This window comes from Burkholderia sp. WSM2232 (assembly GCF_000472545.1).
GTDB lineage: Bacteria > Pseudomonadota > Gammaproteobacteria > Burkholderiales > Burkholderiaceae > Paraburkholderia.
On the sequence record NZ_AWZV01000016.1, the window covers coordinates 56,533 to 112,616 of the forward strand.

52 protein-coding genes and 5 tRNA genes (1 of these 57 running past the window's edge) are annotated in these 56,084 nt (G+C 62.9%); 31 read left to right on the forward strand and 26 right to left on the reverse strand.

From position 1 onward, the window contains the following. The first annotated feature begins 165 nt into the window (after positions 1-165). The 8 genes from F757_RS0116280 to F757_RS0116315 all read left to right on the forward strand — a co-directional run bounded on the left by F757_RS0116280 (position 166) and on the right by F757_RS0116315 (position 9,712). A complete protein-coding gene (locus tag F757_RS0116280; RefSeq protein ID WP_027212322.1) occupies positions 166-1,173 on the forward strand; it encodes a MurR/RpiR family transcriptional regulator in 1,008 nt (335 codons plus the stop codon). Further along, the gene (locus F757_RS0116285; RefSeq protein WP_027212323.1) at positions 1,170-2,165 is read left to right on the forward strand and encodes an isoaspartyl peptidase/L-asparaginase family protein; all 996 of its coding nucleotides are present in this window, start codon (positions 1,170-1,172) and stop codon (positions 2,163-2,165) included. Before F757_RS0116280 ends, F757_RS0116285 begins: the two co-directional genes overlap by 4 nt. Positions 2,166-2,223: 58 nt before the next feature. After that, on the forward strand, positions 2,224-4,146 hold the full coding sequence (locus tag F757_RS0116290; protein ID WP_027212324.1) for a dipeptide ABC transporter ATP-binding protein: 1,923 nt from the start codon (positions 2,224-2,226) through the stop codon (positions 4,144-4,146). 104 nt (positions 4,147-4,250) lie between these two features. Continuing rightward, a complete protein-coding gene (gene gsiB / locus F757_RS0116295; RefSeq protein WP_027212325.1) occupies positions 4,251-5,813 on the forward strand; it encodes a glutathione ABC transporter substrate-binding protein GsiB in 1,563 nt (520 codons plus the stop codon). Positions 5,814-5,924: 111 nt separating this feature from the next. Beyond that, on the forward strand, positions 5,925-6,845 hold the full coding sequence (gene gsiC / locus F757_RS0116300) for a glutathione ABC transporter permease GsiC (protein ID WP_027212326.1): 921 nt from the start codon (positions 5,925-5,927) through the stop codon (positions 6,843-6,845). Positions 6,846-6,852: 7 nt separating this feature from the next. Further along, positions 6,853-7,758 carry a glutathione ABC transporter permease GsiD gene (gene gsiD, locus F757_RS0116305; protein WP_027212327.1) on the forward strand — a complete coding sequence of 302 codons (906 nt, stop codon included), beginning with the start codon at positions 6,853-6,855 and terminating at the stop codon, positions 7,756-7,758. Beyond that, positions 7,755-8,879, forward strand: a complete 1,125-nt coding sequence (locus tag F757_RS0116310) for a DmpA family aminopeptidase (protein WP_027212328.1) — start codon at positions 7,755-7,757, stop codon at positions 8,877-8,879. Before gsiD ends, F757_RS0116310 begins: the two co-directional genes overlap by 4 nt. Next, positions 8,879-9,712: a M55 family metallopeptidase gene (locus F757_RS0116315; protein WP_013340249.1), complete on the forward strand. Its 834-nt coding sequence runs from the start codon at positions 8,879-8,881 to the stop codon at positions 9,710-9,712. The genes F757_RS0116310 and F757_RS0116315 overlap by 1 nt, the downstream gene beginning before the upstream one ends. Before the next feature lie 50 nt (positions 9,713-9,762). Here the strand turns inward: F757_RS0116315 and F757_RS0116320 are convergent, their stop codons facing one another. Further along, positions 9,763-10,635 carry an alpha/beta fold hydrolase gene (locus F757_RS0116320; RefSeq protein ID WP_027212329.1) on the reverse strand — a complete coding sequence of 291 codons (873 nt, stop codon included), beginning with the start codon at positions 10,633-10,635 and terminating at the stop codon, positions 9,763-9,765. Positions 10,636-10,848: 213 nt separating this feature from the next. Between F757_RS0116320 and F757_RS0116325 the strand changes: the two genes are divergently transcribed. Beyond that, complete coding sequence (locus F757_RS0116325) at positions 10,849-12,240, forward strand: amino acid permease (RefSeq protein WP_027212330.1); 1,392 nt, start codon at positions 10,849-10,851, stop codon at positions 12,238-12,240. A gap of 268 nt (positions 12,241-12,508) precedes the next feature. Here the strand turns inward: F757_RS0116325 and F757_RS0116330 are convergent. Then, positions 12,509-12,593, reverse strand: a tRNA-Leu gene (locus F757_RS0116330). A 105-nt stretch (positions 12,594-12,698) separates the two neighbouring features. Continuing rightward, entirely contained in the window at positions 12,699-14,084 is a 1,386-nt protein-coding gene (gene hemN / locus F757_RS0116335; RefSeq protein ID WP_027212331.1) for an oxygen-independent coproporphyrinogen III oxidase, read from the reverse strand. A 321-nt stretch (positions 14,085-14,405) separates the two neighbouring features. Here hemN and F757_RS0116340 point away from each other — a divergent pair, with 321 nt between their 5' ends. From F757_RS0116340 to F757_RS0116350, 3 genes are all read left to right on the forward strand, one after another. Then, the gene (locus F757_RS0116340; protein ID WP_051376798.1) at positions 14,406-14,678 is read left to right on the forward strand and encodes a YkgJ family cysteine cluster protein; all 273 of its coding nucleotides are present in this window, start codon (positions 14,406-14,408) and stop codon (positions 14,676-14,678) included. Between the two features lie 56 nt (positions 14,679-14,734). Next, a complete protein-coding gene (locus F757_RS0116345; RefSeq protein WP_027212333.1) occupies positions 14,735-15,325 on the forward strand; it encodes a DUF1439 domain-containing protein in 591 nt (196 codons plus the stop codon). A gap of 87 nt (positions 15,326-15,412) precedes the next feature. Continuing rightward, positions 15,413-16,255: an undecaprenyl-diphosphate phosphatase gene (locus F757_RS0116350; protein WP_027212334.1), complete on the forward strand. Its 843-nt coding sequence runs from the start codon at positions 15,413-15,415 to the stop codon at positions 16,253-16,255. A gap of 155 nt (positions 16,256-16,410) precedes the next feature. On the opposite strand, the gene trmB is transcribed toward F757_RS0116350, so the two are convergent. Then, positions 16,411-17,199: a tRNA (guanosine(46)-N7)-methyltransferase TrmB gene (trmB, locus tag F757_RS0116355; RefSeq protein WP_027212335.1), complete on the reverse strand. Its 789-nt coding sequence runs from the start codon at positions 17,197-17,199 to the stop codon at positions 16,411-16,413. Between the two features lie 545 nt (positions 17,200-17,744). Between trmB and F757_RS0116360 the strand changes: the two genes are divergently transcribed. Beyond that, positions 17,745-18,017, forward strand: a complete 273-nt coding sequence (locus F757_RS0116360; protein ID WP_232221420.1) for a hypothetical protein — start codon at positions 17,745-17,747, stop codon at positions 18,015-18,017. A gap of 32 nt (positions 18,018-18,049) precedes the next feature. Here F757_RS0116360 and F757_RS0116365 read toward each other — a convergent pair. The 4 genes from F757_RS0116365 to F757_RS0116380 all read right to left on the reverse strand — a co-directional run bounded on the left by F757_RS0116365 (position 18,050) and on the right by F757_RS0116380 (position 20,313). Continuing rightward, positions 18,050-18,123: transfer RNA gene (locus tag F757_RS0116365), tRNA-Gly, on the reverse strand. An 84-nt stretch (positions 18,124-18,207) separates the two neighbouring features. Next, entirely contained in the window at positions 18,208-18,771 is a 564-nt protein-coding gene (locus F757_RS0116370; RefSeq protein WP_013340240.1) for a YggT family protein, read from the reverse strand. Positions 18,772-18,985: 214 nt separating this feature from the next. Continuing rightward, complete coding sequence (locus F757_RS0116375) at positions 18,986-19,306, reverse strand: EthD family reductase (RefSeq protein ID WP_027212337.1); 321 nt, start codon at positions 19,304-19,306, stop codon at positions 18,986-18,988. Positions 19,307-19,383: 77 nt separating this feature from the next. Then, complete coding sequence (locus tag F757_RS0116380; RefSeq protein WP_027212338.1) at positions 19,384-20,313, reverse strand: Rossmann-like and DUF2520 domain-containing protein; 930 nt, start codon at positions 20,311-20,313, stop codon at positions 19,384-19,386. A gap of 255 nt (positions 20,314-20,568) precedes the next feature. Here F757_RS0116380 and F757_RS36230 point away from each other — a divergent pair, with 255 nt between their 5' ends. The 3 genes from F757_RS36230 (at position 20,569) to F757_RS0116395 (ending at position 22,580) form a co-directional block, all read left to right on the forward strand. Beyond that, positions 20,569-20,730, forward strand: a complete 162-nt coding sequence (locus F757_RS36230; protein ID WP_013340237.1) for a hypothetical protein — start codon at positions 20,569-20,571, stop codon at positions 20,728-20,730. 396 nt (positions 20,731-21,126) lie between these two features. Further along, positions 21,127-21,423: a hypothetical protein gene (locus tag F757_RS0116390; protein ID WP_027212339.1), complete on the forward strand. Its 297-nt coding sequence runs from the start codon at positions 21,127-21,129 to the stop codon at positions 21,421-21,423. Between the two features lie 173 nt (positions 21,424-21,596). Beyond that, on the forward strand, positions 21,597-22,580 hold the full coding sequence (locus F757_RS0116395) for a threo-3-hydroxy-L-aspartate ammonia-lyase (RefSeq protein WP_027212340.1): 984 nt from the start codon (positions 21,597-21,599) through the stop codon (positions 22,578-22,580). Positions 22,581-22,653: 73 nt separating this feature from the next. Here F757_RS0116395 and F757_RS0116400 read toward each other — a convergent pair whose 3' ends face one another. Together F757_RS0116400 and F757_RS0116405 are read right to left on the reverse strand one after the other, a co-directional pair. Beyond that, the gene (locus F757_RS0116400; protein WP_027212341.1) at positions 22,654-23,349 is read right to left on the reverse strand and encodes a LysE family translocator; all 696 of its coding nucleotides are present in this window, start codon (positions 23,347-23,349) and stop codon (positions 22,654-22,656) included. A gap of 50 nt (positions 23,350-23,399) precedes the next feature. Further along, the gene (locus F757_RS0116405; protein WP_027212342.1) at positions 23,400-24,968 is read right to left on the reverse strand and encodes a UbiD family decarboxylase; all 1,569 of its coding nucleotides are present in this window, start codon (positions 24,966-24,968) and stop codon (positions 23,400-23,402) included. A 600-nt stretch (positions 24,969-25,568) separates the two neighbouring features. Between F757_RS0116405 and F757_RS0116410 the strand changes: the two genes are divergently transcribed. Then, a complete protein-coding gene (locus tag F757_RS0116410; protein WP_027212343.1) occupies positions 25,569-26,771 on the forward strand; it encodes a lytic transglycosylase domain-containing protein in 1,203 nt (400 codons plus the stop codon). Positions 26,772-26,988: 217 nt separating this feature from the next. On the opposite strand, the gene F757_RS0116415 is transcribed toward F757_RS0116410, so the two are convergent. From F757_RS0116415 to F757_RS0116450, 8 genes are all read right to left on the reverse strand, one after another. Then, positions 26,989-28,185, reverse strand: coding sequence for a pyridoxal phosphate-dependent aminotransferase (locus F757_RS0116415; RefSeq protein WP_027212344.1), 1,197 nt, complete (start codon positions 28,183-28,185; stop codon positions 26,989-26,991). Between the two features lie 258 nt (positions 28,186-28,443). After that, positions 28,444-28,878, reverse strand: a complete 435-nt coding sequence (nusB, locus tag F757_RS0116420) for a transcription antitermination factor NusB (RefSeq protein ID WP_025601362.1) — start codon at positions 28,876-28,878, stop codon at positions 28,444-28,446. Continuing rightward, on the reverse strand, positions 28,875-29,381 hold the full coding sequence (ribH, locus tag F757_RS0116425; protein ID WP_006050161.1) for a 6,7-dimethyl-8-ribityllumazine synthase: 507 nt from the start codon (positions 29,379-29,381) through the stop codon (positions 28,875-28,877). Before ribH ends, nusB begins: the two co-directional genes overlap by 4 nt. Before the next feature lie 48 nt (positions 29,382-29,429). After that, positions 29,430-30,566 (reverse strand): bifunctional 3,4-dihydroxy-2-butanone-4-phosphate synthase/GTP cyclohydrolase II, encoded by a 1,137-nt coding sequence (gene ribBA / locus F757_RS0116430; RefSeq protein ID WP_027212345.1) that lies wholly within the window; start codon positions 30,564-30,566, stop codon positions 29,430-29,432. 228 nt (positions 30,567-30,794) lie between these two features. After that, the gene (locus tag F757_RS0116435; RefSeq protein ID WP_013340227.1) at positions 30,795-31,409 is read right to left on the reverse strand and encodes a riboflavin synthase; all 615 of its coding nucleotides are present in this window, start codon (positions 31,407-31,409) and stop codon (positions 30,795-30,797) included. Positions 31,410-31,424: 15 nt separating this feature from the next. Further along, complete coding sequence (gene ribD / locus F757_RS0116440; RefSeq protein WP_027212346.1) at positions 31,425-32,579, reverse strand: bifunctional diaminohydroxyphosphoribosylaminopyrimidine deaminase/5-amino-6-(5-phosphoribosylamino)uracil reductase RibD; 1,155 nt, start codon at positions 32,577-32,579, stop codon at positions 31,425-31,427. A gap of 51 nt (positions 32,580-32,630) precedes the next feature. Next, positions 32,631-33,914: a glutamate-1-semialdehyde 2,1-aminomutase gene (gene hemL, locus F757_RS0116445; RefSeq protein ID WP_027212347.1), complete on the reverse strand. Its 1,284-nt coding sequence runs from the start codon at positions 33,912-33,914 to the stop codon at positions 32,631-32,633. Positions 33,915-34,084: 170 nt separating this feature from the next. Continuing rightward, positions 34,085-34,543 carry a hypothetical protein gene (locus tag F757_RS0116450; protein ID WP_027212348.1) on the reverse strand — a complete coding sequence of 153 codons (459 nt, stop codon included), beginning with the start codon at positions 34,541-34,543 and terminating at the stop codon, positions 34,085-34,087. 251 nt (positions 34,544-34,794) lie between these two features. Between F757_RS0116450 and F757_RS0116455 the strand changes: the two genes are divergently transcribed. The 8 genes from F757_RS0116455 (at position 34,795) to F757_RS33705 (ending at position 45,187) form a co-directional block, all read left to right on the forward strand. After that, entirely contained in the window at positions 34,795-36,015 is a 1,221-nt protein-coding gene (locus F757_RS0116455; protein ID WP_027212349.1) for a Bcr/CflA family multidrug efflux MFS transporter, read from the forward strand. A gap of 176 nt (positions 36,016-36,191) precedes the next feature. Continuing rightward, positions 36,192-36,422, forward strand: coding sequence for a hypothetical protein (locus F757_RS0116460; RefSeq protein WP_027212350.1), 231 nt, complete (start codon positions 36,192-36,194; stop codon positions 36,420-36,422). Between the two features lie 720 nt (positions 36,423-37,142). Beyond that, positions 37,143-39,680: a DUF2345 domain-containing protein gene (locus F757_RS0116465; protein ID WP_027212351.1), complete on the forward strand. Its 2,538-nt coding sequence runs from the start codon at positions 37,143-37,145 to the stop codon at positions 39,678-39,680. Then, positions 39,677-41,098, forward strand: a complete 1,422-nt coding sequence (locus F757_RS33685; RefSeq protein ID WP_051376799.1) for a hypothetical protein — start codon at positions 39,677-39,679, stop codon at positions 41,096-41,098. Before F757_RS0116465 ends, F757_RS33685 begins: the two co-directional genes overlap by 4 nt. A gap of 26 nt (positions 41,099-41,124) precedes the next feature. Then, positions 41,125-42,111 (forward strand): PoNi-like cognate immunity protein, encoded by a 987-nt coding sequence (locus tag F757_RS33690; RefSeq protein WP_156923647.1) that lies wholly within the window; start codon positions 41,125-41,127, stop codon positions 42,109-42,111. Between the two features lie 196 nt (positions 42,112-42,307). Continuing rightward, a complete protein-coding gene (locus F757_RS33695; protein ID WP_035466982.1) occupies positions 42,308-42,499 on the forward strand; it encodes a hypothetical protein in 192 nt (63 codons plus the stop codon). Positions 42,500-42,509: 10 nt separating this feature from the next. Then, positions 42,510-43,529: a PoNi-like cognate immunity protein gene (locus F757_RS33700; protein ID WP_156923649.1), complete on the forward strand. Its 1,020-nt coding sequence runs from the start codon at positions 42,510-42,512 to the stop codon at positions 43,527-43,529. A 665-nt stretch (positions 43,530-44,194) separates the two neighbouring features. Next, positions 44,195-45,187, forward strand: coding sequence for a PoNi-like cognate immunity protein (locus tag F757_RS33705; RefSeq protein WP_084530923.1), 993 nt, complete (start codon positions 44,195-44,197; stop codon positions 45,185-45,187). Between the two features lie 202 nt (positions 45,188-45,389). Here the strand turns inward: F757_RS33705 and F757_RS0116500 are convergent. The 4 genes from F757_RS0116500 to rph form a co-directional block, all read right to left on the reverse strand. Further along, positions 45,390-45,479 (reverse strand) — tRNA-Ser (locus tag F757_RS0116500). Between the two features lie 55 nt (positions 45,480-45,534). Further along, positions 45,535-46,764, reverse strand: a complete 1,230-nt coding sequence (gene hemW / locus F757_RS0116505) for a radical SAM family heme chaperone HemW (protein ID WP_027212352.1) — start codon at positions 46,762-46,764, stop codon at positions 45,535-45,537. Further along, positions 46,761-47,408: an RdgB/HAM1 family non-canonical purine NTP pyrophosphatase gene (rdgB, locus tag F757_RS0116510; RefSeq protein WP_027212353.1), complete on the reverse strand. Its 648-nt coding sequence runs from the start codon at positions 47,406-47,408 to the stop codon at positions 46,761-46,763. Before rdgB ends, hemW begins: the two co-directional genes overlap by 4 nt. Continuing rightward, positions 47,401-48,141 carry a ribonuclease PH gene (gene rph, locus F757_RS0116515; protein ID WP_027212354.1) on the reverse strand — a complete coding sequence of 247 codons (741 nt, stop codon included), beginning with the start codon at positions 48,139-48,141 and terminating at the stop codon, positions 47,401-47,403. The genes rdgB and rph overlap by 8 nt, the downstream gene beginning before the upstream one ends. Before the next feature lie 220 nt (positions 48,142-48,361). Between rph and F757_RS0116520 the strand changes: the two genes are divergently transcribed. From F757_RS0116520 to F757_RS0116540, 5 genes are all read left to right on the forward strand, one after another. Continuing rightward, positions 48,362-49,285 (forward strand): YicC/YloC family endoribonuclease, encoded by a 924-nt coding sequence (locus F757_RS0116520; RefSeq protein WP_027212355.1) that lies wholly within the window; start codon positions 48,362-48,364, stop codon positions 49,283-49,285. Between the two features lie 18 nt (positions 49,286-49,303). After that, entirely contained in the window at positions 49,304-49,987 is a 684-nt protein-coding gene (gene gmk / locus F757_RS0116525; protein WP_027212356.1) for a guanylate kinase, read from the forward strand. A gap of 60 nt (positions 49,988-50,047) precedes the next feature. After that, positions 50,048-50,251: a DNA-directed RNA polymerase subunit omega gene (gene rpoZ, locus F757_RS0116530; RefSeq protein ID WP_006025620.1), complete on the forward strand. Its 204-nt coding sequence runs from the start codon at positions 50,048-50,050 to the stop codon at positions 50,249-50,251. A 206-nt stretch (positions 50,252-50,457) separates the two neighbouring features. Next, entirely contained in the window at positions 50,458-52,818 is a 2,361-nt protein-coding gene (locus F757_RS0116535) for a RelA/SpoT family protein (protein WP_027212357.1), read from the forward strand. A 94-nt stretch (positions 52,819-52,912) separates the two neighbouring features. After that, positions 52,913-53,404 (forward strand): phage protein NinX family protein, encoded by a 492-nt coding sequence (locus tag F757_RS0116540; protein WP_027212358.1) that lies wholly within the window; start codon positions 52,913-52,915, stop codon positions 53,402-53,404. Positions 53,405-53,501: 97 nt separating this feature from the next. Here F757_RS0116540 and F757_RS0116545 read toward each other — a convergent pair. After that, positions 53,502-53,578, reverse strand: a tRNA-Arg gene (locus tag F757_RS0116545). A 102-nt stretch (positions 53,579-53,680) separates the two neighbouring features. Then, positions 53,681-53,757: transfer RNA gene (locus F757_RS0116550), tRNA-Arg, on the reverse strand. Between the two features lie 120 nt (positions 53,758-53,877). Between F757_RS0116550 and greB the strand changes: the two genes are divergently transcribed. After that, on the forward strand, positions 53,878-54,447 hold the full coding sequence (gene greB / locus F757_RS0116560) for a transcription elongation factor GreB (RefSeq protein WP_027212359.1): 570 nt from the start codon (positions 53,878-53,880) through the stop codon (positions 54,445-54,447). A gap of 139 nt (positions 54,448-54,586) precedes the next feature. Here greB and F757_RS0116565 read toward each other — a convergent pair whose 3' ends face one another. Together F757_RS0116565 and F757_RS35825 are read right to left on the reverse strand one after the other, a co-directional pair. Then, positions 54,587-55,732 carry a porin gene (locus F757_RS0116565; protein WP_027212360.1) on the reverse strand — a complete coding sequence of 382 codons (1,146 nt, stop codon included), beginning with the start codon at positions 55,730-55,732 and terminating at the stop codon, positions 54,587-54,589. Between the two features lie 280 nt (positions 55,733-56,012). Continuing rightward, positions 56,013-56,084, reverse strand: the final stretch of a protein-coding gene (locus F757_RS35825) for a hypothetical protein (protein WP_156923651.1). Its footprint extends 216 nt past the window's final position; only the last 72 of its 288 coding nucleotides appear in the window; its start codon lies off the right edge, out of view; it ends in the stop codon at positions 56,013-56,015.

Below are 56,084 nucleotides of genomic sequence, written 5' to 3' on the forward strand. Positions count from 1 at the left end.
CCCTGCGGTTGTCGAGCAAGTTGCCGATCCAGGTCGGCGATGAACCTGGCCGCGAAGTGGCCCAAGGGTCGCCCAGCACGTCGCCCACCAAGTCGCCTGCGAGCTTGTCCGCAAGCTTGCCTAAAAAAGAACCTTTCCCGCTAACCACCGCGCTGTATCACCCGCATGATTCATCAACCGTCCGTTGCATCCAACGGGGCTGAGCAGGCCATCGCCGCCCGCATCGAAGCGGCCATGCCCACGCTCACGCCGATTCATCGGCGCATGGGCGAGTACGTGCTCGCCAATCTGTTTCGCGCGGCCACCATGCGGATCGACGAACTGGCGAGCGTGGTCGGCGCGTCTGTCGCAACGGCCAACCGCTTTGCCCGCACGCTCGGCTTCGATGGTTATCCGCAGTTTCGCGAGGCGCTCGTGCGCGGCTTCGAGGCGACGCTGGCACCGGTCGAGCGCTTGCGCAGCGCGCAGGAGTCGCTGGCCGCCGGCGACAACGTAGTGGACGCGTCGCTCGAACAGGCGGCCAACAATCTGCACCTCACGCGCACCGCCATCGACAACGCCGCCGCCGAAGCCGCGGTCGAAGCGATCCTCGCAGCGCGCCGCGTGTTCGTGCTCGGCGCGGGCACGAGCGCGTTTCTTGCCGGCTTGATGGAACACGGGCTGATGGCGTATCACGACAACGTGCAGTCGCTTGCATTCATTGGCGGTCCCTCGCATGCCGCGCGGCGCCTGTTCAATTGCGGCGAGGGCGACCTTGTGATCGGCATCGCGTTTCCGCGTTATGTCGACGACACGATCGAACTTGCGCGCCGCGCAGCCACGCGCGGCGCACGCGTGCTGGCGCTGACCGACGGACCGCGCTCGCCGCTCGCGCAATTCGCCGACCTGTCGCTGTATGTGCGCTCGGAACGCCGGCTTGCGGCGAACGCGGACGCGGCGGTGCTTGCCGTGATCGAGGCTCTGTGCGACGCGGTTGCGTATCGCGCGAAGCGCTCAGTGAAAGCCGCCGCCGAAGTCACCGAATTCGTCTTGCCGTGGCTCACCGATCCGCTCTCCGTGTCCGCCCATCCGGCAGGCAAAGCTTCGGGCGACGCCGCACGCGAATCGGCGCGCACGACTGTTGCCAAAGCTTCCACGACCAAAGCCAGACCCGAACCCAAATCCAAACGATGAACACCAACGCAGTCATTGCCATTCACGGCGGCGCGGGCACGATTTTGCGCGCGTCGCTCTCGGCCAGCGCCGAGGCCGACTATCACGCGGCTTTGCACGCGGTGCTCACCGCCGGCCAGCGCGTGCTTGCCGAAGGCGGCAGCGCGCTCGACGCAGTGAGCGAAGCCGTGCGCCTGCTGGAAGACTGCCCGCTCTTCAACGCGGGCCACGGCGCGGTGTACACGGCGGCGGGCACACACGAACTCGACGCGGCGATCATGGACGGCAGTACCCTCGAAGCTGGCGCGGTGTGCTGCGTGAAGCGCGTGCGCAATCCGGTTCTGGCCGCGCGCCGCGTGCTCGAATGCAGCGAACACGTGCTTTTTACCGGCGAAGGGGCCGAGAGCTTCGCGGCCGCGCATGGGGTGGAATTCGTCGAGCCCGCGTACTTCGGCACCGAGGCGCGTCATCGTCAGTGGATGCTCGCGCGCGACCAGCAACGCGCGATGCTCGATCACGATGGCGCGAGCTTTGCGTTTTCGTCGTCGGCAGCGGCTGGCGGCGAACCCACGCCGCACGAACCGATCGATCCGAACCGCAAGTTCGGCACGGTCGGCGCGGTTGCGCTCGACGCGCACGGCCACGTCGCCGCAGCGACCTCGACGGGCGGCATCACCAACAAGCAGGTGGGCCGCGTGGGCGACGCGCCGCTGATCGGCGCGGGCTGCTATGCCGACGACGCCACCTGCGCGGTGTCCACAACCGGCTCGGGCGAAATGTTCATGCGCATGGTCGCCGCTTACGACGTCGCCGCGCAAATGGCCTATCGCAACGTGTCTCTGCAGGAAGCCGCGCACGACGTGGTGATGAACCGCCTGCCGAAGATCGACGGCCGCGGCGGCCTGATCGCCGTGGACGCGCGCGGCAACATCGTGCTGCCGTTCAATACCGAGGGCATGTACCGTGGTTTTGCGCATGTCGGCGCAACCCCGGTGACGGCCATCTACCGTTAGTTCGCTAACCTGAATATTGTTGGACAACGCCCGCGCGTTCGAACAGAAAGGAACCACCGTGCCGACTTCATCGCACACCGCCAGCCCGCTTATTGAAACCCTGCCGCCACAGCGCGTGCTGGCGGTCGACAACCTGTCGGTTGCGTTTCGCAGCGGCGGGACCACTTTCAATGCGGTGCGCAGTCTGTCGTTCACCGTGGAGCGCGGCGAAACGCTCGCGATAGTGGGCGAATCGGGTTCGGGCAAATCGGTGACATCGCTCGCGTTGATGCGGCTGATCGAGCATGGCGGTGGGCGCCTTGCCGGCGGCAGCATCGCATTCCGGCGCCGCGACGGCAGCGTGCTCGACCTCGCGAAAGCGTCGTCGGGCACCATGCGTTCGATTCGCGGCGCCGACATCGCGATGATCTTCCAGGAGCCGATGACCTCGCTCAACCCGGTCTTTACCGTGGGCGATCAGATCAGCGAGGCGATCTCGCTGCATCAGGGCAAGAGCCGCTCGGCCGCTTTCGCCGAAACGCTGCGCCTTCTCGAACTCGTGCGCATTCCCGAGGCGCGGCGCGTGGCGGGGCGCTTTCCGCATCAACTGTCCGGCGGCATGCGCCAGCGCGTGATGATCGCGATGGCGCTGTCGTGCAAGCCCGCCTTGCTGATCGCCGACGAACCCACCACCGCGCTGGACGTGACCATTCAGGCGCAGATCCTGCAACTGATTCGCGGCTTGCAGGACGAGATGAACATGGGCGTGATCTTCATCACGCACGACATGGGTGTGGTTGCCGAAGTCGCGGATCGTGTGCTCGTCATGTATCGCGGCGAAAAGGTGGAAGAGGGCGCTTCGGACGCGCTCTTTGCCGCGCCTTCGCATGCCTACACGAAGGCGCTGCTCGCGGCCGTGCCGCGTCTGGGCGCGATGCAGGGCACGGACCAGCCCGCGAAGTTCCCCATTCTGACGGTCGAGCAGGCAAGCGTGAGCGGCGCCGACGAGCCCGTGCGCCCCGTAGAGGCCGTCGCGAAAGAAGCGCAGCCGCGCGTCGACGAAGCCACGCCGCCCATTCTGCGCGTGCGCGATCTGGTGACGCGCTTTCCGGTCCGAAGTGGTCTGTTTGGCCGCCTCACGGGGCGCGTGCATGCGGTCGAGAAAGTCAGCTTCGACTTGCGGCCGGGCGAAACGCTCGCGCTTGTCGGCGAGTCGGGCTGCGGCAAGTCCACTACCGGCCGCTCGCTGTTGCGGCTTGTAGAAAGCCAGAGCGGATCGATCGAATTCAACGGCGAGGAAATCAGTTCGCTGACGGGCGCCGCATTGCAGGCGCTGCGCCGCGACATCCAGTTCATTTTTCAGGACCCTTTCGCGTCGCTCAATCCGCGCCTGACGGTCGGCTTCTCGATCATGGAGCCGCTCCTCGTGCACGGCGTCGCGCAAGGCGCCGAGGCACAGGGGCGCGTCGCCTGGCTGCTCGAAAAGGTGGGCCTGCCGCCCGAAGCCGCGCGCCGCTATCCGCACGAGTTTTCCGGCGGTCAACGGCAACGCATCGCAATTGCGCGTGCGCTCGCACTGAATCCGAAAGTGGTGATTGCCGACGAATCCGTCTCCGCACTCGACGTCTCGGTGCAGGCGCAAATCGTCAACCTGATGCTCGATTTGCAGCGCGAACTGGGCGTGGCCTATCTGTTCATCTCGCACGACATGGCGGTGGTCGAGCGCGTGAGTCATCGCGTGGCGGTGATGTATCTCGGCCAGATCGTCGAAATCGGCCCGCGGCGCGCGGTGTTCGAGGCGCCGCAGCACCCGTACACGAGAAAGCTGATGGGCGCGGTGCCGGTGGCGGACCCGGCGCGGCGCCACGCGAAACGCATGCTGGCCGCCGATGAGATTCCAAGCCCGATCCGCGCATTGAACGATGAACCCGCTGTGGCGCCGCTCGTCGCCGTCGGCCCGGATCACTTCGTCGCGCAGCACCGCGTGGGCGGCGCGTACTGAAAGAGCGGTCAAAGCAGTGAACAACAAGCTCCGGCGCAATCCGCCGGAGCCAATCGTCGAAACCACAACCCAACCTGTCTCAACTTGCAGCCTGGAGCCCACTCATGAACCTGCTGGTCCCGTCTTCTCCGTTTCGTTTGCGCGCGCTGCTCAGCGGCGGCGCAGTCGTGTTCGCGATGCTCGCGGGTAGCGCCGCGCATGCGCAAACCACGGCCGTGATGGCCGTTGCGTCGACCTTCACGACGCTCGATCCGTACGATGCCAACGACACGCTCTCGCAAGCCGTCGCGAAGTCGTTCTATCAAGGGCTGTTCGGCTTCGACAAGGACATGAAGCTCGTCAACGTGCTCGCCGACAGCTACGAAGCAAGCCCGGACGCGCGCGTCTACACGTTCAAGCTGCGGCACGGCGTGAAGTTCCAGGACGGCACGGACTTCAATGCCGCGGCAGTGAAGGCGAACTTCGACCGCGTGACGGACCCGGCGAACAAGCTCAAGCGCTACAACATGTTCAACCGTATCGAGAAGACCGAGGTGGTCGATCCGTACACGGTGAAAATCACGCTCAAGGCGCCGTTCTCGGCGTTCGTCAACGTGCTCGCGCATCCGTCGGCGGTCATGATTTCGCCGGACGCGCTGAAGAAATACGGCAAGGACATCGCGTTCCATCCGGTCGGCACGGGTCCGTTCGAATTCGTGAAGTGGGACCCGGCAGGCGACCTGACGGTGAAGAAGTTCGCTGGCTACTGGAAGAAGGGCTACCCGAAGATCGATGCAATCGACTGGAAGCCGGTGGTCGACAACAATACGCGCGCTGCGCTCATGCGCACCGGCGAAGCGGACTTCGCATTCCAGGTGCCGTTCGAACAGGCCGCGCAATTGCAGTCGAGCCCGAAGGTCGATCTGATCGCGTCGCCGTCGATCATTCAGCGCTATATCAGCCTGAACATGAACCAGAAGCCGTTCGACAATCCGAAGGTGCGCGAGGCGCTGAACTATGCAGTCAACAAGGAGGCACTGACCAAGGTCGTGTTCGCCGGTTACGCGACGCCGGCTGACGGCGTCGTGCCGCAAGGCGTCGACTATGCGGTGAAGCTCGGGCCGTGGCCGTATGATCCGGCCAAGGCGCGCGCGCTGCTGAAGGAAGCGGGCTATCCGAACGGCTTCGAAACGACGCTGTGGTCCGCGTACAACTACTCGACCGCACAGAAGGTGATCCAGTTCGTGCAGCAGCAACTGGCGCAGGTCGGCATCAAGGCGCAGGTGGAAGCCCTCGAGGCGGGGCAGCGTGTCGCGAAGGTGGAAAGCGCGCAGGACGCGGCCACCGCGCCGGTGCGTATGTACTACGCCGGCTGGTCTTCGTCGACGGGCGAGTCTGACTGGGCGATCACGCCGCTGCTCGCGTCGGTCTCGTTCCCGCCGAAGATGGTCAATACCGCGTACTACAAGAACGACACCGTCGACAGCGATCTGAAGCAGGCGCTCGAAACCACCGACCGCACGAAGAAGGCCGCGCTCTACACGGATGCGCAAAAACGCATCTGGGCCGACGCGCCGTGGATTTTCCTCGTCAAGGAAAAGGTCGTGTATGCGCGCAGCAAACGTCTGTCGGGTGCTTACGTCGCGCCGGACGGTTCGTTCAACTTCGACGAAATCGCGATCAAGTAACGAGCCGGGCGTGTGGCGCTGCAAGTTCTGAAAGGACACGCGGCGCCGCACGTTCGCGTGAGCGCAGTACGTGATATTTCGTTGCCTGTATCATTGCCGGATTGAGCTTTAATGCTGAACTTCCTCGTCAAACGTCTCTTTGGCTTGCTGCCGACGCTCTTTATCGTCGCGGTGCTGGTCTTTCTATTCGTGCATCTTCTACCGGGCGATCCGGCGCGGCTCGCCGCCGGCCCGGATGCCGACGAAGCGACCGTCGCGCTGGTGCGCGCCGATCTCGGGCTGGACAAGCCGATGCCGCAGCAATTCGCGCGCTTCTTCGTGAAGATCGCGCATGGCGACTTCGGCACCTCGACGCGCAGCAAGCGGCCGGTCAGCGAGGAGATCGGCGAGCGCTTCATGCCTACGCTGCTGCTCACCATCGCAAGCATGGTATGGGCGGTGGTGCTCGGCATGGGCATCGGCATTGTCTCGGCGGTATGGCGCAATCGCTGGCCGGACCGGCTCGGTATGACGTTGGCCGTGTCGGGCATCTCGTTTCCCGCGTTCGCGCTCGGCATGCTGCTGATGGAGGTCTTCTCGGTAAAGCTCGGCTGGTTGCCCATTGTCGGCGACGGTTCATGGCAGAGCTACATCCTGCCATCGCTCACGCTAGGCGCGGCTGTGGCGGCGGTGATGGCGCGCTTCACGCGCGCCTCCTTCGTCGAAGTGATGAATGAAGACTTTGTGCGTACCGCGCGCGCGAAGGGCGTGCCGGAGCGGCTCGTGATCGTCAAACATTGCCTGCGTAACGCCATGATTCCTGTCGTCACGATGATGGGGCTGCAATTCGGCTTTCTGCTCGGCGGCTCGATCGTGGTCGAAGTGGTGTTCAACTGGCCGGGGCTCGGGCGTCTGCTGGTGGATGCCGTGTCGATGCGCGACTACCCGGTGATTCAGGCGGAAGTACTGTTGTTCTCGCTGGAATTCATCATCATCAATCTGGTCGTGGACGTGTTGTACGCTGTGATCAATCCGACTATCCGTTTCAAGTGAGGCCCGCATGAGCACGACAGCCACCGAGCCGAATGCGGCCAAACCCGTGCGCGCCGAGCGCGCTATCCGTACGCCGTGGAGCGAGTTCTGGCGCAAGTTCCGCAAGCAGCACGTGGCGCTCGCCGCCGGTATTTTCGTGCTGCTGCTGGTCGCGCTCGCGATTGCCGCGCCGCATATCGTGCCCTACGACCCGGAGAATTTCTTCGACTACGACGCGTTGAACGCAGGGCCTTCGGCTGCGCACTGGTTCGGCGTCGATTCATTGGGCCGCGACATTTTCAGCCGCATCGTCGGGGGCTCGCGCATCTCACTCGAAGCCGGATTCCTTTCCGTTGCGATAGGCGCGGTGATCGGCACATTCTTCGGCTTGCTGGCGGGCTATTACGAAGGCTGGTGGGATCGCATCACGATGCGCGTGGCCGACGTGCTGTTCGCTTTTCCGGGCATTCTGCTTGCCATTGGCGTGGTGGCGATTCTCGGCAACGGCATGATCAACGTGATCTGCGCGGTGGCAATCTTCAGTATTCCGGCATTTGCGCGACTCGTGCGCGGCAACACGCTGATGCTCAAGCAACTCACGTATATCGAGGCGGCGCGCAGTATCGGCGCGTCGGACTGGACGATCATCGTGCGTCATATCCTGCCGGGCACGATCTCGTCGGTTGTCGTGTACTTCACGATGCGCATCGGCACCTCGATCATCACGGCCGCGAGTCTGTCGTTTCTCGGACTCGGCGCCCAGCCGCCCACGCCCGAGTGGGGCGCCATGCTCAACGAAGCGCGTGCGGATATGGTGACGGCTCCGCATATCGCACTGTTCCCGAGCCTCGCGATTTTCCTCACGGTGCTCGCGTTCAACCTGCTCGGCGATGGTTTGCGCGATGCGCTCGACCCGAAACTGGACCGCCCATGAGTGCCCTGGCGCCATTGCATGACCCGGGGGAGTTGCCAAGCCCGCCGCATGTCGGCGAATTGCCGGGCGGGCCGCTCGGCACGATTGCCGACGTCCACGGTGTGAGCGTCGGACATTGCACGCTGGCTCATGGCGCGCTGCAAACCGGCGTGACCGTGATTCGTCCGCATGCGGGCGATCCGTTCGTCGACAAAGTGCCGGCGGCGGCCTCGGTGATCAACGGCTTTGGCAAGAGTGCCGGGCTCGTGCAGCTCGACGAACTCGGCACGCTCGAAACGCCGATTGCGTTGACCAATACGTTCAGCGTGGGCGCGGTGGCGCAGGCGCAGATTCGCGCGGCCGCGCGGGCCAACCCGAGCATCGGCCGCGAGTGGCCGACCGTCAACCCGCTCGTGTTCGAATGCAACGACGGCTACCTGAACGATATTCAGGCGCTTGCCGTCGACGAACGGCACTACAACGACGCCTGCGCTGCGGCCAGCACGAACGTGGCGAGCGGCTCGGTCGGAGCGGGGCGCGGCATGTCGTGCTTCGATCTGAAGGGCGGCATCGGCAATGCTTCGCGAGTGGTGCAGGCAGCGGGGCGCGAGTACACGGTCGGCGCGATGGTGCTCGCGAACTTTGGGCGTTTGCCGATGCTGGTTGTGGACGGTCATCCTGTAGGGCGCGTGCTTGCGCAGCGCGCGGCGAACGCAGACGCACGACCGTCGGCGCATGCAGCAAACGTTGCCGGGGACACGAAGCCGGAACAAGGCTCGATCATCATGATCGTCGCCACCAACGCGCCGCTCGACGCGCGTCAGCTCAAACGCCTCTCGTTGCGCGCGGCAGCGGGACTCGCGCGGACGGGCTCTGTATATGGCCACGGCAGCGGCGACATAGCGCTCGCGTTCTCGACGGCCTACACGGTGCCGCATCGCGCGCAGTACGTTGAGTTGCCGCCGCTCGTTGCCGATCAGTGCATGGACCCGCTTTTTCGCGCCTGTGCCGACAGCGTCGAACAGGCCATTCTCGACGCGCTGTGGAGCGCAGAATCCGTGACCGGACGCGACGGCCGTCGGCGTCTGTCGCTACGCGAGAGCGTTCCCGATCTCGCGCAATTACTCAAACATACTTCCTGATGAAAGTCCTTATTTCTGCCGACATCGAAGGCGTCGCCGGCGTTTTTCACACGGAGCAGACGCGGGCGGGCAATGGCGAATACGAAGCCGCGCGCCGCTGGATGACGCTCGAAGCCAACGCTGCAATCGAAGGTGCATTTGCCGGCGGCGCGACGCAAGTGTGGGTCAACGACTCGCACGGCGGCTTTCGCAACCTGCTGCCCGATCTGCTCGACGAGCGCGCCCAGGTGGTGCTCGGCAAGCCGCGCACGCTCGGCATGATGGCGGGCCTCGAATACGGCGCGGCGCTCGTCTTCATGATCGGCTATCACGCGATGGCGCAAACGCGCGGCATTCTCGCGCATACCATCAACAGCTTTGCGTTCGCCCGCGTTTCGCTGAACGGTGTCGAGGTCGGCGAGGCGGGTCTGTATGGCGCGCTGGCTGAAGAATATGGCGCACAGGTAGCGCTTTTATCCGGCGACGATGTATTCGCCGAGGAAACCGCGCCGCGTTTTCCGGGCGCACGCTTTGTCGTGACGAAGAGCGCGACGGGACATGCGAGCGGTGTCACGCAGTCGCCTGCGAGTGCTCGCGCGGCTATTCAGAGCGCGGCCCGCGAGGTCGTGCAGCAGCATCTCGCCGCGGGTCGGGCGCCGCAAGCCGCGCGCGCTGCGGCAAAGCCTGTCGAGTGCGAGCTGCGTGTGCAGACAAGCGGGCTTGCCGATCTGTTCTGCCAATGGCCGACGCTCACGCGTGTCGATGCCGTTACGTTGCGCTTTAGCGCGGCGTCGGCGGAACATGCGGTGCGCATGCTGAACTGTTTGTCGGCGATGTCGTTCATGCTGCGGTAGTCGCCGTATGGTGGCCGCAAGTGGTAGCCCAAAGCGCACGCGGCCGGGCACTACTGCTGGCGGCTCAATTCGCGTGCGGCGCGGTCGATCACCTCGGCAATCGCGCCCGCATGCGACACCGGTGCGAGATGGCTCGACGCGATCGGCACGATGGTCGCGCCCATACGCTCCGCCATGAATCTTTCGACATCCGGCGACACCGCGCGGTCTTTAGTCGTCAGCACATACCACGACGGCTTCTCTTTCCACGCGACCTGGCTGACCGTTTCGTCGAAAGCGGCCGCGGCGATCGGCACCTGCGCGGCGGACAGCACGCGCGTCACGTTTTCGGAGACGTCGGCGGCGAAATCCGCGTGATACCTGCTGCGGTCAAGCCATAGAAAACCGCTCGAGTCCTTCACGATACCTGCGCCCGCCGGCATCGGCGCGGCGCGTTTCATGAGATCCATTGTTGATTCGTTGCGGTCCGGCGCAATTGCCGCGACGTACACGAGGCCGGCGACGTTCGGCGCATTCGCGCCCACTTCGGTAATGACCACACCGCCCCACGAATGGCCGACAAGAATGGTCGGCCCTTGCTGGCGGGCCAGTACGCGGCGCGTCGCGGCGGCGTCGTCGGCGAGCGAAGTGAGCGGGTTTTGCACGGAGCTCACGCGATAGCCTTTCTGCTGCAGTTTCGCGACGACGCCGTTCCAACTTGAGCCGTCGACGAATGCGCCGTGCACCAGCACGACGTTGCGCACCGGGCCTGTCATCGGCGCGGCGGCGGGCTCATGCGCGGGCTCACGCGCGGGCGTCATGCCGGAGGCGGTCGAAGGCGGAGTCTGCGGCACCGCAGCGGGCGCGGAACTTTGCGCGAACGCGCCGGACCCCGCGAAACAGAGACACAAGACGGCGGCGCAAAGCGGGCGTTTGAGCGGCATGCTGAATCTCCGGAGGCAAAAAACCGACTACGGCAACATACAGAAGCGGTGCGGCAGTGACAATCCCTATCCGCGGCCGAAGGTGCGGCTAAGCACGAAGCGCGGGTTGCCACCAGTATTTGGGCAATATCGGTCGCGGTAAAATTTTGGGTTCTGCCGGGACGGACCACAAGTCTGGCCGGGCGATCGGAAATCCATACACTGGGGCGTAATTTGAACAATGCACCACAGCAAGACGGCCTGAAGCGCGGGCTCAAGAATCGCCATATCCAACTGATCGCACTCGGCGGCGCGATCGGCACCGGCCTCTTTCTCGGCTCGGCGAGCGTGTTGCAGGCCGCGGGGCCGTCGATGATTCTCGGCTATGCCATCGGCGGCATCATCGCCTTCATGATCATGCGCCAGTTAGGCGAAATGGTCGCCCAGGAACCGGTGGCGGGCTCGTTCAGCCACTTCGCGTACAAGTATTGGGGCGACTTTCCCGGCTTTCTGTCAGGCTGGAATTACTGGGTGCTGTATGTGCTCGTCAGCATGGCCGAACTGACGGCGGTCGGCACGTACGTTCACTACTGGTGGCCGGGCGTTCCCACGTGGGTCTCGGCGCTGGTCTGCTTCGCCGGTATCAATGCGATCAACCTGGCGAACGTCAAGGCATATGGCGAGACGGAGTTCTGGTTTGCGATCATCAAGGTGGCGGCTGTGATCGGCATGATCGTGTTCGGCGGCTATCTGCTTTTTAGCGGGCAGGGTGGGCCGCAGGCGTCGATCAGCAATCTCTGGAGCCACGGCGGATTTTTCCCGCATGGCTTTCATGGCCTTTTCACGATGCTGGCCGTCATCATGTTTTCGTTCGGCGGGCTGGAGCTGATTGGCATTACCGCGGCAGAGGCGGATGAGCCGCAAAAGAGCATTCCGAAAGCCGTGAATCAGGTGATCTACCGGATTCTGATTTTCTACATCTGCTCGCTCGCGGTGCTGCTTTCGCTGTATCCGTGGAACGAGGTCGCGGCGGGCGGCAGCCCGTTCGTGATGATCTTTTCGCAGATCGGTTCCACGCTCACCGCCAACGTGCTAAACGTGGTGGTGTTGACCGCGGCGCTGTCGGTGTACAACAGCGGCGTTTATGCGAACAGCCGCATGCTGTACGGCCTCGCTGAACAGGGCAACGCGCCGCGCGCGCTGATGAAGGTCGACCGGCGCGGCGTGCCGTATATGGCCATCGGTTTGTCGGCGCTCGCCACGTTCACGTGCGTGATCGTCAATTATCTGATTCCGGCCGAAGCGCTCGGCTTGCTGATGGCGCTCGTGGTGGCGGCGCTGGTCCTGAACTGGGCGTTGATCAGCCTGACGCATCTGAAGTCGCGACGGGCGATGGTTGCCGCAGGTGAGACGCTCGTTTTCAAGTCGTTCTGGTTTCCTGTGAGCAACTGGGTCTGCCTCGCCTTCATGGCGCTGATCCTCGTGATTCTTGCGATGACCCCGGGCCTGTCGGTTTCTGTGTTGCTTGTGCCGGTGTGGCTGGTGGTGATGTGGGTGGGGTATGCGTTCAAACGTCGGCGTGCGGCCGCGCACGGCACGGCGCGGGTGGCTGGGCCGCAGAGCTGAGCGTGGAAGCAGGGCGGGCGCAGCGCTTCTCGGCCGACCGTTGAGTCGGGCGGCGTGGCGGCTCGCCGCTGCTGCTGTTCCGCTCGGCTGTGTTTGCGGTTTATGTTTTCCGTTGTTCGGCGGGTCGCACTTTTTTCGAGTGCTCCCGCAGCGGACAAGGAAGGCTCGGGCGTTTGCGGCCGCCAAAGCAAAAAACCCGCGAAGCGTTCGGCTAGCGCGGGTTTGCGATTTCGTCCTGTGACTTCTCAGAACTGACGACGAAAATGTTTGGTGCCCAGGGCCGGAATCGAACCGGCACGCCTTGCGGCGGGGGATTTTGAGTCCCCTGCGTCTACCAATTTCACCACCTGGGCAGGTCTTGCAGCGCACGCGTCAAAAGCTCTCGCGCGGCGAAGACGCAGATTATGGCCGAAAATCAGCCGACGGGCAAGCCGCTTGCAGTCGCCATCGGTACCTGTTCAAACGGTGCGCGAAAACCGTTCCAGCGTCTGCTGGCCGAGATAGCGGTCGAACACCATCGCGATGTTGCGCACGAGCATGCGCCCGGCCGTCTGCACTTCTAGCTTGCGATTGCTGAGCGACACAAGACCGTCTTGCTCGAAGCCGCGCAAGCGTTCCAGTTCGGGCTCGAACGTATCGGCGAAGTGGATGCCGTACATCGCCTCGAATTCGTCGAAGCGCAACTCGAGATTGCACATCAACTGCGTGATGACGTCGCGCCGCAGACGGTCGTCGGCACTCAGCCGCACGCCGCGCGTGATCGCGAGTTGGCCGGCGTCGATCGCGGCGGCATAGGCGGGCAGCTCTTTCGCGTTCTGCGCGTAGACGTCGCCCACCTTGCCGATGGACGAAGCGCCGAAGCCGATCAGATCGCATTCGGCCCGCGTGCTGTAGCCCTGGAAGTTGCGATGCAAGGTGCGCTGTGCCTGCGCGCGCGCGAGTTCGTCGGTGGGTAGCGCAAAGTGATCCATGCCGATATAGACGTAGCCCGCCGCGGTCAGACGCTCCACCACGCATTGCAGGATTGCAAGACGCATGGCAGGCGAGGGCAGCGTCGCCGCATCCATCCGGCGCTGCATCTTGAAGAGTTGCGGCATGTGCGCATAAGCGAACACCGACAGGCGATCGGGTGCGAGCTCGATCATCGTGTCGAGCGTGCGGCTAAAGCTCTCCACGGTCTGATGCGGCAGCCCGTAGATCAGGTCGACGCCGATCGAATGAAAGCCGGCGTGCCGCGCCGCCTGCATGACCGAGGCGGTCATGTCGAGCGGTTGAATCCGGTTGATGGCCTTCTGCACCAGCGGATCGAAGTCCTGCACGCCGAGGCTCAGGCGATTGAAGCCGAGCTTGCGCAGATGCGCAATGGTCTCGGGCGATGCTTCGCGTGGATCGACTTCGATCGAATATTCGGCCTCGTCGTCAGGCACGAAGGTGAAATGCTCGCGCGCAGTGCCGAGCAACTCGGCGAGTTCGTCGTTCGACATGAAGGTTGGCGTGCCGCCGCCCAGGTGTAATTGCGACACCGGCCGGCGCGTATCGAAACACGCGGCCTGCAAGGCAATTTCGCGTTTCAACCGTTCGAGGTACGGCCGGGCGTGCGCGCGGTTTTTTGTCGCGATCTTGTTGCAGCCGCAGTAAAAACAAACCGTGTCGCAAAACGGGATATGGAAGTACAGCGAAAGGTCCAGGGCCGAGGCGCCCGGATCGGCGGCAGCACGCAGATAGGCTCCGGGGTCGAAGTCGTCGCGGAACTGAAGGGCCGTTGGATAGGACGTATACCGTGGGCCGTTCGCGTTGTACTTGGCGAGCAGGTCGGGGCGGAACAGCGGATTGGCGGTGGTCATGAGAGGCTCGTCATGGATGGCCGCCGTGATGGAGGCGCCGGTCGTGCTGCTTGTGCAGTCCTGCTGCTCACCGCGTGGAAACGGCGTGAAAGCCGCGTGAAGACCGCGTGAAAACCGCATGCAGCGCGCCAGCGCTTCCTGAGCGTGGCCTTGAGTTGGATTCAGTGTACGGGAGCCGCCGTGCGCGCGATTGTGTAAAAAGGTCGCACGCGACACAGTGGCACAATGCGGGTCTGGCGCCGCGGCGCTCTGGTTCAATTCAGGAAGTGTGTTGTGAGTGATGCGTGCGATCGCGTGGCAAGACGCGAGTCTGTGTTCAATATGGCGGATCATGCGTGCCGGCCGGATTGCGGTGCGTGCTGTATCGCGCCGTCGATTTCGAGCCCGATTCCAGGAATGCCGGAAGGCAAGCCGGCGGGCGTGCGCTGCGTGCAGCTCGGCGACGACTTGCGTTGTGCGATCTTCGGCCAGCCGGAGCGGCCCGCCTGCTGCTCCGGCTTGCAGCCGCAGGTGGAGATGTGCGGCGCCAGTCGCGGCGAGGCGCTGCTGTGGCTCGCGCAACTCGAAGTGCAGACACAGCCGGGCGTCGCATGACGCGGGCGCTTTGACAGAGAGATAAGGCCGCAAGCGCGGTCGATTGGAGAAACCGTATGGCTCGATTGGTGGCGCCGGCTCGGCGCCGTTTTTTGCTCGCCGCGCTGGCAGGGGTGGGCGCGCTTGGTATGGCCTCGCTCAGCGCATGCGCGACGTCGACCTTTCCCTTCATTCCGTCGCACTACACGTTCTCGCAGCAGCAGGTGCAGGACGCCGTGCAGCGGAAATTTCCCTATCAGCGCACGGTCTCGCAAGTGTTCGACGTCGCGCTGAGCCATCCGGTGGTCGGCTTCCTGCCGGAGGCGAACCGCGTCTCCGTGAAGCTCGACGCGCACCTCGCGAGCCCCTTCATGCCGCAAGCGGTGGACGGCGTCTTCACGCTGTCGAGCGAACTCGCCTATGATGCGGCGAGCAAGTCCGTCGTGCTCAAATCACCGAACGTGGACAACGTGAGCGTGAGCGGCGGCGCACAGGCCTACACGCAGCAGATCAACGCGGCGGCCGCCGTGCTCGCCACGCAGTTGCTCAGCAATTATCCGATCTACACGTTCAAGCCCGAACAGTTGCAATTTGCCGGAGTCAACTACGAACCCGGTACAATCACCATCCTTACAAACGGTATACGCGTGCAAATCGTCGAGAAGTGACGCTGTGCGCGGCCGGCAGGGCCGCGCGTCGTCGCGCTGGCCGTGCCAGTTCCAACACAATCGAATCTATAGCGATGAGGGGCACGGATGGACTGGTTATTGGCTTGCAAGGCATTGATTCTCGGCATCGTCGAAGGCTTGACGGAATTCTTGCCGGTGTCGAGCACGGGGCATCTGATCGTTGCAGGCAGTCTGCTCAACTTCAACGACGCACACGCGAAAACCTTCGACGTGGTGATTCAGCTGGGCGCGATTCTCGCGGTGTGCTGGGAGTTTCGCCGCCGCATTGTCACGGTGGTCACCGGCTTGCCGAGCCGTCCCGAAGCGCGGCGCTTCACGCTGAATGTGATCATCGCCACCATCCCCGCGATCGTGCTGGGGCTGCTGCTCGAAAAGTCCATCAAGGCGGCGCTTTTTTCGCCGGTGCCGGTGGCGTTCGCGCTCGTGGTGGGCGGCGTGGTCATTCTGTGGGTCGAGGCGCGGCAGCGCGGGCAGGCAGGCGAGAGCAAGACGGCTCGCGTGCACGATGTCGACGACATGACCGCGATGGATGCGCTGAAGGTTGGCCTCGCCCAATGCTTTGCGCTGATTCCCGGCACGTCGCGTTCGGGCTCCACGATCATCGGCGGAATGCTGTTTGGCCTGGACCGGCGCGTGGCCACCGAATTCTCGTTTTTCCTCGCGATCCCCATCATGTTCGGCGCGACCGCGTACGAACTGTACAAAGACTGGCACACGCTGTCGGTCGACGCGCTCGGCCTTTTCGCAGTGGGCTTCGTGGCTGCGTTCATTAGCGCGTTTCTGTGCGTGCGGTGGCTGCTTCGCTATGTAGCCGGGCACGATTTCACGGCGTTCGCGTGGTATCGCATCGGCTTCGGCTTGCTGATTCTTCTGGTGGGTTATAGCGGCGCGCTTAGCTGGGCCGATTGAGTCCGCTGCGCTGCTTCTCGGCGCAATGAAAAAGGTCCGCCCGCCGCTTACCCGGCGACATAGGCGGACCTTTCTGTTTGAGCGCGTGTCCTCTTGCGGACAATGTTCCGGCGTAACAGTTGTTCTGGTTGTTCCGATCGCTCCGGCTGTTCCGCTTACCCGGGCTCGCCTTCGCGCTTGCGAAACACCAGATCCCAAACGCCGTGGCCGAGCCGCAGGCCGCGTCGCTCGAATTTCGTCACCGGTCGGTAGTCCGGGCGAGGCGCATAGCCGTCGACCGTGTTTTGCAACGATGGCTCGGCGCCCAGCACTTCGAGCATCTGTTCCGCGTAGTTTTGCCAGTCGGTCGCGCAATGCAGATAGGCGCCCGGCTTCAGGCGCGAGGCAAGCAACGCGACGAACTTCGGCTGAATCAGGCGGCGCTTGTGATGCCGTGCCTTGTGCCACGGATCGGGAAAGAAAATGTGCACGCCGTCGAGACTGTCGGGGGCGATCATCTGCTCCAGCACCTCGACTGCATCATGCTGGATGATGCGGATGTTGGTGAGCGCCTGTTCGCCCATCAGCTTCAGCAGTGCGCCGACGCCCGGTTCGTGCACTTCGACGCCGAGAAAGTCGTCGCCGGGACGATGCGCGGCGATCTCGGCGGTGCTTGCGCCCATGCCGAAACCGATCTCCAGCACGCGCGGCGCTTCGCGGCCGAAGACGCTGTTCCAGTCAGGCTGCTGCGGCGCGAACGGCACGACAAAGCGCGGGCCGAGTTCGTCCATTGCGCGGCGCTGGCCGGTCGACACACGGCCAGCGCGCGTGACGAAACTGCGGATGCGGCGCCGGTGCAAGGCCTCGTCCGGATGCGCGGCGGCTTGCGCTGGGTGGGCGCCGGTTTCGCTGGAGGGGGGCGGAAGGTCGTCGGGCAAGCCGGCGTCGTTTGGGTCGTGGATCATGGTCGATGCTGCTACAAGGGTGAAGGCTTTGCGTTGGCGCGGCGCGCTCAGGTGCATCATCAGGTGCGACGTCGGGTACATCGGGCGCCTCGTCATCAGGACGCGGCGCCGGCTGCGCTCATGCCGCCGCGCGTGATAGCGGCAGGCAGTTTGCGCCGATTGCCGCGCAAGGCAGCGCCGCTATAAAAAAGCCGCCTTCGTGGAGGCGGCTCGTGCTTGATGTCTGCCGACGGTGCAGCAGTAAGGTGGAGCGGGCGTTGCAAGTGCGCGTAAGGTAGCACAACGCAAAAGGGTGCGTCCAGACGGCGCGCACCTCGCGGCGGCATTCGCGAACGCGCTCACATTACGTTTCAATAACGGGTGGCGCCGTTTATATGATTTAATCGTCCTCCAAGCCAATTCTTCCTAACGATTAATTCAAGCGAATATCCGTTATGAGTCAGTATGCACACCGTCACCGCGAGGCAAAAGCGGCAAAAACCGCCTGGACAGCAATTGAGCCAACCCGCGTTCCGGCTTCATCGTCGCATGCACTTCGTCAAGCCATGCTCATTGAGCGTGTGCCGCTCGCGCAATTCAACGACCTGCTGTGGCTGATGGCGCAGGAGTCGGGCGGCACGGTGAATCTGCGCAATCCGCGCTCGGGCGCGCGGGGGCTTTTTCAATTGCTGCCGTCGCAATATGAATTGAATCCGGACGGCATCGGCTCATTCGGCAATGCGGTGGATGAATGCCGCGGCGGTATTCGATATATCCTCGGCCGCTATCACAATGCGGCGTCCGCGCGCCTCGCGTGGCAGGCTAACCAGTGGATCTGAGCTTGCAGGAAGGAATGCGCTTAGGGAGGTAGTGGAGCGGGCGATGGGAATCGAACCCACGGCTCTAGCTTGGGAAGCTAGGGTATTACCATTATACGACGCCCGCAGAGCGCGCTATTTTACTCGCGAAAGGGCGGCGAGCGCAAATTGCGCCGCCGCCCTTTCTGCTTCTAGCCGAGCCGGAGCCGTCTCAGATCACGAAGTAGGTAAGCTGCACGGCGGCGCGCGTCACCACCATCAGCAGAACCTGCACGATCACAAATAGAAGAATAGGCGAAAGGTCAATGCCGCCCAGTTGCGGCACGACGCGTCGCAGCGGGTTCAGAAACGGCGCGGTCAGCTGATACAGAATCGGCATGGCCGGCGACCGCGGATTGAGCCACGACAGCAGCGCCATCAGAATCGTCATCCAGATGATCAGGTTCAGCGCCCACTTGATCACCGTCAGCACCGCGACGATCAGCAAGGTCGGAACCAGCGTGAGCGGATCGGCGCCCGTCAGCACCACCATCAGTACCACGTAGACGATGGCCGCGATCAGCGCCGCCGCGAGGCTTGCCCAGTCGACGTTGCGGGTGCTCGGCAAAATGCGCCGCAGCGGCAGGACGATCCAGTTGGTGGCTTGCAGCACGGCGTTCGTGACCGGGTTGTACGGCGGCATGCGCACGACCTGAAGCCACGCGCGCAACAGCAGTGCCGCGCCGAACAACGTGAAAACGGTATTGAGCAGAAAACGGGCGATATCGCCAAACATCTCGTGTCCTTATGCTTCTGATGGCGGCCGTTACCGGCCTGGCGCCAGCGCTTTTCGTAGGGCGCGCGGCGGTTTTTCGTGTCGCATGCGCCGCCGATGCGGCCGCATGCATTGCAACGTTGCTTGAGGGCAGTCGGGCGGTCAGCGTTGGCTACAAGGTCGGCGCAAACATCGGGCGCCCACAGGCCCCGCGATTCGCCTCGAACGCGAGCCATTACACCGATACCTTGATCTCGCTGATGAGAATGGCGCCGTTGCCGCCGTCCGTGTAATTCGGAATGTCCGCGAGCAGTCGCTCCGATGCGGGCTTGAAGACCTTATAAAAATCGTCCGTGCTATCGAACAGGAAGTGACCTGCTGCCACGTAGGGCGGCGGCGTGCCCGGCGGCCCCGCATTGATGCCGACATCGACTGACCAGCCCTTTAGCGACGGCCCGAACAGCTCCGCCGCGAGCGGCATGTGCGTGGCGCAGTAATACTCCACGTCGAAGTGGCCGTTTTCCCGGTACGGATAGAGGATGCTGACCTTGATCATTGTGCGTTCTCGTCTGTTGGTCCCGAAGCGAGGCGCCGGCAGATTGCGCGCCGCGCCGGACGTCACATTATCACGGCTTACTTACCGCTTGCACCTGCTGCCGCCTGATCGAGTGAGCGGGCCAACGATTCTTCCACGGCCTCGGCGATGGCGTCGATCGCGGCCGGCGGGTTGGCGCGGCGCTGCGCCAACCCGACCGCGCGGCGCGACAGCAGGCCGTACAGCGCGGCATGGTCGCCGCCCAGGCTCTCGAACAGCGCCAGCTGCTTCTGCACGACGCCGGTATCGCCACGCGACACGGGGCCGGCAAGCGCGTTGGCAAGGCCCTTGTCGCGCGCGGTTTCAATCGTGCCGGCGAGCATCGGCAAAAGCGCGCGCAGCGCTTCGTCCTCGGCGAAACCGAGCGTGCGCCAGAGCGCAACGCATTCGGCGAGGCTGCATAGCGCGAAACTCGCCGCATAGTGCGCAGCGCCGTGGTACAGCATGCGGCCGCCCGGCGGAATCGACAGCGGATGGCAGCGCAACGCGACGGCCAATGCGGTCAGTGTGTCCTTTAGCGCACCGTCGGCCTCGATGGTCACGGAACAGCCGGCAATCCGTTCGAGGTCGTTGCGCTCGCCGCCGAAAAGAAAAAGCGGATGAAAGCCGCCGATCGCCGCGCCCTGGTCGCGCGCGGGCGCGAGCAGTTCAACCGGCGACGCGCCGCTGCAATGCACGAGCGCCTTGCCGTGGGCTTCGTCCGCGCTAAAGCGCAGTGTGTGCGCTGACGTACCGATGGCGTCGTCGGGAACCGCTAAAAAGACGAGGTCGGCACGGTCGACCACCAACTGCGGATCGTCGAGCGCCGCGCAGCCGGGAATCTGGCCGGCGAGCCGACTGGCCGAAGCTGACGTGCGGCTTGCCACCGCCGTGACGGGATAGCCGGCCGCGGCAAAGCCGAGCGCGAGACAACGCGCGAGCCGGCCCGCGCCGATGAAGCCGAGACGGGGTAGAGGGGGCAGGGACATATCGACGGAACTCCGCACGGGCGTGGAGAGGAAAACAGCAGTATCGCGCATTGGCCGGCGCGTGGCGCGATTGCGGCGGCGGTCGTCAGATGAGTTTGCCGACGATATGACACAGGCCGCTCGTCATGGCCGGGCGCCGGCCCCGCGGGCTTGAAAACTGCTCACAATTTCCACATGGCCGAAATGGCAGAAACGGCCGTGGCTGTTTCATGGGTACCTGCTTCGCAAACTCGCAATGAACTCGGGGAGGTCACGATGAGCATTTTTTCTTACCGTAAGCACCTGCGCTTTCTGACGCACGCGCAGCGGCGTCGCTGGTGGGATCAGAAAAAGCGTCTGAGCCCGCGCGTGCGGATAAGTGCGGCGTATGTACCGCCGAATGTGTCGCGCGAATTTGCGTATGTGAAAGTGGGCTAAGCCCGAGGCTGCGCAAGCGCGCGAGCCTGAGCAGGAGAGACGAAGCCCGGCCTTTGTGCCGGGCTTTTTGTTGGGTCGTTGCTTTACGGCGCCGTCTTTGTGCCGGGCCGAAGCTAATTTGTAATTAAAGATTACCGATACTGCTGCCGTTGAACCCGCATAAGCCGGTCATTAGCGCTTCCCCCGTTGCAGAGCCGGGCAATCGCCCGAATCCACGCGAACTTCCAGCCTTCGCTCCAGCGACGCCAGCAGGGCGCCCGCGCGGGTTCGTTTTCGTCAATTGCAATTTGCTACAAATGCGGACACCGTTGCGCGGGCTTTTTGGATAAATTGATTTTGTAGCATGCAAGGCATGCCAAGACGGCGACCCTGAGTGGGCCGCGCCAGGAGAACAAAGTGAAAAAGATCGTTCCGTTTATGGTTGCTGCGGCACTAGGCGTGGGGCTCGCCTCTGTGGCCGAGGCCCACGTTTCTGTCGGTATCGGTATCGGGGTGCCGGTCGCGCCGGCTTACCCCGTGTATGCCGCGCCGCCGCCGGTGTACTACCCGCCGCCGCCGCCCGTCGTCTATGCTCCGCCGCCTGTGGTCTATGCGCCGGCGCCGGTCGTGGTGGGCGGTTACTACGGTTATGGCCGCCCTTATTATCGCCACGGCTACTATCGGGGCTACGGCCACGGTTACTATCGGCGCTAAGCGGCCCGGCCTCCGGCCGTGAAAGACCATCGATGAACGGCGTAACGCCGGCTTGACCGCCGCGTTACGCCGTTCTGCTTCCGGCTGCATTGCCTGAGTGTTTGACGACGTTCCAAAGCGGCCGCGAAGCTGGGAGAATGCCTGCTTCGCCACCGCTCTGGAACTCTCCGCCCATGCAGCCGATGCAACCCCCGCCATCACTCCCCGCTCCCACCTTCGACGACGTACTCGACGCAGCGGCGCGCCTCGAAGGCGTCGCTCACCGCACGCCGGTGCTGACCTCCCATACGTTCAACGAGCGCACCGGTGCGTCGGTGTATTTCAAGTGCGAAAACTTTCAGCGCATGGGCGCCTTCAAGTTTCGCGGTGCGTACAACGCGATCTCGCATTTCGACGCCGCGCAGCGCGAGGCGGGCGTGCTGACCTACTCGTCGGGCAACCATGCGCAGGCCATTGCGCTCTCAGCGCGTCTTGCCGGAATTCGCGCGACGATCATCATGCCGCACGATGCGCCCGCTGCGAAAGTCGCCGCGACCAAGGGCTATGGCGGTGAAGTGATCACCTACGACCGCTATAAGGAAAGCCGCGAGGAGATCGGCCGGCGGCTTGCCAAGGAGCGTGGCATGACGCTGATTCCACCCTACGATCATCCGCACGTGATCGCGGGGCAGGGCACTGCGGTAAAGGAGTTGATCGAGGAAACCGGGCCGCTCGACATGTTGTTCGTGTGCCTGGGCGGCGGCGGGTTGATTGGCGGCAGCGCGTTGTCGGCTGCGGCACTGAGTCCTGAGTGCACGGTGATCGGCATCGAGCCGCAAGCGGGCAACGACGGCCAGCAATCGCTCGCGCGCGGCGAGGTGGTGCATATAGAAACGCCGCGCACCATTGCCGACGGTGCGGCCTCCACGCATCTGGGCGACTACACGTTCGCGATCATTCGCAAGCTGGTCGCGCGGATCGAAACGGTTACCGACGAGCAACTGATCGAGACGATGCGCTTTTTCGCTCAACGCATGAAGATCGTGGTGGAGCCGACCGGCTGCCTTGCGGCTGCAGCCGTGCTGAACGGCGTGGTGCCCGTGCAGGGCAAGCGCGTGGGCGTGATTGTGAGCGGCGGCAACGTCGATCTCGACAAGCTCGCGCAGTATCTCGCCTGATGGCCGGCGGCGCGATGCCGCCGTAACGCTGTGAAAATGGCTTGCCGGTGGAAATGGCGGGCTTCTTTCTCTATCAGCTTGCCATTTGAGTTGCCGGCGCGTGCTGCGCCGTTTGCAGTATCAGATCGCGGTAGCCGTTCACGATCACGCTATATGAGAAGTACGCGAACAGCAGCGCAGACATTACGTGGCAAGCGCGCAGCAGACCTGTGCCGGCACGTTTGCGGCCGTGGCTGCCGAGCCCGCAGATAAACACTGTCCAGCACAAGCCGCCGAGAAAGAACCCGCCGAGAAATACCGGCGCAGTAGCAGCACTCGTTGCACCGGCCTTGGCAATCAACGCGCCGCCCACCGCCGCAAACCACAAGATCGCCGTGGGCGACGACACCGCCAGCAACAGGCCGCGCAGAAAGCCGCGCCACGCCGCGAGATGCGGTGTACTGAGGTCAGCTTCGCCCGCGACCGGCGGCGCCGAGGCTGGAAACATGGCCTCGCGTGCCATCTTCCAGGTCAGAAAAAGCAGGATGCCCGCGCCGCCGATCCACACGACCCAGCGCACCGACTCGAACTGCAGCAGCGCGGCCATGCCGGCAAGCGCCAGCGCCGCATAAATCAGATCGCCGACACACGAACCGAGCCCTAGCCAGAAACCCGGTTTGAATCCATGCGACAAGGCGAGCGAGATCATCGCCACGTTCACGAGGCCGATGTCCAGACAAAGCGATAAGGACAGAAAAAAACCGTCGGACATCAACGAAAAGGCATGCATCCGCGCTACTGCTCCATCAATCTTGTTATTCAGTTGCGACGCGTCTGCGCTCAGAGGCCCAGCTCGTTCCACAGGCTGTCGATTCGCCGCTTGACCGAAGCGTCCATCTCGATAGGGCGGCCCCATTCGCGATCTGTTTCGCCCGGCCATTTATTGGTCGCGTCCAGCCCCATTTTCGAGCCCAGTCCCGCGACCGGCGACGCGAAGTCCAGGTAGTCGATCGGCGTGCGATCGACGAGCACCGTGTCGCGCGTCGGGTCGACGCGGGTAGTGATCGCCCAGATCACTTCTTTCCAGTCGCGAATGTTCACGTCTTCGTCCACGACCACGATGAACTTCGTGTACATGAACTGCCGCAGGAAGCTCCAGACGCCGAACATCACGCGCTTGGCGTGGCCCGGATAGCTTTTCTTCATCTGCACGATGGCCATGCGGTAGCTGCAGCCTTCGGGCGGCAGATAGAAGTCGGTGATTTCGGAGAACTGCTTTTGCAGCAGCGGCACGAACACCTCATTGAGCGCGACGCCGAGCACCGCGGGCTCGTCGGGCGGCTTGCCGGTGTACGTGGAGTGGTAGATCGCGTCGCGGCGCATCGTGATGCGCTCGACGGTGAAGACCGGAAACCACTCCTGTTCGTTGTAGTAGCCGGTGTGGTCGCCGTAGGGGCCTTCCAGCGCATGCTCATAGGCCGCCGACGCGCCTTTTGCCGGCCGCGGCGGAGCGCCCGCGGGGGCGGCCGCAGCCTCGCCTTGCTGTGGGTAGATGAAGCCTTCGAGCACGATTTCCGCGCGCGCGGGCACCTGCAAGCCGTCCACGCCGGGCGTAAGGCAGCGGGCGAGCTCCGTTCGTCCGCCGCGTAACAGCCCGGCGAACTGGTATTCGGAAAGCGTGTCGGGCACCGGCGTGACCGCCCCGAGGATGGTGGCCGGATCCGCGCCGAGCACGACGGCCACCGGATACGGCTTGCCAGGGTTCTTCAGCGCGAACTCGCGGAAATCGAGCGCGCCGCCGCGGTGTGCGAGCCAACGCATGATCAGCTTGTTGCGCCCGATCAGTTGCTGGCGATAGATGCCGAGGTTTTGTCGGCTCTTGTTTGGCCCCCTCGTGACGGTCAGGCCCCACGTGATCAGCGGGCCGGCGTCGCCAGGCCAGCAGGTCTGGATCGGCAGCTCCTGGAGGTCGACGTCATTGCCTTCCCAGACGATTTCCTGGCAGGGCGGCGCGCTCACGGTTTTCGGCGCCATGTCCCACACCGCCTTGGCGAGTGAGAACAGCTTGCCCGCGTCCTTGAGCCCCTTGGGAGGCTCCGGCTCCTTCAGCGCCGACAACAGCCGGCCGACGTCGCGCAACGACTCCAGGGCCGCGCCGTCGCCTTCGCCTGCCTGCGCGTCGATACCCATGCCGAGCGCAACGCGCCGCGGTGTGCCGAACAGGTTGCCGAGCACAGGGAACGCATGCCGCTGCTGATTCTCAAACAGCAGGGCTGGCCCGCCGGCGCGCAGCACGCGGTCGCACAGCTCGGTCATTTCCAGGACGGGCGAGACCTCTTGCGGGATACGGCGCAGTTCTCCGATCGTCTCAAGACGGCCGATGAAGTCGCGCAAGTCTTTGTATTTCATCTGTTGCGGTTCAGTGCCGCGAGCGGCGAAGAGTGAAGGGCGCCACGCTATTGCAGGCGTCAAACGATTGTCGATTTTACCTGCGTTGGCCAGCGCACGTAGATCGGCCAAATGGCGTAGGGCAGGGCAAGCAGCAAAATCGCCCGAAAAGCGCTTGGCGCGGTCGTTCAGGGCCGCCGAAAGCCTCTCGTTATTACAATTAGTTATACATTTGACCAGTTTTAGTGTTGACGATCTATAAAACCGTGCCCTAGAATCCGTCCACGTTGGTTGCAGGGCGTGAACCTTTTACCACTGCCCCCGGTCCCATTAGACGCAACGCGTCACCGCTTACCGAAGCCCTGCACGGTATTCGTCGGTCTTATTGCTGTCCTCGCCAGCGCCATCTGACGCTGGTTTTTCGCGTGGGAGCCACCGCCCGCATGCTCTGAGCGTGCCGCGGACCGCTTCAGGATGGCTCCCCACAAACGGTATTTGCCGTTTTCCCGACGTCGCTGCTGCCCTAACCAGACAGAGCGCGCGATGTCTTGACTCTGCGAATGTGTGCTACCGCCTGTTTGTTCAGCGGAATTTGCGGATCATGCAACATGGGAGATCTGAATGAACGCCTGGTTATCGTGGCGTCCCGATGAGCGTATCGCGCAGGTTGTGCGCGGTGCAGTGCGTCGTGGGACGCAATTGAGTCATCATCTGTTCAGCATTGTCGGCGGCGTTGCCGTCGTGCTGGCAATCGCGCTGTGGCTGATGCCGGCGTGGCGCGGCACCCTCGCGGCCAAGCTCATGCCGGTGCTTTCGGCGGCGGTCCAGGCCGGCCCCGCTCGTCTGTTGCAGGGCAACCCGCTGCCGGCTTTCGGGCCTCCGGGACGTGCTTCTTCGGACGAAACGCTGTCTGCCAACGCGCCTGCCGCAGATGCGGCAAACGGCGCGACGAGCGCCGGCGTGAGCATCAGCAACACCAGCTATGACGGAGCATTCGACGGCAGCGGCTCGGCCGGCATGGGCATCGCCGCGCTCAACGGGCTCGACCCGCGCACCATGCAAAGCGTCTCCGCGTTGGCCCGGCTCATTCCGGCACAACGCGTTTCCGCCGACGCACGCGACGACCGCGTGCTCGTCTCGTCGCGTGAGCAGGCGCTCGTTGCGTCGTACCTGGCCCGGCGCTACCGCGTTGCCCAGGAGCCCGTCGGCGAGCTCGTGAAGGCTGCGTTCGACACCGGTCGCGAAGTCGGTCTCGACCCGCTGCTGCTGCTCTCCGTCATGGCGATCGAATCAGGCTTCAACCCGTATGCCGAGAGCGGCGTGGGCGCCCAGGGCCTGATGCAGGTGATGTCCAAGGTTCATTCGGACAAATTCCAGTATTTCGGCGGCGAGAGCGCCGCGCTCCAACCGCTCGCGAACATCAAGGTGGGCGCGCTGGTGCTGAAGGACTGCATTGCCCGCGGCGGTTCGCTGCCGGGTGGTTTGCGCCTGTATGTCGGTTCCACGTCGCAGGACGATGGCGGCTACGGCGCCAAGGTGATGGCCGAGCGCGCGCGTCTGCGCGACGTCGCGCGCGGCCGCAAGGTGCCGATCAACGCTCCGCAGGCTCCGGTCATTACGGCATCGAACAACGCGCCGTCCCAGGCTGCCGCGCCGCCGGCTGCTGCGAACAGCAGCAACGCCAGGCGCGTGCAGGTCACGCTCGAAGGCAGTCATCCGTTGAGCGCTGCTGCGCCGCCCGCGAAGACGTCTGCGTCGGAGCAGGACGATGCCAGCGCGAGCGCCCCCAAACACGTGGCCTCGGCTGCCGAGCTGGGCGCCTGAGCGGCTGGATCGGCAAAGTGTTGATGGCTTGACGCAAAACGCCGAAGCAAAAAAGGACACTCGCGAGTGTCCTTTTTTTCGTCTGCGACTGGTTTTGCGGGTCGCGCTCTAGCCTAACGGCGGTTCGTTGCTCCCTAGGCTGCGCACCTGCGCAGCCCCGACAGGACGCGCGTCGCCCGCATCCGGAACTCGCGCCGCTGTCTCCCTCGGCTGCTGCCTACTGCCTGCCGAACAGGCGCGCGAGGCGCTCAACCGCTTCTTCGAGCTTCGCATACGCGGTTGCGTACGACAGCCGGATGTATTGCCTGGGCGCATGCGTGCCGAAATCCATGCCCGGCACGAGCACGACGCCTGCGTCATGCAGCATGGCTTTGGTCAGCACCGAGCTGTCGCCGGCGGCAGCGTGATTGACGGTGGAGCAGTCCGCATAGACGTAGAACGCGCCGTCGGGCATGACGGGAACGGTGAAGCCCAGCGATTGAAGCGCCGGCGCAATGAAATCGCGCCGCCGCTTGAACTCCAGACGACGCGCTTCATAAGTCGCGATAGTTTGCGCTTCGAAACACGCGAGCGCCGCATGCTGCGCCAGCGCCGACGCGCAAATAAAGAGGTTCTGCGCAAGCTTCTCGAACGCGCTCACCATGCCCGGCGGCACCACAAGCCAGCCGAGCCGCCAGCCCGTCATGTTGAAGTACTTCGAGAAGCTGTTGACGGTAATCACGTCCTCGCCGTAAGACAGCGCCGATATCGGCTTCGCGTCGTAGCTCAAGCCCTGGTAGATTTCGTCGACGATCGTAAAGCCGCCGCGCGCGCGCACAGCCTTCACGATGCGTTCGAGTTCGGCCGGCTCGATCGACGTACCGGTGGGATTGGACGGCGACGCCAGCAGCACACCGCGCGTGCGCTCATTCCAGAGCCGTTGCACGTCGGCTGCTGTAAGTTGAAAGCGCTCAGGAGGGCCGGCTGGCACCATGACGGGTCTGCCTTCGGCCGCGATCACGAAATGGCGGTTGCACGGATAGCAGGGGTCGGGCATCAGCACTTCGTCGTCGCGGTCGACCAGGGCCGCGCACGCGAGAAGCAACGCCGCTGACGCACCCGCCGTCACGACGATGCGCGCGGGATCCACGCTGACGCCGTAGACGCTGGCGTAATGCGCCGAGATCGCTTCGCGCAGTGCGTGCAGGCCGAGCGCGCTGGTGTATTGTGTGACGCCGCGGCGCAGGGCGTTGGCGGCAGCCTCGATCACCGGTTCCGGCGCGGTGAAATCGGGCTCGCCGATTCCCATGTGAATGATGTCGCGGCCATCGCGCTCGAGAAGCGCGGCCTCTTTCGCCAGCTCCATTACGTAGAACGGCTGAATGGAGTCGACGCGCGCGGCAAGCCGCACAAGAGGTTCGGTCACGGAGTTCATACGGTTAAATCCAGTTGAAGCAGAAACCGGAGGGCGCCTCGCGCTTGTGTTCATGCGTGCCGCGCCTCCCTCGTAGCCATATATTGCAGCGCCGCCGACAGTGGCGGCTGCAAATGCGGCGGCTGCATCCGCGGGGTGGCTCGCCAGAGCCGCTCAATCACGTTCAAAACGCTCGCGCGCGAGGCAGGCTCAACAACGCTCAAGCACAACAACGCTCAAGCACAACAACGCACGCTCCCGCCGCCCGCAAATAAACGCCTAGCGCTTGCGGGCCGCTTCCGTCTCCGCCGCGCGCAGCTTGGCCGCGAGCTTGTCGAGCACGCCGTTCACATACTTGTAGCCGTCCGCGCCGCCAAACGTCTTGGCAAGCTCCACGGCTTCGTTGATCACCACGCGATAAGGAATGTCGATGTGGTTCTTCAGCTCGAACGCGGCAACCAGCAGTACCGCGCGTTCGACCGGCGAAAGCTGGTCGATGGGACGATCGAGGCACGGAGCGATATCGGCGGACAGCGCCTCCGAATCGCGGATCACGCCATGCAGGATCGCGTCCAGGTGCTCATGGTCTGCTTTGTCGAAGCCCTGCGCGCCGCGCAGTTGCGCGTCGATCTCACCGCCGGGCGAACCCGACAGCAGCCACTGATAAAGCCCCTGCGTGGCCAGTTCGCGGGAGCGTCGGCGTGCGCTCTTCATGCCTCTTCCTCTTCTTCGTCTTCCTCTTCGTCGTCGCCGCCCAGTTGCTCGAGCGCCACCGCGAGATTCGCCATTTCGACGGCCACGCGTGCTGCGTCGCGGCCTTTCTCGGTCATGCGCGCGACAGCTTGCTCGTCGTTTTCCGTGGTCAGCACGGCATTCGCCACCGGAATGCCGAAGTCGAGGCCGATACGCGTAATGCCCGCACCGCTTTCATTCGAGACCAGTTCGAAGTGGTACGTCTCGCCGCGAATCACCGCGCCGAGGGCGATCAGCGCGTCGAACTGGGCGCTTTCGGCGAGCTTCTGCAGCGCCAGCGGAATTTCGAGCGCGCCCGGCACCGTGACGAGCAGCACGTCTTCGCCTGTCACGCCGAGGCGTTCCAGTTCTTCGATGCACGAGTCCGCGAGGCCGTTGCAGACGGGTTCGTTAAAACGCGCCTGAACAATGCCGATGCGCAGTCCGTCGCCGTCGAGGTTCGGTTGGTATTGTCCGATTTCCATGTTGATTCCGTAGTGTTTGAGTGGGCGCGAGGCGCGTGAATGGTCGGATCAGCCCTGTTGCGGAGTTTGCGAGGTACCGCCGGGCATGGGCACGAAACCGGTGACTTCGAGACCGTAACCCGACATGCTGCCCAGCTTGCGCGGGTTCGACAGCACCTGCATTTTGCCCACGCCAAGCTCGCGCAAAATCTGCGCGCCGATGCCGTATGTCTTGAAGTCGACGGGGCGCCGCTTCAGGGCGTCGGCTTTTTCCTTCGAGTCGAACGCCTTGAACACGTCGATCAGATGCTCTTTGGAGTCGCCGCAATTGAGCAGCACGATCACGCCGAGTTCGCGCGAGGCGATCTCTTTCATGGCGGCGTCGAGCGTCCACGAATGCGTGGACTCGCCGACTTCGAGCAGATCCAGCACCGAGAGCGGCTCATGCACCCGCACAGGCGTGTCCTGCTCAGGCGTCGGCGTGCCGCGTACCAGAGCGATATGCGGCTGGCCGCTCGGCTGGTCCAGATACATGACCGCGCGGAACGCGCCGTGCGCGGTCTGCATGGTGCGCTCGCAGATGCGCTCCACGATCGATTCAGTGCGGCTGCGATAGTGGATCAGATCTGCAATCGTGCCGACCTTCAGATCATGCTGTTTTGCGAATTCCATCAGGTCAGGCAGACGTGCCATGGTGCCGTCGTCGTTGATGACCTCGCAGATCACCGCGGCGGGCGCAAGGCCGGCGAGCGCGGTCAGATCGCAGCCCGCTTCCGTGTGGCCGGCTCGCACGAGCACGCCGCCTGGCTGCGCCATGATCGGGAACACGTGGCCCGGCTGGACGATGTGCTCGGCTTTCGCGTCCGGCGCGACTGCCGCGGCGATCGTGCGGGCGCGGTCGGCTGCCGAAATGCCGGTGGTCACGCCTTCGGCCGCTTCAATGCTGACCGTGAACGCGGTGCCGTACTGCGTACCGTTGCGGTAAGTCATGAGCGGCAGGTTGAGCAGCTTGCAGCGTTCCTGCGTGAGCGTCAGACAGATCAGGCCGCGGCCGTAGCGGGCCATGAAGTTGATCGCTTCCGGCGTGACGAATTCGGCGGCGAGCACGAGGTCGCCCTCGTTTTCGCGATCTTCTTCGTCGACGAGGATCACCATACGGCCGGCTTTGAGTTCGGCGATGATCTCTGGGGTGGAGGCGAGCGTCATGGTGGCGAGTTTTTCGGGAAAGCGCGTATTTTACGCCACGCACGCTCTCAAGTCGCCTCCACCAGACGGCATAGGCCGTTTGGCCGACTGGCGATGTGCCATCAGCCCTTGCTAAGCTCGTCCAGACGATGCACGCATGAACCGGCGGAAGCCGTTAGCGGGCGCCGGCTAGCCGATGCGCGGCCGGCACCAACCGGCACGGCGGGTTCAGTGCTGCACTGCTAGTGGTTACTTCGGCGCGTTGAGCATGCGCTCGACATACCGCGCGATCAGATCGATTTCCAGATTCACCGGCGTGCCTTCACGCAGATGCTTGAGCGCGGTCACTTCCACCGTGTGCGGAATCAGATTGATCGAGAACTCGCAGCCATCGTCGCGATCTTTAACCGAGTTGACGGTCAGACTCACGCCGTTGACAGTGATAGAACCCTTGTATGCGAGATAGCGGCCAATTTCGCGCGGCGCCAGCACGCGCAGTTCGTGCGACTCGCCGACCGGCGCGAAATGCGTGACTGTGCCAAGGCCGTCCACGTGACCGGAGACAATATGCCCCCCGAGCCGGTCGTGCGCGCGCAGGGCCTTCTCCAGATTGACTTCGCCCACTTCGCCGAGGCCCGCCGTGCAGTTCAGGCTTTCGCGCGAGACGTCTACTTCGAAGGAGTGGTCGGTTTTCGCGACCACGGTCATGCAGGCGCCCTGAATTGTAATGCTGTCGCCGAGCTGCACGTCGGCGAGGTCGAGGCCGCCGGCCTGCACATTCAGGCGCACGCCCGCGTCGCCGTTGGTGCCGAGCGGCTTGACTGACTCGATGCGGCCCACGGCCGCGACGATTCCTGTGAACATCGTACTCATCCTCGATCAAAACGAAACGGGTTGGGACGCGGCGTCAGTCCCGGCTGCGGCGCCGGCGGGCAGGAGGCGCGCGAGAATCCGCAAATCGTCGCCGATGCGCTCGACGTTGTGAAACGCAAGCTTGACGCGGCCTTCCAGCGTTTCGGGCGCGCTCAGGTTGAACATGCTCATGGAGTCGATGCCGAGCAAGCTGGGTGCAAGATACACCAGCAGTTCGTCCACGCAGCCTTCGCGCAGGAGAGAGCCGTTCAGCTTGTAGCCGGCTTCCACATGCAGCTCGTTCACCTGGCGCTCGCCCAGCGCCTTCAGCATGCCCGGCAGGTCCACCTTGCCGGCTGCATTGGCCATTTCGACGATCTCCGCGCCGCGATCGCGCAGCGCCTGCGCGCGTTCGCGATGCCGCTGATCCAGATTGCCGCAGAAAATCAGCGTGGGTGCGCCGGCCAGAATCTGCGCCTGCGGCGACACCTCCAACTGGCTGTCGATCAACACGCGTTGCGGCTGGCGCGGCGTGTCGACGGCGCGCACCGTCATACGCGGATCATCTTCCCTGACGGTGCCGATGCCCGTCAGGATCGCCGAAGCGCGTGCGCGCCACGCATGGCCGTCGGCGCGTGCCGCTTCGCCGGTGATCCATTGGCTGACGCCGGAGGGCAAGCCGGTGCGGCCGTCGAGCGACGCGGCGACTTTCATGCGCACCCACGGCCGGCCGCGCGTCATGCGCGACACGAAGCCGATGTTCAGTTCGTGCGCTTCGTTGGCGAGCAGGCCGCAGCGCACCTCGATGCCGGCGTCGCGCAACATGGCGAGGCCGCGCCCCGACACTTGCGGATTCGGGTCTTCCATCGCGGCGACCACGCGCGCGACTTGCGCTTCGATCAGCGCGCTCGCGCACGGCGGCGTGCGGCCAAAATGGCTGCACGGTTCGAGCGTGACGTAAGCCGTTGCGCCGCGCAGATCGTGACCGCGCGAACGCGCGTCTTTCATCGCACGAATTTCGGCATGGTCCTGCCCGGCCGGTTGTGTGAATCCTTCGCCGATCACTTCGCCGTTCTGGACGATCACGCAGCCCACGCGCGGGTTGGGGTCGGTGGTGTACATGCCGCGCCTGGCCAGCGCGAGCGCGCGTTCCATATGGACGAAGTCGGTTTGCGAGAACATCGGTGTCTGAGGGGGTGCGGTGACTGAGGGCAGGCAGTTGTTGTAGGGGCGTCAGGCGGTCAGCGACGCGAACGCGCCACGCGCCGCTTCGATCGTGGCGTCGACGATGGCGTCGTCGTGAGCCATCGAAACGAAGCCCGCCTCATACGCGGAGGGCGCGAAGTACACGCCGGCGTCGAGCATCTTGTGGAAGAACGCATTGAAGCGCGGCACGTCGCTCTGCGTGACTTCGGCGAAGCTGGTTGGAATGGATTCGGTGAAGTAAAGCCCGAACATGCCGCCTAGCGAATCCGCCGCGAACGGCACGTTGGCCTCGCGCGCGACGCGTGCAAGACCTTGCGCAAGACGCGCCGTGCGTGCGCCTAGCGTGTCGTAAAAGCCCGGCGCCTGAATGAGTTGCAGCGTCTTCAGACCTGCGGCGACCGCGATGGGATTGCCCGACAACGTGCCCGCCTGGTAGACGCCGCCGAGCGGCGCAAGGTGAGCCATGATGTCGCGCCGGCCGCCGAAGGCCGCCGCCGGCATGCCGCCGCCGATCACCTTGCCGAGGCACGTGAGGTCCGGCGTGATGCCGTACACCTGTTGCGCGCCGCCGAGCGCGACGCGGAACCCGCACATCACTTCGTCGAAAATCAGCACGGAGCCGTATTCGGTGCACAGGCGCCGCAATGCTTGCAGAAAGTCGGGCGTCGCGCGCACGAGGTTCATGTTGCCCGCCACAGGTTCCACGATCACCGAGGCGATTTCGTTGCCGAACGCTTTGAAGGCTTCTTCGAGCGCCGCGACGTTGTTGTACTCGAGAACCGTGGTGTGCTTGGCAATGTCGACCGGCACGCCCGCCGACGTCGGATTGCCGAAGGTCAGCAGACCCGAACCTGCTTTCACGAGCAGGCTGTCCGCATGGCCGTGGTAGCAGCCTTCGAATTTGACGATGCGGCTGCGGTTCGTAAAGCCCCGCGCAAGACGCAGCGCGCTCATGGTGGCCTCGGTGCCGCTCGAGACCATGCGCACCTGTTCGATGGACGGGACGAGCTTGCAGATTTCCTCGGCAATTTCGATTTCCGATTCAGTGGGCGCGCCGAACGAGAAGCCGTTGGCGAGCACACGCTGCACCGCTTCGAGCACCTCGGGACGCACGTGACCCAGAATCATCGGGCCCCAGGAGCCGATGTAGTCGATATAACGCTGGCCGTCGGCGTCCCAGAAGTAAGGCCCTTGCGCGCGTTCGATAAAGCGCGGCGTGCCGCCCACTGAGCGGAACGCGCGCACCGGCGAATTCACGCCGCCGGGAATGGTGCGTTGCGCGCGGTCGAAAAGGGTTTGGTTTTTGGACATGGCGATAACTGGATTGGGTTGCGCAGCGGCGCGCTTCGCCCGTGGGCGGTTCGCGTGGAGCTGGAATAGGTGAGGAAATTGTACCGGAGTCGGTGCAAACAGGTTTTGCGGGCGGGCGTGGCGCTCAGGCGGAGTCAGGCCCGTTGTCAGCCTGGTTGTCAGCCTGGTTGTCAGCGCTCGGCAGGGTGCTTCTGTTTGCCGGTCAGTTCCTTCCAGCGCTTTTCGAGCGCCCCTTCCGCGACCGGTTTGATCACCGTGCCCGAACTCTGCGCATCCCACGTTTGCACCGAAAATGGATGTACGCGCAACGAATCGCGAGCAATCACCACGTTCTGATGCGCGTCGACGAGCCAGTCATAGACGAAGTCGATGCACAGGCGGTAGCCGCGCTTCGTCGCAGGATCCGGGACCTCGTACGGTGCGCGCGTGACGTAACCCGAGCCGAAAATGCCCTTCGGTTCCATCGCGACGCGATGCAGAAACACCCGGTCGCCAGGCAGAATGCCACGGGCGAATCCGCAACCCCAGACGTCGGCTACCGCGACGCCGGCGGCGACGCGTTTCGCCACGTCGGGCAACTCGGGCCACGGCCATTTTTTCGGGCTCCAGATCAGCAGGAAGGCAGTCATCGCAGCGCTATAAAGAATTATGAGTAAGAGACGCCATCTGCATTTTCGCGTGACGCCGAAGCATTCACGCGGCAGCTTAACCGATCGCTGACGCGCTTGCCCACGGCATGGACAGCGCATGCAGCATTGCCTCCTGGCGTATGCGGCGGGGCAGGGGCAGTGAGCGTCGCGTACAATCGACGCGGTCAATGCCGGTCTTTCGGATCATCGCGCGCCGCTTTTCGAGAGACGCGCGCTTCACCTGGATTCGCATGTCTCACGTCACCGGACGCCGGCCAGATGGCCGGCTGATTCTGTTGCTCGGCGCGCTGGCCGCGTGCGGGCCAATTTCAATCGACATGTATCTGCCGAGCCTGCCCACTATCGCGCAGGCCTTTGCGATCGGCACGAGCGCGGCGCAAACCACGCTCACGAGTTTCATGTTCGGCTTTTCAATCGGCATGCTGCTTTACGGGCCGCTGTCCGATACGTATGGCCGCCGGCCGGTGCTGCTCGGCGGCATCGTCATGTATGCGCTGGCGAGCATTGCCTGCACGCTGTCGTTTTCCATTGGCGCGCTGATTACCTTTCGCTTTGTGCAGGCGCTCGGGGCAGGCGCGGCGTCCGTGCTCGCCCGCGCGATTGCACGTGACGCCTACGGTCCCACCGACGCCGCGCGGGTGCTCTCGATGTTGGCCATCGTCACATCTATCGGCCCGTTGCTCGCGCCGTTGATCGGCGGACAACTGCTGCTGCTTGGCGGCTGGCGGATCGTGTTCGTCGCGTTGACGCTGTTCGGCACCGTGTGCGCGATCACCGCCTTCCTGAAGGTGCCGGAAACCTGGCCGCGCGAGAAGCGGGCGCAGTCTGCGCTTTTCAAGTCGTTTGCCGCCTACGGCCGCTTGTTGCGCGATCCCGTGGCGTGGGGGCATATGCTGTGCGGCGGCATGGCGTTCGCGTCGATGTTCGCGTACATCACGGCCACGCCGTTCGTCTACATCGAATACTTCCACGTGTCGGCGCAGCACTATGGCTTTCTGTTCGCGCTGAACATCGTCGGCATCATGTTTGGCAACTTCATGAACACGCGGCTCGTCGGCCAGCTCGGGTCGTTGCCGATTATTTCGTTCGCCGCGACCGTCAGTTGCGTGGCGTCGCTCTTCGTATGCCTTGTTTCGTTGACGGGCTGGGGCGGCTTGTGGTCGATCGTGGCCGGTCTTTTCTTCGTAGTCGGCGTGGTGGGTTTGCTATCGGCCAATTGCACCACGGATCTGATGCATCGCTATCCGTTAAATGCGGGCGCGGCGGCCGCCGTGTTCGGCGCGGTGCAACTGGCGCTAGGCGCGCTGTCGAGCCTTGCGGTCGGCCTGTGGCCGGACGGTTCGCCCAAGGGCATGGGCATCGTGGTGGGTGTGGCGGGGTCGTTATGCTATGTCGGCCGGGTTCTGGTTGTGCGCTGGCACGGCACGAAGGCGCCGGTGGCTGTTGTTTGACGGCAGCGCGGTCTTCACGGCGCTCGAGCGGCGCGCGGGTGTTGGCGGCTCGCCAGCGTGCCTGCCACGCGGGCGGCCGGCGTATCTAGCGGAAAACACCAGGTGTTGCGCGCACGCGACCTTGCGTTCCAATTTGCATTGCTATGATGGGACCACTGTTCCTCGGAGCGGCAATCATGGCGATCAGAGATTTGATGAACGGCGAGCGGCGGCAAGCTGCTTTTGCCGAAGCGCAGAAGCTGGCCGACAGCGGCGCTTATCACGATTACACGGACATCGAATACGTATTGCGCTTTGATTATGGCCTGACCGATGTATCGACGCTGCTCGACAGCCGGTTGATGCATCGCGATCTCAACCGGCGTTGCGCTGATGCCCGGGAGCGGCTGGAAGTGGTTAGTGTGTGAGGGGAGGGCGGGGCGGCGGCGCCGTGTCTTTCGCTCCGGAGTGGTGTTCAAGCTGGCTGGGCACCACGGCGCGCGTCCGTCGCATATCGACTTCTTCTGCGCTCGCTAAGCCGGGCGGTCGCTATTTTCATATACCGGTGGCGAACGGCTTCGTATGCGTCTCGACACTGTCAGAATCGGCGAAGGCGCGTAAATCCTGGTGGCGGCAGGCATTCTGTCGATTCACCATGTGCGGCTGTCTTTGACTTGCAACTGTCGCGCACCGTAGCGCGCATATCTATAAAGCAGTCCACTTCGCCAGCAAGGCGATTTGCTCGCGGTTCGCGCTTACCATCGGGGCTCACGCCTGAAGGGCAGCGCCCGCGCCGTCTCCTGAACGCTGCCCGCGCTTCCCGCACCAAGCCATCCATCATCGTCCTGTTGCCTGCCCGATGATGTTCATTGCCTTCCCTTCGCGACGGGCAGCTCTGCCGGTCATCAGCTGATCAGTCATACGGGTCAAGGCGATGGCGCTTGCGCCAGAGTGACATTCACCTGTTCGCCGCGAGCCATGACAAAGGCGAAAAACGAAGTGGCCGTCGCAACAGCGGCACGGCTTGATTGCCCCGCAGGGATTCAGCGCGCCAAGCGATTTCGCCACCTCATTTTCGGACGCGTCTGATTGCCGCCGATACCTCACGTCCCCAGTATGCGCAAACACTCGATTAAGGAGGCGCATGAATGGCGGCAGTTGATCGGCTCTCTACGGCCCTGACTGGCAGGCAAACGTACCACCTGAACGTACCAGCTACGCCTGCAGCGAGGGAGTTGTCGGTGATGGCTTTCACGGCCACCGAAAGAATGGGAGCGCCTACCGAAATAAGGATCGTCGCAACCCATCCGCAGCAGTTGTCGCGCGTCGATTTCCTCAATCAGGACGCCACGTTTTCCATCACGCAGAGCGATGGAACGGTCCGCAAATTCAGCGGTTTCATAGAGCGCCTGTCCACCATTAAAACCACCCGCGATGAGGTAAAGCACGAGTTCCTGCTGCGATCGCATTACGGACGGCTCGCGGCGGTGACACGCACCAAAATCTATCAGCATGTGAGCACGCCCGACATTCTGGCGGTAGGGCTGTGCGCACACGGCATGCGCGAGCACCAGTTCAGTTTCCGGCTGCGCGGTACATATCCGACGCACGCCTTCCGCATGCAGTATGGAATGACGGACCTGGCCTATCAGCACATGATGCAGGAAAAGGCCGGCGTCTACAGCTTCATCCAGGAGACGGAATACGGCGACCAGGTGGTGTATGGCGATGATGTGGATCACTACATCTACGAGCCGCGCATGGTAGTGCCGTACCGCGAAACGGCAGGCCTGGAAGCAGGCGGCGTGGAGGCGGTCACGTCGATCATGACGCACGCTGTTACTGTGCCGCAGTCGCTCTGCGTGGCGGACTACAACCCTCGGAAATCATGGGAGCGCTTTCGGGACACGGTGAATGTGGCGCCGCAAGATTCGACTACTTACGGCCAATCCTATGTGTACGGAACTCATCACCTCGATCAGGCAGGCGCGAAATGGGAGGCGCAACTCCGCCACGAAGCGGCAATTGCCTGGCAGGTTGTTTATGAAGGCGAGAGCAACGTTCTGGCGTTGCAGCCGGGGCGGGTGTTCGAAACGGACATCGTGCTGCCCGATGCTCCGAAAGGCCAGTTGGTTGTCGAGATCACCCATAGCGGCGCGCGCGACAAGCCCTATACCAACCGCTACAAAGCGATTCCTGCCGACCGGCGTTTCCGTTTCAAGCTGGAACCGCAAAATTGGGCGAGGGTGAGCGGCACTCTGTCCGCGCGCGTCACCAGTCCGGATTCCTACACATATGCCTACCTCACCGCCGATGGCCACTATACCGTGCGTTTCGATGCGGATTTCGAGACCTGGCCGAATGGCGGCGAGAGTGTTCCCCTGCGCCTCGCAAAACCGTTCGCGGGCAAGCTGCAAACGGGGTTTCACTTTCCGGCGCTGCACGATTCTGAAGCAGTCATCGCCTGCCGGGACGGCGACCCGGATAAGCCCGAAATAACGGGTTTTCACCACCATAGCCAGGCGCCCGATCTGGTGACGAACGATCGCCGCTGGCTGTCGCGCAATGTAATTCGCACGCAAAAGAACAACAAGATCCGCTTCGAGGACTGGAAGGGTGAGGAGGGTATCAAGGTCAGCACTGAGCATTCGGGCAAGTCGCAACTGAATCTGGGCTACCTGGTAAACAACAAGCTGGAGTGCCGGGGCGAAGGCTATGAGCTTCGCACCTCCGGTTACGGGGTCAACCGCGCGGGCAAAGGCTTGCATCTGACGGCTTACGATCGCCCCGCCGCAACCGGCCAGCAACTGGACATGCAGGAAGCCATCGCTCAGCTCGAGAGCGCACTTGAGCTCGCAAAGGGGTTGGCCACATCGGCGAACAGCGCCAAGGCGCAGCCTGCCGATACGCAAGCGCAACAACAGGTGAAGGACGATCTGGATGGCCTGAAGCAGCCCGGACTACTTATGAGCGCGCCTGCCTCAGTTGCGCTTGTCGCGGGCGGTGGCGTGCAGTTCTCCGCGCAGGGCAATATTTCGACCGTGATTGGGAAGAACGCTGACTGGAGCGTGCTGAAGCGCTTCACGGTCGCAGCGGGCGAAAACCTTTCGTTGTTCGCACACAAGCTGGGGCTGAAGATTTTCGCGGCGAAAGGCCCGCTCGAGATCCAGGCGCAGAACGGCCCTATGTCGCTCACTGCCGCCAAGGATGTGAACGTTGCAAGCGTCAACGGAAAAGTGGACCTCGCGGCGGCAAAGGAAATTATCCTGGAGTGCGGCGGCGCGTTCGTGCGGCTCAAGGACGGCTCTATCACGCTCGGCGGTCCCGGCGATCTTTTCCTCAAGACGATCACGGTCCAGAAGAAGAGCACGGCGTCGATGGATACGCCGATGCCGTCCATGCCACGCGGCACGCCCGCCGTCACCGATCTGGAGTTTCGCCGGATCTATCCCGATGGCTCACCCGTAGCCGGCGCCCGCTACGTGGCGCGGCTCGACAACGGGACCGTGCAGCGGGGCACGCTCGACGCCGAGGGATACATGCGCCTGAGCGGCGTGTCCGCCGGCATTCGCGCGCAGGTGCGGTACACCGATGACCCGAACCCCCACCGCAGCATTCACACATTGGCTCCGGACGACGACCTCGGCGATGTGATGACGGCGACGAAGACGGGGGCAAAGGCATGACCATGCTGGGTGAGGTATGGGACGAGGCGGTGCGCGCGTATGACTGGCTGAAGTCACTGACGCTCGGGGAATTTGCGGAGGAACGGCCTACCAGTGTGATCGTGACGGACATGCTGCTTGCGATGACCGTGCCGGGCGCGGTGATCGTCACGAGCGCACGCGATCTGGCGGCGGTATGTCTGAGGCTTGGCCGGCGGTACGAAGGCGTGGCGAGCGACGCACAGAATGCAGCGCATCCCGAGTGGCAGGAATGGGTGGTCCTGATCGCGTCGGCGCTAGGCGTGTTTGGCCCGGTCATCTGCGCGGCGGTGGGGTCGCTTGTTGGCGCAATGATCGGTGACGAGGCGGCAGCAGTGATCCGCGCGGTCTGCCTGCTTCTGATTGACCGGGGCGGCCAGGTGCTGGAGAAGGTGGTGGGGTTTCTGGCGCGCTTCACGAAAGGCAACATCGTCAAGCTGCTTCAGAAAATCCACTTCGCCGCGTACGGCGACGCCCTGATCAGAAAGCTCAACGAGTTCCTCCAGGGCATGCGGGCGCTCATCGTGAAGGCTCAGGGGCAATTGAGCCGCATCGAGTACATCGGGCGCGCGCGGGAACTGCTGGCGGCACTGGAGCGCATGGAAAAACGGTTCTACGCGGTACAGGTGAACTGCGTCGAGGAGATACCGCAGGCGCTGGCGAAGCTGGACGAGGCGTTGCAGAAGCTGCTTCAGGACAAGCTGCCTCCAACGTATCATCCGGCCTACGCGGGCGTACCCGCCCCGATGCCTCCTGTATCCGGTCCCGAAAGAATGCGTGTGAGTTCGGGCATTGGCGAGCCGCCGAAGGTGTTGCCCATGAGGCGCGACGGTGTCGATGCGGCTGGCGGCGCGGTCCACGGTGACGCGGGTCGATTGCCCGAGCCGCAGGAGCCGGTGCCGGGCAGCAGCAACGTACACCGCGACGACGTGGCAACGATGAGCCGCGCGCAAAAGGGTATCTTTGGCGAGAAGGTCAGCGATGACTTCATGAAAGCGAGGGGCTACCGTTCGGAGCTGTCGGAAAGCCGGCAGATGCGTTTGCTGGAGCAGCAGCCGACGGGGCGGGGGATTGACGGCGTGTATCGCAAACCGCCCGGCGAGCCGCCACCGCCGTATGTGGTTACGGAGACGAAGTTTCGGACGGGAGGGAAGTTCACTCCGGACCAGTTGCCGATCACAAAGAGCTCCGGTAAGCAGATGAGCGGGCCTTGGATTTCGGATCGCCTTGAGGATGCAGTGGGCGACGAAACAATGCTCCTCATCCGGGAGGAGGGGTATGAGTCATGGCTAATGGTTGTTGATGACTTCGGTAAGGTAGCAGATATCACCAAGCTGGATGTGAGAGGCGATGCGCTGTTGAATGCAGCCGGTCACCCGGTGAAGGTGCCCGTGAACTAGGGATTCAAAAGATAAAGGTGTTATTCATGACCGAATCGTTTGACAAAATCAAGCGTGACCCAATGCTGCCGGAACACCATTACCGGGAGAAGTTGGCGTTATTCGAAAATCACTTGGTTAGTCCGAAAGTCGCACAGCTCTTAACGGCTCCAGAAAAATTTCCCGGACACAAACAACAGTTGATTTGGGGGCAAGCAGGCGATGCGCTTCGTCTTCTGATTGCGCGTTATTCTGCTGGGGAGGACGTTGCATCACTGAAGCGTTACGCCGTTCGCGCCTTGACATTGTTAGTGAGATATCGCGAGGTCGACGGCAGCCAGCTAAAGCTGTGGGAACCCGACGCCTATCAGTATGTGTTGTGGCTGCTATCGCTGGCGGTGCTGTTGGGCCTCAAAGAATGGGTGCCGACGATCGCGACGTGGATCAGCACGGATTCCGAGGATGGCCAAGACCTGCTGGTGAGCCGCCTGTTTGGCCGCTTTGGCGTCTCGCTACCCGGTGAGTCGCTGATGCACGAAAAGCCGTACGCTGATCTGCTGCGAGCGACTGAGACGCAAGGCGAGGCGCAACAGAGTGCCATGGCCGATTATCTTAAACGCTGGTATGGCGGCATGAAGAACTGCTACTGGTATGACCGTCACAAGCGGCTGCACGCCTTCTTTTTCGGTTATTGGGCCTTTGAGGCCGGTCTGGTAACCGTGCTGTGGAACATCGACGACAGCAGCTATCGCGACATGCGTTTCTATCCGAAAGACCTGGTGGACTTTGCGCGCGAGCACGGGGCGCTTGCGCAGGGCGAACTGCCGAAACCGCATGTTTCAGGAAAGACTGGCGAGCGCTGCCCATATGCAGGCCGTTGGGGCGTGCTTGAATCACCGGGCGCGTTTGTCCAGGAGCGCATTTTCAAGGAAGGCGACGTGTTCCCCGAAGGCATCGGTCAGGATGGCAAGGAAGGCCCGGTAACGTGGGTCGTGATGAAACGCGAGGACGGTGGCCCGACCCGCGAGGCGTGAGTTGTGGCTCATCCGCGATTTCCGGCATCCGACGCGGTGCCGGTTTTCGTCCCGCTCGGCGCAGACCATCCTGCCGCCGCGATCTTGATACTCAACGAGTACGACAACCTCATACCGCAAGCCATCGCGGTCTGACAGCGGGCCCTACCCCGAGCGATTTGTCAATGACGAAGTCTGGCAAGCAGATGAGTGATGGATGGGTTCGTCCACGCCGTCGTCATGCGTTGGAAACGATGACCAGGCGGACGCGATCACGGACGAAGGTTACGATGCTTGGCTGATGGTTGTGGACGAGAACGGCAAGGTTTCGAGCATTACCCAGCTTGACAAAACCGGGGGCGCGCTATCCGATGCGGCCGGCCGGCCAATCGCGATACCCGCTGATTGAGCAGTGGGACGTGAAGCCAGATACAAATGACGAGCGAAACAAAATGAACGGATCATTCGACGATCTAAAGCGTGAGGTTCTGCTTCCTGAGCTTCATTACCGGGAAAAGATCAAGTACAAGGAGAGCAGGCTGGTGAGGCTTGCGCAAATGCTCTCGGATCCTGAGAAATTTCCTGGGCATAAACAGGGGCTATCATGGGATCAAACCACTATTTCATTAGAAATGGCGATCGCCCGATATTCAGCTGGTGATGCATTAGGTTCAGTCAGGCCTCATTTCATTCGTTGTCTTGAATTATTTAAGGCCCACTACGCGTCATACCCCGAGTATGCGCGACTGCGGCTGTGGGAGCCTGACGCCTATCAGTACGTAATGTGGCTGCTGTCGCTGACGGTGCTGTTTGGGCTAAAGGAATGGGCGCCGACCATCGCGACGTGGGTCAGCACCGATCCCGAGGACGGCCAGGACGTACTGGTGAGCCGCCTGTTTGGCCGCTTTGGCGTTTCGCTGCCCGGTGAGTCGCTGATGCACGAAAAGCCGTACGCTGATCTGCTGCGAGCGACTGAAGCGCAAGGCGAGGCGCAACGGAGTGCCATGGCTGATTATCTGAAACGCTGGTATGGCGGCATGAAGAACTGCTACTGGTACGATGGCCATAAGAATCTGGGAGTTTTCTTCTTCGGTTACTGGGCCTTTGAGGCCGGTCTGGTAACCGTGCTGTGGAACATCGACGACAGCAGCTATCGCGACATGCGTTTTTATCCAAAAGACCTGGTGGACTTTGCGCGCGAGCAGGGGGCGCTTTCGCAGGGCGAAATGCCGAAACCGCATATTTCGGGAAGGACTGGCGAGCGCTGCCCGTATGCCGGCCGTTGGGGCGTGCTTGAATCACCGGGGGCGTTTGTCCAGGAGCGCATGTTCAAGGAAGGCGACGTGTTTCCCGAAGGCATCGGTCGGGATGGCAAGGAAGGCCCGGTAACGTGGATCGTGATGAAACGCGAGGACGGCGGCCCGACCCGGCAAGCGTAAGCTGTGGCTCATTCGCAATTTCCGGCATCCGACGCGGTGCCGGTTTTCGTCCCGCTCGGCGCAGAACATCCTGCCGCCGCGATCTTAATACTCGACGAGTACGACAGCCCGTCAGCAAACTATTGCGGTCTGAGAGCGGGGCCGCGCGTCCAGCAGCGTCAACGGCAAGTTCAAGCTCTCGGTGGCAAAGCGAATCGTCCTCGAATGCCGCTGCGCGTTCGTGCGGATCCCGGATGGCTTCATCACGCTCGGTGGGCCCGGCGGCCTGTTCCTCAAAACAATCACGGTCCAGAAGCAAGACAGGATGCGTCAGTTGGAGCAGCCGACGGGGCGGGGGATTGACGGTGTATATCGCAAACCGCCCCGCGAGCCGCCACCGCCGTATGTGGTTACGGAGACGAAGTTTCGGACGGGGGGAAGTTTGATGCCAAAAATTTGCCGACGACTAAGGGCTCTCCCGGGTATCCAAGTGCAAGACAGATGGACGATGACTGGGTCGAAGACAGACTTGTAGACGTGGTGGGCCGGAGGACTGCTGCCGATATCAGTAAGGGAGGGTATGACAAATGGCTGGTGATCGTAGATGAATCGGGTAAGGTCGTGGACATTACGAAGCTGGACGGAAATGCCCACGCGATTGGCAAAATACCGCTTTGAGGGACGGCATGAGTGAACTCTTTGATCAGGTCAAGCGCGAGCCCTTGCTCCCCAAGACCCACTACGATGAGACGTTGGAGTTTTACGAAAATCTGTTAATTGATCCAGAAGTCGATCAGATCCTGGCGGATCCGGCAAAAGACGAAGGCCACAAAAAGCGTCTCTCTTGGGAGCGAACCGGTACATCGCTCCGCATATTGATTGCGCGTTATTCAGCCGGGGAGGACGTTGGATCGCTGAGACCTTACGCCTTGCGCACGTTGGAATTATATTTGGCGCACCGCGCACGGTTTGCTGCCTACAACAAGTTAAAGCTGTGGGAACCTGACGCCTACCAGTACGTAATGTGGCTGCTGTCGCTGGCGGTGCTGTTGGGCCTCAAAGAATGGGTGCCGACGATCGCGACGTGGATCAGCACGGATTCCGAGGATGGCCAAGACCTGCTGGTGAGCCGCCTGTTTGGCCGCTTTGGCGTCTCGCTGCCCGGTGAGTCGCTGATGCACGAAAAGCCGTACGCTGATCTGCTGCGAGCGACTGAAACGCAAGGCGAGGCGCAACGGACTGCAATGGTCGGGTACCTCAAACGCTGGTACGGCGGCATGAAGAACTGCTACTGGTACGACCGACATAAACGCCTTGACGCCGGTTTCTTCGGTTATTGGGCCTTTGAGGCCGGCTTGGTAACCCTGCTGTGGAACATCGACGACAGCAGCTATCGCGACATGCGTTTTTACCCGAAAGACCTGGTGGACTTTGCGCGCGAGCACGGGGCGCTTACGCAGGGCGACGCGCCGAAACCGCATATTTCGGGAAAGACTGGCGAGCTCTGCCCGTATGCAGGCCGTTGGGGCGTGCTTGAATCACCGGGCGCGTTTGTCCAGGAGCGCATGTTCAAGGAAGGCGACGTGTTCCCCGAAGGCATGGGTCGGGATGGCAAGGAAGGCCCGGTAACGTGGATCGTGATGAAACGCGAGGACGGCGGCCCGACGCGCGAGGCGTAGGTTGTGGCTCAACAGCGATTTCCCGCATCCGACGCGGTACCGGATTTCGTCTCGCTCCGCGCAGAACATGCAGCCGCCGCAATCTTGATACTCAACGAGTACGACAACCTCATACCGCAACCCATTGCGGTCTGAGAGCGAGCCGCACAAAAAAGACAAAGCCCCGTAGTTCACTGAACTTACGGGGCAATTTTCTTGCATCTGGCGGAGGCGGTGAGATTCGAACTCACGGAAGGATCACTCCTTCGCCGGTTTTCAAGACCGGTGCCTTAAACCACTCGGCCACACCTCCAAGCCGCAAATTGTAACCTGAAAAAGCGTCGCTGCGGCGGCCTTGGTATCAGCATTCACTGCGGATCTTTCAGAAACAGCGCCTGCAGATCGTTCAGGAACGCTTGCCCCAGCGGCGTCGGCGCAATCTTCTCGTGGTCGCGCGTAATCAGCTTGCGGCGCTCCGCTTCCTGCAAAGCCGGTTCGATCGACGTCATCGGCAAACCGGTGCGTTCAATAAACCGATGCACCGGGAAACCTTCCACCAGCCGCAGTGCATTGAGCATGAACTCGAACGGCAGATCGCGCGCGCTAACCTCGTGTTCTTCCTGCACCGCCGCGCCGGCTTTCGCCTGCTCGATGAACGTGGCCGGATGCTTGTACCGCGCCTGACGCAATACGCGGTTCGGAAACGACAGCTTCGTATGCGCGCCCGCGCCAATGCCGAGATAGTCGCCAAATCGCCAGTAATTCAGATTGTGCTTGCTCTGCCGATGCGGCTTCGCATATGCCGACACTTCATAGCGCTCATAACCCGCCGCCGACGTGCGCTCGTGAATCCAGTCCTGCATGTCGGCGGAGGCATCGTCGTCGGGCAAGGCTGGCGGGAATTTCGCAAACAGGGTGTTCGGCTCGAGCGTCAGGTGATACAGCGAAAGATGCGGCGGCGCAAACGACAACGCGGTCTCTACATCGGCCTGGCATTCGGCGAGCGTTTGCTGCGGAAGCGCGAACATCAGGTCGAGGTTGAAATTGTCGAAGGTGGTCGCGGCGACCTCGACGGCCTGGCGCGCTTGCCTCGAATCATGAATGCGGCCGAGCGCTTGCAGGTGCGCTTCATTGAAGCTCTGGATTCCCACGGACAGGCGATTCACGCCGCTCGCCCGAAACTGCGCGAACTTCGCGGCTTCGAAGGTGCCGGGATTTGCTTCAAGCGTGATTTCTGCATCGGCGTCGAGCGGCAGCAGCGCGCGAATGTCCGACAGCATGCGGTCGAGCCCCGCCGCGGACAGCAAACTCGGCGTGCCTCCGCCGATGAACACCGTATGCACCTGGCGGCCCCACACGAGCGGCAGCGCCATCTCGAGGTCGGCGCGCAACGCGTCGAGATAGTCATTCTCAGGGAACGTCTCGCCTTTCCACTCGTGCGAATTGAAATCGCAGTACGGGCACTTGCGCACGCACCACGGAAAATGCACGTACAGCGAGAGCGGCGGCAGTGACGTCAGCCGGATGCTGCCCGGCGACGTGAAAGCCTTGATGACGCCGTTGCCGATGTCGGCGGGCGCCGGCTTGATCGGAATCACGCTTCCTCCGAGAGGCGCGCAAGCAGTTGGCGCAATGCGATCGCGCGATGGCTGCTGGCATTTTTCACCGCGGGTTCCAGTTCCGCGGCGCTCGCGTGCAGCGACGGCACAAAGAAGTACGGGTCGTAGCCGAAGCCATGCGAGCCGCGCGGCGCATCCAGCATCTCGCCATGCCAGCGGCCTTCGGCGATGAGTGGCTCGGGGTCGTCCGCGTGACGCACGAGCGCGAGCACGCAGTAGTAATACGCGCGGCGGTCGGTTTCTCCTTGCAGCGCCGAAACTAGCCGCGCGTTGTTGGCGGCGTCGCTTTTCTCGCCGCCCGCAAGTTGCGCGTAACGCGCTGAGTAAACGCCGGGCGCGCCGCGCAGCGCACGCACGCAAAGACCGGAGTCGTCGGCGAGGGCGGGCAAGCCGGTAAGCTTCGCGGCATGACGTGCCTTCGTCAAAGCGTTTTCAACGAACGTGGGGTGCGGCTCTTGCGCTTCCGGCACGCCGAGTTCGCCCTGCGCAATCAGTTCGATGCCGGCGGCGCCGAGCAGCGCCGCAAACTCGCGCAGCTTGCCTGCATTGTTGGACGCGAGCACGACCTTGTTCAACGGCGTACCCGACGCCGGCGCGCCATGGCTGTTACTAACTTCATTCACCGCGATACTCCAATGCCTCTTTCTGTCTGGCGATCAATGTGGCGATGCCGTCGCTCGCGAGATCGAGCAGCGCGTTCATTTCGTCGCGCGAGAACGGCACGCCTTCGGCCGTGCCCTGAATTTCGACGAAGCCGCCCGCGCCTGTCATCACGACGTTCATGTCCGTGTCGCATTGCGAGTCTTCGTCGTAGTCGAGATCGAGCACCGGCACGCCGTCATAAATACCGACCGAAATGGCGGCGACAAAATCGCTGATCGGCGAGCTTTCGATGCGCCCCGCAGCCAGCAGTTTGCTCACCGCGTCGTGGGCGGCGACAAAGGCGCCGGTAATGCTCGCCGTGCGGGTGCCGCCGTCGGCCTGAATAACGTCGCAGTCGATATGCAGCGTGCGCGCGCCGAGCTTCTCCAGGTCGAACACCGACCGCAGCGCGCGGCCGATCAGACGCTGGATTTCCTGGGTGCGCCCGGTCTGTTTGCCGCGCGCGGCTTCACGGTCGCTGCGCGTGTGCGTGGCGCGCGGCAGCATGCCGTATTCGGCAGTGAGCCAGCCTTGGCCGCGCTCACGCAGAAACGATGGCACCGTTTCCGCAATGCTCGCCGTGCAGATCACCTTGGTGTCGCCGAATTCGACCAGCACCGAGCCCTCCGCGTGCTTCGTGTAGTAGCGCGTGATGCGCACGTCGCGCAACTGATCGGCGAGGCGGCCGCTGGGGCGTCGAGTGGTGTCGGTCATAGTGGATTCGGTCAGGAGGAAAACGGGAGGGAAAGCACGATTTTACAGCCGATCGAAGCACCCATGCGTCCGGCGGCTAGCCGCGTGGGCCGTGCCTGTGCAAGGGGTCCCATCGCCAAAAATGGGATAATGCCTGTTCACCGCCTCGCGTCTCGTACACGCCGGGCGATTCGACTCTTCGGCCGGCGCCTCGCGCGCGGCCACAATCGCGAGAAATACGATGATCTACAGCATGACTGGCTATGCGAGCGCGACACGCGAACTCGTCGCGGCCTCGGGCACGGGCGGCGTGAGCGTGTCGGTCGAACTGCGCACGGTGAACTCGCGCTTTCTGGACCTGAACTTCCGCATGCCCGAAGACGTGCGCGTGTGCGAACCGACCTTGCGCGAAATGCTGATGAACAAGCTCTCGCGCGGCAAGGTGGATATTCGTATCAATCTGCAGCGCAGCGAACAGACAGCGAACGCGGGCTCGATCAATCATGAAGCGCTGACTCAGCTCGCGCTGCTCGAGCGCACGGTGCTCGCGACGTTTCCGGAAGCCGGCCGTCTGCGCTCCGGCGAAATTCTGCGCTGGCCCGGTGTGCTCGCCGAAACCGGCATCGCGCCCGATGAGTTGCGCGACGCGGTGCTCGCGTGCGGCAAGCAGGCCATTGCCGACCTGATCGACGTGCGTGCGCGCGAAGGCGCACAGCTTGCGAACATGCTGCTTGCCAACGTGACCGAGATGGAAGCGATCGTCACGAAGATCACGCCGCTCGTGCCGGAACTTATCGCGAAGCATCAGCAGAAGATTGTCGAACGTTTGCAGGAAGCGCTCGGCATTGCCGCGCCGGACACAGCCGCGACCATCGTGTCGCGCGAAGAGATCAACGAGCGGATCCGCCAGGAAGTGACGATGTACGGCATCCGCATCGACATCGCCGAGGAGTTGTCGCGCCTTACGGCTCACCTGAACGAAACCCGTCACGTGATCCAGAAGGGCGGCAAGGTCGGCAAGCGCCTCGACTTCATGATGCAGGAGCTCAATCGCGAGGCGAACACGCTTGGTTCGAAGGCGGCGGCGAAGGAACTGGCGGATTCGTCGATGACGCTGAAGCTGCTCATCGAACAGATGCGCGAGCAGGTACAGAATCTGGAATAAAGGCTGGAGCATCAGAACATGACCGATCACCACACACGCGAAAGCGGCGCGCCGCGCAACCCGTATGCCGGCGCTTATCCCGGCAACCTTTTCATGGTCGTCGCGCCTTCGGGCGCCGGCAAGTCGACGCTCGTGAACGCGCTACTCGCGAGCGACGACGCGATCCGTCTGTCGATCTCGTACACGACGCGCCCGCCGCGTCCCAAGGAGCAGGACGGCGAGCACTATCACTTCACCACGGTCGACGACTTCATGAAGCGGCACGACGCGGGCGAGTTTCTCGAAAGCGCGGAAGTGCATGGCAACTACTACGGCACGTCGCGCGTGTGGATCGAGGAGCAGATGAAAAGCGGCCATGACGTGCTGCTCGAAATCGACTGGCAGGGCGCGCAGCAGGTGAAGAAGCAGTTTCATAACGCGGTCGAGATTTTCATCCTGCCGCCGTCGCTCGAAGCGCTCGAAGAGCGCCTGAAAAAACGCGGCCAGGACGAGCCGAACGTCATCACTCGGCGCCTGCTCGCGGCCGGCAGCGAGATGGCGCACGCAGCCGAAGCGGAGTACGTGGTGATCAACGAGAATTTCGATCGCGCGCTCGGCGAACTGCAGTGTCTTGTGGCCGCGACGCGCTCGCGCTTCGCCTCGCAATACGCGCGTCATACGCAGCTTTTCGTGCAGCTCGGCATTCACCTCCCGCACCCTTGAGCGCGGCGGCGATTCGAGCACATAAGGTAGAATAAGCAACATACTGAGAAGGAACCCAACATGGCCCGCATTACCGTCGAAGACTGTCTCAAACAGATCCCGAATCGTTTCGAACTCGCGCTTGCCGCGACTTATCGCGCGCGTCAGCTCGCTCAAGGCCACACGCCGAAGATCGAAAGCCGCGACAAGCCCACGGTCGTCGCGCTGCGCGAAATCGCTGCCGGCCAGGTCGGTGTCGAAATGCTGAAGAAGGTGCCGGTTTAAGGCGCTGCTTTGCGGCACGCTTTCGCCGCATCTGGTGGCTGACCCGGCTACCTCGATTTGCCAGAAGTTGTTGCCAGAAGTTTTGCCGCAAGTTTTTACTGCATGGTTTTTCCGCACGGGTTTACGGCGATTCCAGCAGTATCTGCTACACCTGATCGTATCAAGCTGCAGACCGGCGTCCACTCCCAACCGCTACGGAGGCGAACATGAGTACCACCCCGCCCACCGCCACGGAAGCGGAGCACGACGCCGATTCACCTTCGTCTGCGCGCAAATATATCGACGCGGTCCTCGAACAGTCGTTTCGCCATCTGTTCGGGCCGACCGCCACGCCGGAGCAGCCGCGCCGGCATGACGTCGTCTCCATTGCCAAGCTGACCTCCGCGTTGTCCGGCTATCTGCAGCCGGAAGAAATCAAGGAGGTGAAGGCGGCCTTCCATTTCAGCGACGAAGCCCACCTCGGCCAGTATCGCCAGAGCGGCGAGCCGTACATCACGCATCCGGTTGCCGTCGCCGAAATCTGCGCCGGCTGGAATCTGGATGGCCAGGCCATCATGGCGGCGCTGTTGCATGACGTAATGGAAGACCAGGGCGTGACCAAGGCCGAGCTCGCCGAGCGTTTCGGCGCGAAGGTCGCGGAACTGGTCGACGGCTTGTCGAAGCTCGACAAGATGGAGTTCCGCAATCGCGAGGAAGCGCAGGCGGAAAACTTCCGCAAGATGCTGCTCGCCATGGCGCGCGACGTCCGCGTGATTCTGGTCAAGCTCGCAGACAGGCTGCACAACATGCGCACGCTCGGCGCGGTGCCGCCGGAAAAGCGCCGCCGCGTGGCGCGCGAAACACTCGACATTTACGCGCCGATTGCCCACCGGCTCGGCCTGAACAATACGTATCGCGAGTTGCAGGACCTGAGCTTCGCGAACTTCAACCCGCACCGGTACGCCACGCTCGAGAAAGCCGTCAAGGCCGCGCGCGGCAACCGGCGCGAAGTAGTCGGCAAGATTCTGGAGTCGGTGCAGCGCGCGATTGCCGACGCGAAGATCGACGCCGAAGTGACCGGCCGCGAGAAAACCATCTTCAGCATCTACAAGAAGATGCGCGACAAGCAGTTGTCGTTCTCGCAGGTGCTTGACGTGTACGGTTTTCGCGTGGTGGTCGACAGCGCGCTCGAGTGCTACACGTGCATTGGCGCGCTGCATGCGCTCTATAAGCCGGTGCCCGGCAAGTTCAAGGACTACATCGCGATCCCGAAGGTGAACGGCTATCAGTCGCTGCACACCACGCTCGTCGGCCCGTTCGGCGCGCCGATCGAGTTTCAGGTGCGCACGCGCAAGATGCACGAAATCGCCGAAGCGGGCGTCGCCGCGCACTGGTTGTACAAGAACGGCAGTGCCGACCTGAACGACGTGCAAAAGCGCGCGCACCAGTGGCTGAAGTCGCTGCTCGACATTCAGAGCGAAGCGGGCGACTCGAGCGAATTCCTCGAACACGTGAAGATCGACCTGTTCCCGGATGCGGTCTACGTCTTTACGCCGAAGTCGAAAATCATGGCGCTGCCGCGCGGCGCGACGGCACTCGACTTCGCTTATTCGATCCACAGCGACCTTGGCAACCAATGTGTCGCGGTGAAGATCAACAACGAACTGCTGCCGCTGCGCACCGAGTTGAAGAGCGGCGACATCGTCGAAGTCATCACGGCGCCGTATTCGAAGCCGAACCCCGCGTGGCTCGGCTTTGTGCGCACCGGCAAGGCCCGCTCCGCCATTCGCCATTATCTGAAGACCATGCGGCTGAACGAGTCGGTTCAGCTTGGCGAGCGTCTGGTCGATCAGGCGTTGAAGGGCTACGGCCTCGCGCTGTCGGATGTCACACCCGAGGCTTGGGAAAAGCTCGTGCAGTGGACGGGCAACAAGAACGGCCAGGAAATCTTCGCGGACATTGGTCTTGGCCGGCGTGTCGCGGCGGTCATGGCCAAACGCATTGAAGTGCTGATGAGCGGCCGCGATGCGGACGACGACGGCTCGCGTTCGGATGCGGGCTCGGCGCCGCATGCGCCGCCGGTTGTGATTACCGGCACGGAAGGCATGTCGGTGCAGCTGTCGGCCTGCTGCCGCCCGATTCCGGGCGACGACATCATGGGCTATATCGGCATTGGCCTCGGCATGGCGATCCACACCACCGACTGCCGCGTCGCGCAGCGCATTCACCGGCGCGATCCCGCACGCTGGATCGACGTTGCGTGGGCGCCGCAGCCGGGGCGTCTGTTCGACGTCGCGGTGAAGGTGCTGGTCAAGAACACCAAGGGCGTGTTTGCCCGCGTCGCGGCAGACATCACCTCGGCGGACGCGAACATCGTCCACATTGCGATGGACGAAGACCTCTCGCAGGAATCCACCATCCTGCGCTTCGTGATCCAGGTCAGCGACCGGGTGCATCTGGCCAACGTCATGCGTCGCGTGCGTACGAATCTGGACGTGATGCGTATTGCGCGCGAACGGCCGAGCGACGACGGGCATCATCGGCATGACGGTGGCATGCGGATCGAGCGGGAACGGGCGGATTACTGATTCGCCGCGCTCGCCTGCTGGGCAAAAGTCGTTTTTTCTGTAGGAACGCACCGGCCACAGGCGAGTCTCACCTGAAAACTCAGGGAGAACGCTGATGAAAGTAGCTGACCTCGAGGGCCTTGCGCTCGACTATTGGGTGGCCCGCAGCCTGCACGACTTCGTGCGCGAAATCCAGTTCACCGACAGCGGCGAAACCGTATTCATTCGCGGCAACGACCGCGGTCGTCCGTGGGACGGCCGATTCACGCCTACAACTTCATGGGAAGCCGCCGCCGTGGTGCTCGAGCGAGCGCGTCGGCTGGAACTGCGCGAGCGCGACGAACACGGTCCTGCGCATTGCGTCGCAGAATTCGAAGGTGGGCGGGGACCGGTGGAGGGCCGCGCCGACTCGGTGCGTGTCGCGCTCTTGCGGGCGTTTGTGCAAAGCCGGTTTGGCGATAACGTTGGCGAAATGCTGCACGAGCCGCAGATGCTCGCGGGCGATACGGCGCAGCGCATTGCCGAAGCAACTGCGGGCAATACTTTTGAAGATGTTCCAAGCCCGGACGGGCATATCGGCGATATTCAGTCCCCGCCGCGGCCGTGAGTGCAAGTGGGGCGGCCACACTGCGCCGCCGCAGGCAGCCGGCCGAAATGTGCCCGGAAAAAACAAAGGGCCTTCCGGTTGGAAGGCCCTCTAGAGGTGGTGCGGCTGGCAGGATTCGAACCCACGACCCCTTGGTTCGTAGCCAAGTACTCTATCCAACTGAGCTACAGCCGCACGCGAAACAGGTGATGCAGTTACGCCGTGCTGTTATGCCACCCGACGGCGAAAACTGGGTAAAACGTAAGGGCCTCCCCAGAGGGAGGCCCTCGAAATAAATGGTGCGGCTGGCAGGATTCGAACCCACGACCCCTTGGTTCGTAGCCAAGTACTCTATCCAACTGAGCTACAGCCGCACGCAGAAACGAGATTATAGCAAAGGTTTCAAAAAAGGGAAGGGTGTAACTGCGATTTGTCTCATTGTCATGATCGTGTACCCTAGTGAGGCAGTCGCTTGCTGCAGCTTATGGATCATCATGAACAAGGCCTTTGTCAAAGAGTCGAGTGAAGATAACGACGACGACCTCGACGTCGCCCAACCGGACATTCCCGCGGGTACCAAGAACTACATCACGCCGGCGGGCTACCGTCGCATGCGCGACGAACTGCTGCATCTCATCGACGTCGAGCGGCCCGAAGTCGTCAGGCTCGTGTCGTGGGCCGCGTCAAACGGCGACCGTTCGGAGAACGGCGATTACATTTATGGCAAGCGCCGTCTGCGCGAGATCGACCGGCGCATCCGTTTTCTGACCAAGCGGCTGGACCTCGCGGAGGTTGTCGACAGCAGCAAGCAGGAGAACGTAGATCAGGTCTTTTTCGGCGCGACTGTCGAATATGCAACGGAAGACGGCGAAGAACACACGGTGACAATTGTCGGCATCGACGAAGTGGATCTGGATATCGGCCATGTGAGCTGGATCTCGCCGATCGCGCGGGCGCTGCTGAAGGCCAAGGTCGGCGATACGGTCACGTTGTACACGCCGGCAGGACCGCAGCCGATCGACATTCTCGACGTCAAGTATCCGCCCGCTGATAGCGGCGGCTAGTTATCTCTGCGCTGAGTGTCTCGCTTCGCGGGCCGGCTGTGCCGGCCGCGACTTTAGCGCGTTGTCAAAGGGCAAAATCAACGGACAAAAAAAGGCGCCGCAAGCGGCGCCTTCCGTGTTGCCTGTGTTGCCAGCTGCTTTAGAAGCGGTGACGCAGACCTGCCGTGACCGCAACCTGCTTGTTGTTGCTCGAAGCAGCCAGACCGTTGATGTCCGCGCCAACGATCGCGTTTTCGTTGACTTGCTGGTATTCGCCTTGCAAATAAACATCCGTGCGCTTGGACAATGCGTACGCCGTTTGCAGGTTGAACTGGTTCCAGTGCGGACGGGTGCCGGCGAGGCTTGCGCGCGTGTACGTGTACGAACCGGCGATGCTGACAGCCGGCGTCAGAGCGTAACGTGCGTTCGCTTCGAAGTTCTGGAAGTGTGCGCTGCCGCCACCGAACGCGATGCCGCCCGTCTGACCCGACGCGCCTGCGCCGATGCCTGCAAGACCCGACAGATTGGTTTGCGAGTAGACGAGGCCGACGGTTGCCGGGCCGAACGCGTAGTTCGCGCCTGCGCCCCAGGTTTGCTGACGCGCAGCGAAGAAGGTGTTGTCGCTCGACACCGCACCGCCCGAGTTAAACGCTGCAGCCGCGCCCGTCGCGCCGTTGCTGTTCAATTGCAGGTAAGCCGCGCCGACGTTCAGGCCGCCCCAGTTGTACGACGCGCCCGCGCTGTAGGCGCGGTTGTTGGCGAAGCCGTCTGCCTGGTTCGAGAAGCCGTACATGCCGCCGAACTTCAGGCCGCCGTAGTTCGCGCTCGTGTACTTGACGGAGTTGTTGACGCGGAACGAGTTGTTCAGGTTGTCGTTGTCGAACGGGTGGGCGAATTGGGTGCCGCCGTATTGCGTGCCGGTCAATGCGAGCGGGCCGACGAAGTCGACCATGCTGTCGTATTGACGGCCGAGCGTAACCGCGCCGAACTGGGTGCTCGACAGGCCGACGAACGCCTGACGGCCGAACTCGCGACCGCCTTGCTTGAGCGAACCGTCATTGATGCCGAAGCCGTTTTCCAACGTGAAAATTGCCTTCAGGCCGCCGCCGAGGTCCTCAGCGCCGCGCAAGCCCCAACGGCTGCCGTTCACCGAGCCGCTCGTTTGCTGCCAGTTGCTGTGACCGTGCTGGTTGTTGGTGTAAGTGATGCCGGCGTCGATCAAGCCGTACAGGGTGACGCTGCTTTGTGCGTGCGCCGCCGTTGCAAAAACGCCCGTCAGGGCCGCGACCATGAGAGTCTTTTTCATCTTGTTACTCCGAAAGCGAGAATTGGCAGTGAATCCTGCTTCAGAAAACCTTCACGCGTCCGCTGCGAGAAGCGAATCCGCGGGAAGTGCGCAATAGACTGCGCTGTTTTCCGGTTACGCAAAGTGTAGAGATAGCGTTCGCGGAATGGGCATTTCGATTTTTGCAATAAAGTATTCCGCTGTTTGAAACGATAGCCGAATGGCTGAAAGCCCCGCCAGTCAATGGATCCGGCGTGCCAGTGCGCATCTGGAAGGAGTGTCAACGAACCGCGTTGCGAATTTACGACGCGAATTCGATGCGAAAAAGCAACAGGTATTGGTTGATGGAGCTATTGTTGTTAATCGCGCAACA

What these genes read in the sequence shown, in the direction of transcription:
- F757_RS0116280 (WP_027212322.1), top strand. Translation starts at nt 166, where the DNA reads ATGATTCATCAACCGTCCGTTGCATCCAACGGGGCTGAGCAGGCCATC.
- F757_RS0116285 (WP_027212323.1), top strand. Translation starts at nt 1,170, where the DNA reads ATGAACACCAACGCAGTCATTGCCATTCACGGCGGCGCGGGCACGATT.
- gsiB (WP_027212325.1), top strand. Translation starts at nt 4,251, where the DNA reads ATGAACCTGCTGGTCCCGTCTTCTCCGTTTCGTTTGCGCGCGCTGCTC.
- gsiC (WP_027212326.1), top strand. Translation starts at nt 5,925, where the DNA reads ATGCTGAACTTCCTCGTCAAACGTCTCTTTGGCTTGCTGCCGACGCTC.
- gsiD (WP_027212327.1), top strand. Translation starts at nt 6,853, where the DNA reads ATGAGCACGACAGCCACCGAGCCGAATGCGGCCAAACCCGTGCGCGCC.
- F757_RS0116310 (WP_027212328.1), top strand. Translation starts at nt 7,755, where the DNA reads ATGAGTGCCCTGGCGCCATTGCATGACCCGGGGGAGTTGCCAAGCCCG.
- F757_RS0116315 (WP_013340249.1), top strand. Translation starts at nt 8,879, where the DNA reads ATGAAAGTCCTTATTTCTGCCGACATCGAAGGCGTCGCCGGCGTTTTT.
- F757_RS0116320 (WP_027212329.1), bottom strand. Translation starts at nt 10,635, where the DNA reads ATGCCGCTCAAACGCCCGCTTTGCGCCGCCGTCTTGTGTCTCTGTTTC.
- hemN (WP_027212331.1), bottom strand. Translation starts at nt 14,084, where the DNA reads ATGACCACCGCCAATCCGCTGTTCCGCCCCGACCTGCTCGCCAAGTAC.
- F757_RS0116340 (WP_051376798.1), top strand. Translation starts at nt 14,406, where the DNA reads ATGGCGGATCATGCGTGCCGGCCGGATTGCGGTGCGTGCTGTATCGCG.
- F757_RS0116345 (WP_027212333.1), top strand. Translation starts at nt 14,735, where the DNA reads ATGGCTCGATTGGTGGCGCCGGCTCGGCGCCGTTTTTTGCTCGCCGCG.
- F757_RS0116350 (WP_027212334.1), top strand. Translation starts at nt 15,413, where the DNA reads ATGGACTGGTTATTGGCTTGCAAGGCATTGATTCTCGGCATCGTCGAA.
- trmB (WP_027212335.1), bottom strand. Translation starts at nt 17,199, where the DNA reads ATGATCCACGACCCAAACGACGCCGGCTTGCCCGACGACCTTCCGCCC.
- F757_RS0116360 (WP_232221420.1), top strand. Translation starts at nt 17,745, where the DNA reads ATGCTCATTGAGCGTGTGCCGCTCGCGCAATTCAACGACCTGCTGTGG.
- F757_RS0116370 (WP_013340240.1), bottom strand. Translation starts at nt 18,771, where the DNA reads ATGTTTGGCGATATCGCCCGTTTTCTGCTCAATACCGTTTTCACGTTG.
- F757_RS0116375 (WP_027212337.1), bottom strand. Translation starts at nt 19,306, where the DNA reads ATGATCAAGGTCAGCATCCTCTATCCGTACCGGGAAAACGGCCACTTC.
- F757_RS0116380 (WP_027212338.1), bottom strand. Translation starts at nt 20,313, where the DNA reads ATGTCCCTGCCCCCTCTACCCCGTCTCGGCTTCATCGGCGCGGGCCGG.
- F757_RS36230 (WP_013340237.1), top strand. Translation starts at nt 20,569, where the DNA reads ATGAGCATTTTTTCTTACCGTAAGCACCTGCGCTTTCTGACGCACGCG.
- F757_RS0116395 (WP_027212340.1), top strand. Translation starts at nt 21,597, where the DNA reads ATGCAGCCGATGCAACCCCCGCCATCACTCCCCGCTCCCACCTTCGAC.
- F757_RS0116400 (WP_027212341.1), bottom strand. Translation starts at nt 23,349, where the DNA reads ATGCATGCCTTTTCGTTGATGTCCGACGGTTTTTTTCTGTCCTTATCG.
- F757_RS0116405 (WP_027212342.1), bottom strand. Translation starts at nt 24,968, where the DNA reads ATGAAATACAAAGACTTGCGCGACTTCATCGGCCGTCTTGAGACGATC.
- F757_RS0116410 (WP_027212343.1), top strand. Translation starts at nt 25,569, where the DNA reads ATGAACGCCTGGTTATCGTGGCGTCCCGATGAGCGTATCGCGCAGGTT.
- F757_RS0116415 (WP_027212344.1), bottom strand. Translation starts at nt 28,185, where the DNA reads ATGAACTCCGTGACCGAACCTCTTGTGCGGCTTGCCGCGCGCGTCGAC.
- nusB (WP_025601362.1), bottom strand. Translation starts at nt 28,878, where the DNA reads ATGAAGAGCGCACGCCGACGCTCCCGCGAACTGGCCACGCAGGGGCTT.
- ribH (WP_006050161.1), bottom strand. Translation starts at nt 29,381, where the DNA reads ATGGAAATCGGACAATACCAACCGAACCTCGACGGCGACGGACTGCGC.
- ribBA (WP_027212345.1), bottom strand. Translation starts at nt 30,566, where the DNA reads ATGACGCTCGCCTCCACCCCAGAGATCATCGCCGAACTCAAAGCCGGC.
- F757_RS0116435 (WP_013340227.1), bottom strand. Translation starts at nt 31,409, where the DNA reads ATGTTCACAGGAATCGTCGCGGCCGTGGGCCGCATCGAGTCAGTCAAG.
- ribD (WP_027212346.1), bottom strand. Translation starts at nt 32,579, where the DNA reads ATGTTCTCGCAAACCGACTTCGTCCATATGGAACGCGCGCTCGCGCTG.
- hemL (WP_027212347.1), bottom strand. Translation starts at nt 33,914, where the DNA reads ATGTCCAAAAACCAAACCCTTTTCGACCGCGCGCAACGCACCATTCCC.
- F757_RS0116450 (WP_027212348.1), bottom strand. Translation starts at nt 34,543, where the DNA reads ATGACTGCCTTCCTGCTGATCTGGAGCCCGAAAAAATGGCCGTGGCCC.
- F757_RS0116455 (WP_027212349.1), top strand. Translation starts at nt 34,795, where the DNA reads ATGTCTCACGTCACCGGACGCCGGCCAGATGGCCGGCTGATTCTGTTG.
- F757_RS0116460 (WP_027212350.1), top strand. Translation starts at nt 36,192, where the DNA reads ATGGCGATCAGAGATTTGATGAACGGCGAGCGGCGGCAAGCTGCTTTT.
- F757_RS0116465 (WP_027212351.1), top strand. Translation starts at nt 37,143, where the DNA reads ATGGCGGCAGTTGATCGGCTCTCTACGGCCCTGACTGGCAGGCAAACG.
- F757_RS33685 (WP_051376799.1), top strand. Translation starts at nt 39,677, where the DNA reads ATGACCATGCTGGGTGAGGTATGGGACGAGGCGGTGCGCGCGTATGAC.
- F757_RS33690 (WP_156923647.1), top strand. Translation starts at nt 41,125, where the DNA reads ATGACCGAATCGTTTGACAAAATCAAGCGTGACCCAATGCTGCCGGAA.
- F757_RS33695 (WP_035466982.1), top strand. Translation starts at nt 42,308, where the DNA reads ATGGGTTCGTCCACGCCGTCGTCATGCGTTGGAAACGATGACCAGGCG.
- F757_RS33705 (WP_084530923.1), top strand. Translation starts at nt 44,195, where the DNA reads ATGAGTGAACTCTTTGATCAGGTCAAGCGCGAGCCCTTGCTCCCCAAG.
- rph (WP_027212354.1), bottom strand. Translation starts at nt 48,141, where the DNA reads ATGACCGACACCACTCGACGCCCCAGCGGCCGCCTCGCCGATCAGTTG.
- F757_RS0116520 (WP_027212355.1), top strand. Translation starts at nt 48,362, where the DNA reads ATGATCTACAGCATGACTGGCTATGCGAGCGCGACACGCGAACTCGTC.
- gmk (WP_027212356.1), top strand. Translation starts at nt 49,304, where the DNA reads ATGACCGATCACCACACACGCGAAAGCGGCGCGCCGCGCAACCCGTAT.
- rpoZ (WP_006025620.1), top strand. Translation starts at nt 50,048, where the DNA reads ATGGCCCGCATTACCGTCGAAGACTGTCTCAAACAGATCCCGAATCGT.
- F757_RS0116535 (WP_027212357.1), top strand. Translation starts at nt 50,458, where the DNA reads ATGAGTACCACCCCGCCCACCGCCACGGAAGCGGAGCACGACGCCGAT.
- F757_RS0116540 (WP_027212358.1), top strand. Translation starts at nt 52,913, where the DNA reads ATGAAAGTAGCTGACCTCGAGGGCCTTGCGCTCGACTATTGGGTGGCC.
- greB (WP_027212359.1), top strand. Translation starts at nt 53,878, where the DNA reads ATGAACAAGGCCTTTGTCAAAGAGTCGAGTGAAGATAACGACGACGAC.
- F757_RS0116565 (WP_027212360.1), bottom strand. Translation starts at nt 55,732, where the DNA reads ATGAAAAAGACTCTCATGGTCGCGGCCCTGACGGGCGTTTTTGCAACG.